The following is a 57,671-nucleotide window of genomic DNA, read 5'->3' on the forward strand; positions in this document are numbered from 1 at the left end:
CAGTTAGGGCCATTGCAACCGGGGGCGTCCGTAGCAACGCCTAAGCGCAAGCCCAATCTTCCACGTCCAATGCAACGCCTCAATCAGGAGGCTTTTATGACTCAGACCAACGATTCTTCCCCTGATTCGGTCGGCAAAAGACCGCCAGTGCCACAAGGCTTGCGCGAAAGCTTCAAGGATTACCCCGATCACATCGCGCGGTTGGAAAGTGCGCTCCAAGAGTCGGTCGATAAGCCATCGCCAATCCCTCCGCCATTTGAGTTTGCGATCTGGGCGATCGAGGACTGTCTTGATACCTTTATCGACGAATCACGTGAAAGGCTCAGGGTTGCAGAACAAACGGGCGACCCAGAAGCAATCGCACTGGCGAAGGCAACGCATCTACTCATGCTTCATAGCGCCGCTAAGGGCACATGGAAGGAGCAGAACTTGATGGATTATTTTGGCTTCCCAAGTTCGAATTATCCCAATGGTCAAAGCCAGCGCACCGATCAGGATGTTCAAATGACACAAGAAAATTCTCCTTCATCTGGCTCGATTGACGAATATCCTCCCGTTCCTGAAGGGTTGCAGAAAATTTTTCAGGAATATCCTGAATATATAGATAGATTGAAATCGGCCCTCAGAGAGTCGGTGGATAGTCCGTCATTGGTCACTCCTCCCCTTGAACTTGCAATATGGAACCTAGAAGATTGCTTGGATTCCATCTTGGGTGAGGTCAATAGGGAGCTTAGGGAGGCTGAGGAGGACGGTGACCCCGTAAAATTGGAGGCGGCCGAGAAAAAGCGTAGGCAGCTTGGGCCTGCGGGGTTCAGTCACAACTGGAAAGGTAGCAACATGTTTGCCTACTTTGAAGCACGCGGAAATCGGCAGTCATGACCGGAATTCAAGACCCGCTTGATCTGGGACAGCACGAAGATATTTTCAGGAAGCAAATTCTAGCTGACCTGAATTTTGAGGGACTCTCAAGTTATGAAAGTCCTAGGGCAATCATTCTGGCGGGCCAGCCTGGAGCTGGTAAAGGCAGTTTAGCGCGAGCGGCAAGCAGCGATTTGCATGGTGATTCCATAAAGATCGATCCTGACGAGCTTCGTAGATATCATCCAAGGATAGATAAGTTTCGGCATGAAAATCCGTTCTATTGGTCAAGTCGGACTCATTCCGACGCAAGTCAATGGGCCGATGAACTGTTAGCGGAAGCTACCTCTTCAAAGAAAAATATAATCTTCGATACAACCTTGGCAAATGGGGAATGGGCATCGAAGACGCTCATTAAAGGTCTTCAAGACAATGGTTATGAAGTTGAGGTCCGCGCCGTTGCGTCACCTAAGCTAGAAAGCGAGCATGGTGTCGACAGCCGATTTACAGCGAATATCGACAGGGATGGCTATGGTCGTTATGTGCCTGAGGGCGCGCGTGATGCAATCTATAGCAGAATTCCGAGTAGTTTAGATACGATCCATGCAGTCAACAACGTGCCGATCCGCATCTTCAATCGTGAGGGCATCGAGCTTTACGACAGCCGCACCGATGCACGCATGCCTGGTCAAGCGATGGAAGAAGCGCGCAACGCGCGGCTTAAAGATCCCGTTTTCACCGAGCATCTTCGGGAAGCCTGGCAAAAGCAAGTCGATTGGCACCGTGACTTGCCGGACCATGTCCAAGAGATCCCGAAATCTGATCCTGATGTCCAAGCAAAACTGCTTGAGGAGCATGCCAAGCTCCGGGTGAGCGATGTGGTTGCTAGTCGCATGGAGGGCATTGCCACCATCGACGAACTTGTGCGGCCAGGTGCTCCGCCTGCACGCGTGCCTGTGCCGGAACCTGAAATCCCAGGCCTGCGTCGCGCCGGGATGACAGCAGGGCTTGCTGGCTTAGGCGTTGCCGCGACCGCCTACGACGCGTCGCAAACCGGAGAGCGTGTTGGCACTCTGTTGGCACAAGACAACCCCACCGCTGCGCGCTCGGAAGCGTTGCACTTTGCTGCCCGGGGCGCGGGCGGCTGGGCAGGCGGCGCTGCTACCGCTGCCGTTGTTGGCACGACCGGTGCCGGCCCCGTCGCGCTGGTGGTGGCTGATGGTTATCTATTCAGTGGCGCTGCCGACAAGGCCGTGACGCTTTGGGACAACCGTCAGATCTATAAACAAACCGACAAGCAGGGCGTGAGCTGGGAGTTCAATGGCAGCCAGTGGCTTCGCCAAGAAAAGGCAGACCTGCAAAACGATGGCGCGGATACCCCACAGAAGCAGGGCATGTTCGCGCTGCCAGAAAAAGCGCGCGAGCTGAACTATCACGCCAGTAGCGAAGCGACCGAGCAGGCGTTGGGCAAGGTGCAACCCAGTAATCCCTATGCGCAGCCATCCAGTGAGGCAGATGCGGCGCATCTCTACGCACGGGATTGGCGGCATGATCCGGCAAGTGGCCAGTGGTCACGGATGATCGCCGATGAAGTCGATCGGAACGATCGCCCTGTCTGGACGGTTGATCCGGCAAGTCCTGAGCGCAATGCCGCGTTGGACCAACAAGCAGCTCAGGTGGTGGACACCAACATTGCACGTGGTCCAGCTGCGATTGCCGCGACCTATCAAGCTGCTTATCAGCGCAATGGTTGGGACGACTTTGGCCCCGTGCCAGCGGCCGTGCAAACCGCCTTAAACCCCGACTCACTGCAAGCATCGGACGGCAAGCAGTATCAGCGCGATACGCAAGGCCAGTGGCGGCATGACGGCGTTGCTGCCGAAGGCAATGTCCCGTTAGAACTCAACGCAACGCGTGAACGCCTGCAACCGGCCTTGGAGCAGCATGCGCAGGCAATGGCACAGATGCCGGCAAGGCAAACGCCAACGCTGCAGCAGCAGGATCAGGCCAATACCGAGGCGACTTATGCCGCCTATGGCGTTGCGCCCAATGCTCAGACTGCTGGCGCGATCCAGCTTGCGGTGCAAAAGACTCGTGACGCAAACGGGATCGATGCAGCGACCAGCTCTTTGGCATTGGAGCGTGATGCTTCCGGTCAATACTCGGTGGACAGTCCCATCCAGCATTTGAGCCGTGACGCCGATGGTGTGGTGCGTGTCGCAGCGACGACCAGCACTGATGAGATCCATCAGGCACTTGGGCAGGTGCAATCAGTTCGGCAGGAGCAACCACCTTCGACGGGTGCACCTGAGCTGCGCATTGATGCGCAATCGCCCCAAGAACGTGACGCCTATGAGCAAGCCTTGCGGGAGGCCAATCGGCAGGGCGTTTCCACGCAAGAAGCGCAACAGGTTGCGAGCTTTGCGGCGACATCAGCTACCGCCCCGCATGTGGATGAAACCCAAGCGCCTCAGGCAGCCATTGATGCGCAGCGGGATCGAGACGTTGCACGCACACCCGACGCGCCTGCTGCTGCTGCGGAGATGGCAACGCCTGCTCCGGTCGTGATGCCTGCATCCATCAGTGCGCAAGTGCGGGAAGAACCGTCCCAGGTCGCCAAGCCTGCCGAACCGAAGCCCGAACCTATCCCGCAACGCGAACCACAAGAAACCCGAACACTTGAGGTTGCCGCGCCCCCGACAGCCGGCGCAGTCCAGACTAAGGCAGAGGCAGTAGACCCACCCACGGCAAGCGCATCTGCGCCAAGTGCCGGGCCGGTTTCATCTTCTTCAACCTCTCCCGATCAAGCGCCTACTCAGGCTGCTGCCGCAATATCGCCTGCATCAAGTGAGGTTGAAGGGTTGCGCCTCGGCGACCGGGGGCAGGAAGTCGAGTTCTTGCAGTATCGCTTGCAGCAAGTGGATGCCCGGGGTCCAAACGGTCAGGCCGTGCCGCAAGACGGGCACTATGGTCCAGAGACCGAACATGCCGTGAGGCAGTTCCAGCAGGACCAAGGTTTGCCGGCAACGGGCATTGCCGGCCAAGATCTGGATGCAGCGTTATCGCAGGCACAACACACGCGTCGGGAAGCTTTGAAGCCCACAGCACCGGCTTCGGCAAATAACCCGGTGGAGCAAGGCATCGAGCAGAAAGCGCAAGGAGTCACGCCACGGAACGAAGCGCCATCGGCTGTTCCATTGCAGGCAATGCAGCCAGAGGTTGCGCAAGCGACATTGCCGGCAACGCCAACGCAGAGCGAAGTGCCGGCACAGATCGTCTTGCCCGAGCGCACGACCTCCTCCTATGTGTCATCGCCGAGCTTCGGTGGTGCAACCGCCCGCTCAAACGCACACAAACGCGATGAGGATCGGGTCGAGCAAGCCAAGCCCTCCCAAGATGTCGCTCAGCCGGCATTTCCGTCTGATCATCGGGACTACCCCTTGTTCTCTGCCATCCAGGCACAACTTCCGAAAGGCACTTCCGATGAGAAAGCGGCCGAAGTGCTCCATGCCGTCAAAGAGTCAGGGATCGAGCGTGCAGATGAACTTCGCAAAGTGACCATCCAAGATGATGTCGCCTTTGTCTTTGGAAAAACGCCCGGCTTTCACTCGGAAACCTCGCTCAACACGCCATCGCCTGGCATCAATGAGACCTTGCAGAAGACGGAGGCATTGGATCAACGACGGGCGCAGGAGATGGTGCAATTCCAGCGCGAGCGCGAAGAAATCGACAGGAACCCAACGGGCCCAGTAATGACGCTCGCTGCCCACTCTCAGCAGCAGGCGATGTCAGACGCGTCTGGTGGTGATGGGGGCGGGGGCTGACGTGCTAGAAGCCTAGGATCGGCGCGATAACGATTGGGAGCGGCCCGTGCTCAGCATTGATGTTGACGCGTCCTGTGTGTTGTTCGCAGTGCCTCGACTTAGCAATGCGCGGCTGCGCTTTGCGCAACGCATTTTCGCTTGGCGCAAACCTTGCTTGCTGAAAAATCAATAGCGTTGGGCTTGCATCCTTCGGTGTGGCGCCAATGCCAACGCCAGATCAACAAAACGCAAATGTAATTTTAATGTCTGCGCGGGTAGCCTCAACCCACACAAGTTGTGCAGTAGATCTCGAAGTGTAGGTGCTATGGATAGCGAGTCAGCTCAGACGGATGACGCAGAACAACCGCTTTTTCGCAAGCGAAAGGGGCCGGAGACAACCTCCACGCTCGGCGACCTAAAAGATGCGTTTCCCTCATCCATCCGGATCTGGATCGGCTGTGGTTGTGTGCTTTTCGTCTTGCTGGCCTCGTTTGTTCTGATCGCCTCCTACTCCAAGCGTGAGCATGTATCGGGCCAGATCATCTCGACGCATGGGCGGGTGGATATCCGCAGTGGAACGCCTGGCCTCATCCTGTCGACGACGTTGAAGCCCAATGCCTTGGTCAAGAAGGGCCAAGTGCTTGCGGAGCTGTCGGCCGACATCACTGACGAAGCGGGTCGCTCTTTATCTGATGAGACGATCAAGCGCGCGCTTACCCGATCAGAAGAGCTGACCAAGGAGCAATTACAGACACGCGAATTTTCCGGCCAGCGCGAGCGGGAGCTGACGCGTCAAGTCGAAGAAACGAGCGGCGCGATGCAGGAGGTCGCTCGCAAGATCTCAATCTTGGAAAAAAAATACGCCAAGAACCAAGAACTGTTGAAGACCATTGAGCCGCTCCTTGCTGAGAAGTATGTGTCCAAATACACCTACCTCACCTACGAAAACGCTCTCTTGGATGCAGAGGCTCAGATCCAGGATGCCCGCGCGCAACAGTCCACACTTCGCAATCAACGTGCCGCTTTGCTGGGTGAAATCACCGAGATAAAGACAACGGCCAGCAGGCAAGCAAGTGAAATCGAGCGCGAGAAATCCACGATCCAAGATCAAGTGGCCAGAGCCAAGTCCGACCGGCTGCAGACCATCACCTCACCCTTGAGCGGCACAGTCGCAGCGATCTATGCATCACAAGGTCAGCGCATAGGCACCGACGCGATCATTGCGTCGATCACCCCAAGTGAGTCGGTGTTTGAAGCTGAAATCCTCATTCCTTCAAGAGCCATCGGACATGTGACGGTCGGCACCGAGGTGCTGCTTAACATCGCCGCATTCCCGAAAGCAAAGTATGGCGCCATCCAGGGGCGCATCGCATCGCTGTCAACGCAAACCAGCCCCCTCGGCGAGTTGGAGCGCCGCTATGGTCGCCAGTCGCCTACTGAGCCGGTCTATACCGCAAGGGTGGCATTGCCCTCGCAAACCATCGGAGTCGCCCAGGAAGCGAAGTCCTTCTTGCCGGGGATGGAAGTGGATGCGGAACTGATCTTGGAGGGGCGCAAGATTTGGGAGTGGATGTTTGACCCCTTCCAAACCATGGGCTCACGCTTGACCGGTGAAAAGCGATGAAAGATGTCTTGACACCAACATCCAATAGCGATGAGGAGCCGGGTCGCTCTGCCCAACCAAGCCTGGTGTTCTCCTCGAAGCGTCGTGTGCCGCATATCCGCCAGACGGAGTCGAGTGAGTGCGGCTTGGCCTGCATCGCGATGCTGCTTTCCTACTACGGTCATGAAACAAGCCTCGGGGAGCTTCGCAACCGCTTTACGGTGTCAACCAGTGGGGCAACGCTGGCTTCGCTGATTGAAATCGCTGATGCCAACGGGCTCACAACGCGTCCGCTTCGCTTGGAGCTTTACGAACTGCCCAAGCTGTCGCTGCCTTGCATGGTCCACCTGCACCACGGGCACTTTGTCGTGTTGACGGCTGTCCGGGGCGGTCATGTGCATATCAGCGATCCCGCAACCGGCGTCAAGAAGATTAAGCTTGATGAGTTTGATGAACTCTTTAGCGGCATTGCGTTGGAGGCGCATCCCGGCCCGGCCTTCAAGAAGATCAAGAGTGTGCCATCGGTATCGCTTCGCGATCTGGCGGGCTCGCTTCGGTCCCTGGTGCCCGCGTTCTGGGGCGTGGGCATCTTGGCGCTGTTCTTGGAAGGCTGCGCGCTGATTGCGCCGCAATACCTGAGACTGACCATGGATCAGGTGCTCAGTGTCAAGGACGATGGCCTGGTCACCACATTGGCGATCGGCTTTTCGATCGTGCTCTTGGTCCAACTCGTCTTGACCGTTGCCAGGAAGTGGACTTTGTTGTGGATTTCTTCCACAACCGGCTTGCGGTGGAGCAGCAACTTGTTCCGTCACCTAGTGTCGCTACCCCAATCGTATTTCGTGAAGCGGCACACCGGGGACATTTCAAGTCGCTTCCAGTCGATCTACTCTATCCAGCAGTCACTCACGACGAAGATGCTGGAAGCGGTCATCGATGGGGTGATGTCTTTCCTCATGTTGTTGCTCTTGATGAGCTACGACGCGCCGCTTTCCTTCGCCTTGTTGGCTTTCACCATTGCCTATGTGGGTTCGCGCTACGCCTACTACGCCAAACTCAAAGAGGCCAACCTCGATCAGATCAACATCGATGCACGCCGGCAAAGCTTGCTCTACGAAACGGTCCGAAGCATCCAGCCCATCAAGCTGTTCAACAAGTCAGCGCTTTGGGCGTCGCGCTTTACGAACTACAGCGCGAAAGCGACTAACGCGACCATCGGGGCCGAGCGGATCCGCATTGGGTTCGATTCTGTCCAGCTTCTCATCCAGGGCCTGTGCCGCATCTTTGTAATTTGGGAAGGCACCCGGCTGGTGCTCAGTGGGGATATGACGATTGGGGTGCTGACGGTTTTTCTGATCTATGCGACCCAGTTCAGCCAGCGCAGCATCAACCTGGCTGACTACTTGATGCAGCTGCGGCTGCTTCGCTTGCACACCGAGCGGATTTCAGACATCACCCACAGCGAGCCTGAGTCGTTTTTGCACGGCAACGGCGCACTGGAGGATGCTGCGCCCGCCATTGCGATCGTCAACGGCTACTTCCGCTACTCGTCCACGGACAAGTGGATCATGAGTGCCTTGCAGCTCAGGGCTCCGGCAGGCCAGGTGATTGCAATTGTCGGGAACTCAGGCGTGGGTAAGACCACACTCATCCGCGTTCTGGCGGGGCTTGAAGATCTTCAAGTCGGAGACTTCTTGGTCAATGGAGAGGATCTACGGAAGGTCGGTAAGTCGAGCCACCGAAGCAAGGTCAGCATCGTGATGCAGGGTGACAATCTGTTGTCCGGAACACTAGCGGAAAACATCTCTATGTTCGACGAGCACATTGACCAAGAACGTCTCGTGCAGGCTGCGAAATTGGCGTGTATCCACGACGATATTCAGCGCATGCCAATGGGCTTCAACACCAGAGTTGGCGACTTGGGAAACACGCTGTCAGGTGGTCAAAAGCAACGGATCTTCTTGGCCAGAGCCTTCTACAGGCGCACTAAGTTGTTGTTGATGGATGAGCCAACGACTGGGGTTGATGAGCAGATGGGCATACAACTGATGAAGAACATCAAGAGCATCGGCGCAACCACAGTCATCGTGACGCATGACAAGAACATCTCTCGGATGTGCGACATGCACTATCTTTTCGTAGGTGGAAATCTAAAACCTCTGATCAAAGAAAGGTCAGAAAAATCTGAGCTTAATGAGTTGGCTGAACAGCTGAAAATCCCAGCGCGCAATGAGGAATAAGTGCTCATAAAATCAACTTGGAGGGCGGGGCGCCATTATAAATCCAATCAGAACACGATCTGGTCGAAATCAAATTCATAGGATGGAGTGCTGTAATGAGAGAGCTGACAAACGAAGAGTTGTTCCTCGTGGCAGGTGCCGCTGCTGCTGCGGACGTTGATCCCAGCGAGCCGCCAACAGAGCTACCTCCAGTGGTCGTTAATCCACCACCGTCGGAGCCACCAACATTGCCACCATCGCCGCCAGTTGAGCAACCTCCTCCGCCTCCGCAAGGAGGCGGAGGCGGCAGTCCCTCGCCAATAGTGAGCGGGCTTGGGACTGGTGTAGATGAATACATCAATAAAAGCGATGCGGTAAAAAATTTGCTTGCACAATATGTCGCTAGCGATAGACATCCTGCCTTTAAGGATCTTGGTGCTGTCAAGGGGGACGTTGAAAATGGCCAGATCTTTATTGACGACAACTATGCGGGTACAACTCTGGAAGCTGCAACAATTCTTAGTCATGAGTTATATCATGTTTACAATCCTGTTGATTATGGAACGCCAAATCCTAGCGAGGAACAGTATGTAAATACTTGGCTAAATAACGAGGCCGGATCACTGGTTTTTGAGTTAAATTTTGTCAATCAAGTCGAACCTACAACGCTGAGTCAATATCCAGCTGAGGTCACAAGCATTTACAACCAGATAGGATCGACATTGACACAAGAACAAGCAATGAGTCAGCTTGCGACTTGGTATGGGAATCAAGATCATGGAGGAGGGCAAACGGTAAGGCAATATTATGAGTCTGTATATAATGGGAACTGAGAGGGTGTGATCTATGAAGAAGTTAAAATTTAACGGGCCTCAATTAATTCTGAGTCTAGCCGGCTTGTTGGTGATTTCTATTGTGCCAAATGTGGGATATTGCGCCGACAGCCAGCTAGGGAAAATTATCTCTTTATTTAATAGCGGTGTTTACGTCAGCCAAACTCAGATTGAAAATGCCCTTGCAGGTGAACGAACATCTATTCTCAGGGAAGAATCGCTTCATCGATATTATAGGACGTCTTTCAGTGCGCCGTCTTCGCAAATAAGGGAACTTAGATTTGGATCTCATCGAGAGGATGCTCAAAGTCAGAAATGGATAGTCGGTTCTCTTTCTGCTTTCTTTCCTGATTCCAAGATAGAAGGCTGCGAGACATACGATGACCTTGTTAAAAGTATGGGTTTCGCTGAAAGGATGCGTGAACCTAGATCATCAATCAAGGGTGCTTCTTGGACTCGTCCGGCCACTTTGTCCAAGGGTCCTTACGTCATATCAATATCCACGACTGACGTGACTAAACCTTGCGTTTCTGGATTGACAATTGTGGAAGAAAAAAATAATCCAAAACCTAAGCACTGAAGGCTTGGTGCGAGAGCGGTGAGAGGCTTAAATTATTTCTTCATTTGCGACAAGGCGCGCTCTTGGTTAGTTCGCTGGTCAAACGCTCCGGACCTCGTGGGTCCGGATCGTTAAGGTTTGGAGGTAAGATTGGTAATCCGTCTTTGAATGGAAGCCGAGTAGACAATTAAGGCAGGTGCACATGTTAGACATACGCCAATAAAAAAAGTGCTATAACCCTGGTTTCGCCCATAGCGCGTGGTGAGATAAGCCACTGCAAGGCCTGAGAAGCCGGCAAGCACCCTGCCGAAGATCGAGTAGAAGCTTGTTAGCCAAGCGTAGTGCTCTCCTGCCCGTCCGAGTGTGACTAGCTTTGACATGTAAGCAACCAACGCGATGCCGGTATAGCTACTGGCAAGGTTTTGAAGAATAACGCTAGCCCAAAGCAGCTCAACAGACCGCTCGTTGGACGAAAGCAAGGCAAGACCGAGGAGGGCAAGGGCTTGGAGAGCTGCGCCAACAAGAATGGTCGTGCCCAGAGACATGCGTCTCAAGCTGGTGCCTGCGGCCAAAATTCCGAGGAAGGCAGCAGGGATGGCTAGCCAGATGTGCAATGATCCGACCGCACTCTTCCCGATGCCAAGGGCATGGAAGAAAGGATTGATCATGGGACCCAGAAGAATGTCCGGTAGGCGATAGCAGCCGATGAAGATGACCACCGCGATCCACCCTTGGAGGGTGGAGGGTCGAAGCGACACCAACGGAGCCCCCTGCTTCTCCGCACTCGTGGCATCTGGGGTGCGGGTGCTATCGGGATGAGATTGCAGAAGGAGCGTTCCGCAGATGGGCACCAACATCAGTGGCAGCAGAAGGGCATAAGCAACTTGCCAAGACAGCCGCGCTGCGAGCAAGAACACCAGACCGTCGCTTAGCAGAAGAGCAATGCGGTATCCAAACTGATAGGCAGTGAGGAGCTTGGCTGGCTGCTGGTGCACCGACTCCTGTTCGATGCGAAACGCATCGACTGAGGCATCCAGGGTCGCACCGGCAAAAGCGGCTGCGATGGAGCTCAATGCAATGAGTGGCAGACTACCGGTGACGACGCTCAGAACAAGGCCCAGGAGGGATAGAGCGACCATGACCGAAGACAAGACAATCCAGCCTTGACGGTGCGACATGGTGCTTCCAACGACCGGCGCATGGCGTTGGTCGAGATGGCGAGCCCATAGGAATTTGAGGGAGTAGGGAAGCGCGGTCCAAGCCAAGGCACCGATGACTGCGATCGAAAGCGACTTTTCGCTGAGCCAATAGCCTAAGGTGCTGCCGATAAGCGGATAAGGCAAACCAGAACCGAAGCCCAGGAACAAAAATCCAGTCCAGGCCTTGGTCGGCCTTGATGTCACTTCATGCATGGGCTGCAACTGCCTTGTCGCTTCGGTTCGTCCATTCGTATCAAGGAAGCAACGTGTCTTCCTCAGCCATCTTTGCGAAGGGTGTAAGTCTTGGTTCCAAGCATAGCGCCCGTCCTATCACGCACCAAGCGATGCGCTTGCTTGAAGTGAGGGCGCAAGCGGTCCCGGAGTGCTCTCGCCAGGCGTCGGTGATGCCCTGGCATAGCCACGAAATCCAGGATCCAGAGTTGATCACCTTCGTTCCAGTCGCTAATCGGTAAGAACGGAGGATCTTGCATAACCAAATGACTGGCGGTTTCAGGGGTTAGATATGCCCATAAGGCGTAGCCAGTCCATACCCCATCGTCCTCCTCGATCGTCACGAGTTGGCGTAGGCGAATCGCAGGCCACAGCCACACGTAGGCAGCTGCGATACTGAACTTCTTGCGGTCAGTCTTGAACAGGAGTTGCATCGCCAGGCCAAGCGCCTGCGCATCAACGGAATTCGGTTGCATGGGCGGTGGTTGAGCTAAAAGTCTGCGCTGCAACGGCAGCGTCCGGGAAGGTGAGCAGTGCGGCAGGGATTGATGCACGCCCGTTCAAGCTTAGACCCACCAGGTAGCTGGTGGGTTCGCAGTCGACAGACACGACGGTCTGATGGTCCGAACTGGTGATGCCGAGTGTCTCATCCGCGACTTCGGCACCGAAGAGCAGTGTTCCCCCATGCACGCGTGGCCCCGACAGCTGGGCCGCATAAGCCATGCGGTGCGTATCAAAGAAATACAAAGCGGTGGACACGTGATCGCTTGCGTAGCCCAGTACAAGCCAGTGTGGCGGTAAGCCTTTCCAAACACGGCGCGAGACCGCGACCTCGGTTGCGATAAAAGCCGAGACCCGCTCGGGTCCGGACGACCGATCGGCAAGGATCGACCGCACCAGCTTGATCGCGCGGCGCTTGGAGACGCGATAGGAAAGGCGTGGTCGTGGTCTCAGCCAGCGTTTGGCCGCACAAAGATGAAGATCTGCGTTCGGGAGTGCGCGCACGAACGCTGCGATCTCCTCGCCAATCTGAGACCCCTGGGTTGCTTTACCTCTGAGGTGGTCGGAGAGCCAATCGTGGCGCTCGTTGTGCTTTGTGGGCTGATCGAATGCATAGTCAACGCGTTGTTGTTCACGGTAGTAGCGCGCAATGAGCGATTTAAACTGCAACACCTCTTGGCTTGACTCAGGCAAAGCACACGCTTCTGCACAGTGATGGAGAAACGCAGCTTCCATGTGATGCTCGATCTGGATGAGCAGTTGATCGATGGGGGCGACTGCCTTGTCAAAGCGGGAATACTTCTTGAAGAAATAGGCAAGCGATGGAAGCGAGTGGCGAACATCACGCATCTCATCGCCGAAGAAGTGACGATGTCCATCTGTGCCATGCTTCCAGCTGGGAACTGCGCGGAAGCCGCCGAAATCCAGGAACTGCGCGTTCAATGAGATGTTGTCGCTTGTCGGGCGTCCGGTCCAAAGGCGATGCGCGCGACTTGCCGCAATTTGCTCGGCAAGGCGGAGGTAGAGCCAAGACAAGTCAACGCCTAAGCCATTGGGATTGCCGGCATCGCACTGTGCATGTTCGTCGGCAAAGTGGATGGCATCTCTGACCCGCAGGCTATCTTGAAATTGATCGCTGTTTGCGCTGCCTGATGTTCCGAAATACAGGCTGCGCTCGAAGTGCGCCAAGCGAAGGAAAGCGGGCCGGATCAGAATGGCGCACCGCTCCGGTTCGTCTGCATCGGTGCGTGCCAGGGAGAAGCCGGCATCGATGATGGCAACGATGGGCACTGCCCCGTGGGGGAGTTCTGCGTTGAGGATCTCGCTGGCGACTGCCTCGCGAATGGCATCGTAAAGATAGAGACAGCCATGCGAGTGCGACCAATCATGGGCCTCGGAGACCAATGGTGTGGGGCCGGTTCCTTTGGCGATGAGCATGCCATCGGAGCCACAGCGGCCACTCCCTCCGTGGATTGCCCCACCGCTCCCGCCATAGCGATCAGCGTCCAGTGTCCGTCCGCCGAAGCTGCCGGCAACGCAGTGAGCTTCGAGGGAGGTCACGGCGAAGCGTTCAAGCAAGGACGCTGAGATGCTGGTCCGAGTGGGCTTGTCGTGGATGGCGATGCCCAAGTCATGAAACCAGCGCTCATTGAGCCAGAGCACGGAAGCATCTGGCAGCTTTCCCACTGGGAAGGGCACGAGCATCGAAGTGCCCACGCTGGCGAGGTTCAACAGGTTGGGGTCGTTCTTGTCATCCATGTCCCAGTAGTCATTGGGCATTTCGCTTCCTTGTTTCCGCAGGTGTTGCGAATTCGCGTTCGATCGGCTTTGGTGATGCTATCAACCTGCCGGCAATTCGTCCTGCTGCTGCTTGGATTTTCGAAAACCACGGGACATCACCACTGCATGGACAGGTAGCTTAAAAGCGGCGCAGGGCCTTGCAAAAATCAGATCTGTACAGGTCTTATTCATTTTATTTTATAACTATTAATCATACGTGGTCGCCCCTGAAAAATCCCCTTCAAGCACCAAAGGTCAGCGGCGACCGGTGCACCAGGCTCAAGGATGCCCCTGCCATCGCCTGCAACCAGGCACGCAAAAAGGCGATCCAGCGCATCAGCCAGCGCAGGTTGTAGCCGGCGGCGCAGCCGAGCACGTTCAGTGCATCGCCTTGGGCACCCTTTAGATAACAGCGATTCAAGCGGCAGTCCTGTTTCAGATGTCCAATCACCGGCTCCACCGCTTGCCGGCGTTTGATCCAGCTCCATTGCCGTCGTGTCAGCGTCTTGGCCTTGCCGCGATGCAGGATCTGCACGCCATCTACCTCACGTCCGCGATACCCCAGGTCCACGATCGCTACCTGCGGGGTTACATTCACATCCTGCAGCAACCCACGCGTCTGCTCCAGCTGCTCGGCCAACGTATCGCCGTCGTAAGGATTGCCGGGAAAACTGCGCGCGCCCACGATCAAGCCTTTGCGCGCACTCACCGCAATGCCGACCTTGACGCCAAATTCGTAAGGTGTCCGTGCCTTGCCCTTGCTCATGCATTCCACTTCCGGCGCATGCAGGGCGTAGAGCTTTTGCTTGTCCTTGGGGCGTTGTGTCAACACCCGTTGTGCGCGTTCCAGCCAGACACTGATGCGCTCACGCACCAAGGGGTCCAGCTTGCGTTGCAGATCGCGTAATACGCGTCCCAGGAGCGTGCGTTGGCGTCGCAGCACCTTGTGCATGCGCTTGAACTGGCGCGCATGCGCATAGCGCCCGGCCTTGCGGCTCAAGACCGGGCCTTGCCGCGCATAGGTCTGTCGTAGTGCGATGCCGTGGCGCTTGGCCAGCAGCACCAGCTTCTTGCGCGCCACCTCCAGCAGCCGGCTGTCGGTGGGATGGGCGATCGCCTTTTCCTGCACGGTGGTGTCCACGATCACCCGCGACAACTCGCGTGCATCCACCGCCTTCATCGCATGCGCGGTGTTGATCGTGTGCGCCAATAGCTCTTCCATGCCCGCTTCGCCCAGACGCTGTCGCCAACGTGTCAGGGAACTGGGATCGCACGGCAAGCAGGTCTGGAATACCACCTCGCCGGTGAAGAACTGCCAGTACGGATTTTCCAGCCAGCGCGCGCATACGGCCTCGTCGGACAGGTCGTAGGCGTGCTTGAGGTAGAGCAGCCCGGCGATCAGACGCATCGGCAGGCCGGGCCGTCCGCCGCTGGCAGTTGTGGCCGGCAATCGCGGCAATAGCGCCTGCTCCAACGCACTCCACGGCAGCCGATGGCTCAGCTGAACCAGTGGATGGCGCAGGTCGATCTGGTTTTCCAGACGCGAACGAAACAACTCATCGGCAGGCAACTGCTCGGCGGCAGGACGGCGTGTACGCATGGGCGAAAACTGCCAGAAACCAGCGCGTACAGTAACGAAAACTGGCAGTTCCAGCACGCCGAAAATGCGGGGGACGCCCTGCAATGGATGTGGTTTGGGGGTTTTTCAGGGGCGACTACGTAGGGGGCGCAATTGCTGACCCAACCGTAGTGCGGAAATTTTAATAAAGAATCAAACAGCAAGAGCGTAGTGCGGAAATTTTAATAAAGAATCAAACAGCAAGAGCGCACTTATGGTTTCTGCTTTGCAGAAACCGTGCGCCAACGCTGCGCGTCGGTGCGGTGGCTTCGCCACCTCGTTGCTATGCTTCGCTAGGCAACACAGCCCCTTCAAAACCCTGAGATTCAAGTCTCTTTGTTGTCCAGTTCGCTTAACTCTCGACAGGAGATGTTATGCCGCTTCTTTGTGTGCTCCACAAACAGGAGTTTCACAAATGGCGATTTATCACGCAACAATGAAGTCTTTCAGTCGAGGTAATGGCGACTCGTCGGTCGCAGCAGCAGCCTACCGAGCAGGGTTTGATCTGCTCGATACAAGCACGGGGCTTGGCGACGTCCCCCAGATTTTGAGTAGCGCCGCAGTTTGGAGTCCAATTCCCTACCCGAAGGAGATTGGACGTGAAGAAACGTTTTACTGACGAGCAGGTCATCGGCTTTCTGCGTGAGGCCGAAAGCGGCGTGGCGATCAAGGATCTGTGCCGGCGCCATGGCTTCAGCGAGGCCTCCTACTCCCTGTGGCGCAGCAAGTTTGGCGGGATGAGCGTGCCCGATGCCAAGCGACTCAAGGACCTGGAGGCAGAGAACACGCGCCTGAAGAAGCTGCTCGCCGAGCAGGTGTTCCAGAACGATCTGATCAAGGAGGCGCTGCAAAAAAAATGGTGAGCGCACCGGCGCGTCGTGCGCTGGTGCGCGAGTGGATCGGGCGGGGGGCCAGCGAGCGTGGCGCGTTGGCCGCGATCGGCATGAGCGCCAGTGCGCTGCGCTATTGCCCGCGCGAGGACCGCAACGTTGCGCTACGCGAGCGCATCGTGGAACTGGCGCATCGCCACAAGCGCTACGGCGTGGGGATGATCTATCTCAAGCTGCGCCAGGAAGGGCGCCTGGTGAACTACAAGCGTGTGGAGCGCTTGTACCGCGAGCAGCAGCTGCAGGTCCGCCGCCGCAAGCGCAAGAAAGTGCCAGTGGGCGAGCGTCAGCCGCTGCTGCGGCCATCGCAGGCCAACCAGGTGTGGTCGATGGACTTTGTGTTCGACCGCACCGCCGACGGCCGGGCGATCAAGTGCCTGGTGATCGTGGACGATGCTACGCACGAAGCGGTCGCCATCGAGGTGGAGCGAGCGATCTGCGGCCATGGCGTGACGCGTGTGCTGGAGCGGCTGGCCATCCGCCGCGGCTTGCCAAAGGTGATCCGCACCGACAACGGCAAGGAGTTCTGCGGCAAGGCGATGGTCGCCTGGGCGCATGCGCATGGGGTGCAGCTGCGGCTGATTCAACCCGGCAAGCCGAATCAGAACGCCTATGTCGAATCGTTCAACGGCCGGCTGCGCGATGAATGCCTCAACGAGCACTGGTTCCCGACACTGCTGCACGCACGCACCGAGATCGAGCGCTGGCGACGCGAATACAACGAGGAGCGACCCAAGAAAGCAATCGGCGGCATGACGCCCTCCGCGTATGCCCAACAGCTGGCCAACAACGATATCATCAACCCCGGACTCTAAACCCGGCCGCTACTCAGGATGGGGGGACGTCGGGGGGGTAGCGCACCAGCGGGAACTTCAAGGCTTGCCCGTCGAGGGACCTTCGGATACGCGCCTCCCACCTCAGCTGCCCGTCCGTCCTGAGCGTCACGCCCGCCACAGAGCTAACGGCCTGGGAGGCTTTGATGCCGCGCGGAAGCGTGCCATTGAAGGTCTTGGTGCGCCCCGGCTTGACAGCTGCTTTGGCTTTGCTCACTTAGCGTCTCCCTGTATCCTTAGACGGATGGCCCCGTGGCACAATTGGATAGCGCGCGTCCCTCCTAAGGACGAGGTTGCTGGTTCGAACCCAGCCGGGGTCACCACTTTTTGACAATCGGCATGCGTAGGCTGGTCGTTACCACAGACTTGCCACAGTCAGGCTGGATCGCCACGCAAAGCCTTGTTCCGCTTCGGTCTTAGTCTAGCGACGTTGTCCCTCCTTAGAACCTGTTCACGATCTTCGCAGATCAGTGCAGACTATGCGGATGCGCCAAAAGAGCTATCCGAGTGACATGAGCCGGGAGCAGTTCGCACACGTGCAGCCGATCCTGGAACAAGCGCGCAAGCGCACCAAGCCACGCCGTGTGGATTTATATGAGGTGTGGTGCGCAGTGTTGTACGTGCTGCGAACCGGTTGCCAATGGCGAGCGCTACCCAGTGACTTTCCGAAGTGGCGGACCGTGCACTCGTACTTTGCCAAGTGGAGCGAGTGCGACGATGAGGGGGTGAGCCTGCTGGAGCGGGCGCTCAAAAAATCAGGTTGGCGTGGCCCGCGTGAGACAGGGGCGCAACGCTTGCACCAGGTTCTTGATCGTGGACGCGCAGAGCGTCAAGAACACGGACACAGCTGGGCAAAAGGGGTATGACGCAGGCAAGAAGGTGTCGGGCATCAAACGGCATATCGCTGTTGATAGTCAGGGGTTGCCCCACGCAATCGCGGTGACGACGGCGGAGGTGACCGACCGCAAAGGTGCGCTGCAGGCGTTGGAGCGCTGTCAGTCAAACCTGACGCTTGTACAAAGCTTACTGTGCGACGGCGGTTACACCGGAGTACCGTTTGCCAGCGGCGCGCGAGAGATTTTAGGCGAGCAGCTCACGGTGCAGATTGCCAAGCGCAGCGAACTGCACACCTTCAAGGTCATGCCCAAGCGATGGATTGTCGAGCGTAGTTTTGCTTGGCTGGAGAAGAACCGAAGGCTATGGAAGAACTGCGAGCGCAAACTCAACACCAGCCTGCAGTTCATCCATTTGGCCTTCTTGGCACTGTTACTCAGAAGATTGTGAACAGGTTCTAAGGGGAAGGTCGCCCGTTCGAATCGGGCCGGGGTCACCAGGAAAATCAAGCAGTCAGCGCTAGGGTCGGTGTTTGCGCAAGCTCCGTAACTGCATGGTAACTACAGCTGTCTACTGCGCGGTTACCAAGAGTAGCAAGCCCCTCTCTGAGTATGGGGATGCCTCGGCCTCCGGCGCTGGTCGCGGCGCCTACCGCCGTTGCCAGAGCCACCAAGCCGTCGATGCGGCAGCGGCAGCGCTGATGTGGACCGTGGTTGGCGCCGGCCCGCCGATGCGATAGCGGTGTGGTGCGCCGTCTGTGGTGACCAGCTGAGGGCGGTGGCCCGGCTGGCATTCGGGAATGCTGGGCGGCAAGGGCATAGCTTCCTGGCGCATGTCAGTCCTTGGCCTGCGCCAGCCGAACGTGGGGTAGAGCTGGCTGCTGGTCCGCGACATCGATAGCTGGGGGAGATGTTCATCTAGTGAAGTTCGAGTCATTTGTTACTATCGCGTTAGCTGTAGGGGTGCGGCCCCATGCCGCAATGGAAGCAACAGGGGAATGGAATGAAAAAGCTACTCGCCGCTGCGATCGTGATCGCGGCGCTTTCTGGCTGTGCGGCTAATCCGCCGCTCAACTTCTCTGTGCCGGGCGTAGGAGTCAGCAGCAAGAAGCTCGATGCTGAGCTGAAGTCGCTCACGGTCACGCTAGCCCGGCCGGACGAGGCAAAGGGCAAGGTTCCGCCCGAGGCGCAGCACGAAATACCGGACATGTGGGAGAACGCCCTGACCGAGGCGCTCAACCGGATGGCGATTTTTCGTGACGACGCACCGCGAAAGTTGAATTTGTCGGTGAAGATCCTGGCGATCGACATACCGTCGTTCGGCGCGTCCATGACCACCAAGACCATCGCGCGCTACGAGCTGATCGATCGAGCGAATGGCAGCATCGTCTACACCCAGGACGTGAGCGCTTCGGGCACTGTGCCGGCGGGCTATGCGTTCGCCGGCGTGATCCGCGCTCGCGAGTCTGTCAATCGCTCTGCCCAGAACAACATCGCGCTGTTCCTGCAGGCTTTGGAAACGGTCGACGTCAGCAAGCCAATGTTCCCGAGCAGCCAGGCGACCCCGTGAGGTCTTTCATCGCCGCGGTCATCCTCACTGCCGCAGTAGCTGGGTGCGCACCTAACGTGCGCACCGACAGCTATTCGGTGGGGTCGGTTGGTCAAGTAAATCGGACCGTTGCCGGCACGGTGATCAGTGCGCGCGCTGTTTCGATCGATGGCACCCAGGGCGGCGGCGCGGCGGCGGGCGCGGCAGCAGGCGGCATTGCCGGCTCATCGATGGGCGGCAGTAGTCGTGCCAACGCAGTAGGAGCAGTTGGCGGGTTAGTCGCCGGCGCCATTGTCGGGGCCGCAGCTGAGCGCTCCGCATCGCAGGCGGATGGCGTGGAGTACGTCGTGCAGACCGAAAACGGTTCACTGATGACAGTAGTGCAAGGCGCGACGCCTGCATTTGCAGCAGGCGTCCGCGTGCTTGTTCTGTACGGTTCGCCGTCCAGGCTGATCGCTGATCCTCGCAACTGATCGGCAGCACCTGACTGGGCGAATGCGTAAATAGGCCAGTGCGGACCCACTTACGTTGGAAGAACCTTCGAAAAATTTTAATTTAGGGCTGACTCATGGAACTGATCTATTTCGCAGCTGCGATCTTCGGCCTTGTGCTGTCGGTATTGTGGCTGCTGGTGCCGTTCGCTGTTTTTGGTATCAAACCGTTACTGGGACAACTGCTGGCGGAGCAGCGCAAGACGAACACTGCACTGGCGACAATGTCGCAGCAGCTTCACTTTATTGCTCAGCGTCTGGATGGTGCGGGGCAGCCGACGTCTCAAGTCATCCAGCCTATGGGAAGTGAATTGCCAAGGTAGGACCTGGCAGCCCGAACGATCTAAGCATGGGCGACTAGACTCGCCCGCAATGCAAGAACGCCACCGGGGCGGGCCTCGATCTTTAGGCGATCGCGTGACGTCCTCATCACCTGACTCCTCGTGGCAATGGGGGCCATGCCGGCGAAGTCGCTACTGCACGATGCGCCTGTTCAGCGGGATCTGTTGCGAACTGCCAGAATCACTCACCGATGCCGCACCACACGCACCGCGACCGGCCGTGCGTACTTGTCCATCGCCACCGTCGAAATACGGCTGTGGCGCAGCAAGCTGCCGAGTTGTTCGGGAGCGCCCAGGCGCTTGTCGACCTCGGGTTCGGCGACGGTGCGGGGGCGTTTGCGCTTGTCGGCCTTGGCAAAACGCAGGCGGTTGTATTCGGCCCAGCCGACCGTGGTGATGGCGGCCATCAACGCGATCACCGGCAGTGCGCCGAGGGCGAACGGGTCGATCGCGTTGTGCTTCAGGTACAGCTCGGTGTACGCGCTGCGCAGGCCGAAGAACCAGGCGATCAGCGTTGCCAGTGGCGCCCACAGGTAGAAGTAGACCATCCAGGCGCCGGCGGTGGCGGCGCCGTAGGCGAGGCGCCGCGAGCGGCCAAGGCGTTGCGGCAGGTTGATGATGGGCGGTGTCATTGGATTCCTCGGTCGGGGCTTTTCCAGTGGGCGCGCTTGTTGCGACGTGCGAGCAGGGCGCGTGGGAAGGCGATGACGGCGGTGAGCATGCCGATCATCCAGAACGCGGCGGGGTACCAGATCACCCAGAAGAACTGGCGGGCCAGGCCTTTTTCGTAGCGGCGTTCGATCATCAGGCTGGTGCCGAACTGCAGCAGGCAAACCACGGCCAGGACCAGGCCATGCCAGCGCGGCAGGATGGTGTCGACATACAACGCAGGCGGCAGCGCGATGAACTTGCCGAGCAGCCACAGCACGATGATCAGCAACATGGTGTACGCCCAGGCCAGGCTCAGCGCGTATTCCAGCAGCACCGCCCACATGCGCCGGCTGCGCCAGGCCAGTGCGCGGCGGCCATGGCTCAGCAATACTTCGACGCCGCCGCGCGCCCAGCGCAGGCGCTGCATCCACAGGCCGCGAAAGGTTTCCGGCATCAGGATCCAGCACAGCGCATTCGGTTCGTAACGGATATCCCAGCCGTCCAGCTGCAGGCGCCAGGAGATGTCGATGTCTTCGGTGACCATGTTGTCGGACCAGAAGCCGACGTGGTGCAGCGCCGAACGGCGGAACGCGCAGATCACGCCGGAGACGGTGAACAGCCGCCCGTACACTCGCTGCGCGCGTTTGATCAGGCCGACGATGGCGGAGAATTCCCCCACCTGCATGCGACCCATCAGCGTGGTGCGGTTGCGCACGCGTGGGTTGCCGGTGACGCCGCCGACGCGCGGGCCGGAGACCAGGTGGCCGACCATCCAGCGTGTCGCATTGGGGTCCAGAATCGCGTCGGCATCCACACACACTAGGTAATCCGAGCGTGCGGCCAGCGTGCCGACTCGCAATGCGTTGGCCTTGCCGTGGTTCTGCTCCAGATGTACCACGCGCAGGCGCGGGTGCTGGTGGGTGAGGTCGTCGAGCACTTCGGCCGTGCGGTCGGTGCTGCCGTCGTTGATCGCAATGATCTCGAAGTCTGCGTATTGCTGCGCGCTCATCGCCGCGATGGTTTCGGCAACGTGCTTGGCCTCGTTGTAGCAAGGCATCAGGATCGAGACGAACGGCTCGCTGGCCATCGGCGGTGGCTTGAATGGGCCGGGCGTGCCGCGTTCACGACGCAGGTAGTAGTAGATGCCGCCGATCATCCAGAAGAACGCCATGATGATCGGGTAATAAAACGCAAAGTTGAACAGGGCGGCCAGTAAGCGGCTGGTCGTCATCGGTCATCGCTCGATATAGGGGAATTGGCGAGCCGAGATGGCCTCGCGCGCTTCCGGCAGAGACGGATGACCACCGATGAAATCGTCGGGGTAATACGCCAGGTGACGCACGCCGGCTGCCAGCAGCAGCTGGCTGTGCGCAAGCAACACACCGTCGGGCAGCGGCTTGCCGCTACGCCAATCGACCGTCTGCAGTTCGAAGATGGTCTTGTCGAAACCGCGCGGTTGCTGGCCGACGCGCTTGGCCAGTTGGGTGAGCCAGGCACTCGGGTCGTTGGCTTGTTCCATGTACGGCATCGCCATCAGTGCGGTGTAGTCGTAGGCGTTGGCAAACGCCTCTAGACGCTGCGCGAACCAGGCTTCGCTGTGCGGTTCCAGCACCGGCTGCGCGAACAGGTTGCGCACCGTCACCAGCTTCGGGCGCCAGCGCTCGGCCGCGGCTTTCAGTTCCTGCGTAAAGCCGATCAGTTGCTGGGTGCGCTTGGCCGGGTCGCCATTGCCGTAGGCCGGTATTTCGTCGTCGCGCAGGTAGGCATCGTCGTGGAACAGCAGGCCTTCGAAGTAGGTATTTGCGGCGAGGTCTTCATAGATGTCTGCCACCAACGCACGCGTGCGCGGGTTGCCTGGATCCAGGCGCGGGACATCCTTGGGGTCGTTGCCGCGAATCTGCAACGCGGCTTGTTGCTGCGCATCCGGCAGGTGGAAGCCAAGCACCGGCAGCCAGGCGAACACGCGCACGCCGGCACGGGTACGCAGCTGCCAGGCGACACGCCCGAACAGGTCTGCGCGCACCGGTAGATGGCGGTTGGGGAAATACAGCGCGTCTGCAGCGCCATCGCCATCCGGGTCGGCGAAGGCTTGCAAAAATACATGGCTGGGGCCGATGTCCTTGACCCGCTGCACCAGCACATCGAGATTGCGCGCCAGCTGCGCCGGGTCCGGGTCGTAGACATAATCCAGGTCGATCTGGATCGCACGCACGCCATCGCGCGACAGATCGCGCCGCAGTTCGCCGGCCAGATCGCGCACGTCGGGGTTGTTGAACAGCAGCAGGCGACCCAGGCTGGCCAGCGATTGGCCATCCACCCGGTCGCGGCCTTGCTGGCCGATATCGGCTTCGTGCGAACGGCCTTCCAGGTCGAAGCTGAGCGTCATGCCCAGGCGTGCGGCGATCTGGTTGCTGGCCCGGTTGTAGGCGGCATACGGCCACACCATGGCGCGCGGCGGCTTGCCCAGATGCGCCACGATGGCGTCGCGGCTGTGGCGCAGATCGGTCTCGATACGCTGGCGATAATCGGCTTCGCTTTCGTAGCCGTTGCCTGCGTCCCAGCGCCGCGTGACCGCTGCCGGGGTTTGATTGCCGAACGGGTTGCCGGCGATTCCCTTATGCAGGTCATCGCTGTGCGAGCCGACTTCGATCAGGCCGCTGTCCTGCATCTCGCGCAACTGCGCCCAGGTGACGAAATCGTCGCGGGTAAAATCGCGTGGGCCATAGGGCACCACCTGCCCAGCAGGCAGTTCCACCCAACGCGTCACTGGCGCCACCAATGCAGGGTAGCCGTAGGCCTGCAACAACGGAAACACCCGCGTATAGACGCTGCGCAAGCCATCGTCGAAGGTAAGCAGCACCGGGCGCGAGGGCAGGGCGCGCCTGCCGGCACGTGCGTCGAGTACCTGCTGCACGCTCACCGGGTGGTAGGCATGCGAACGCAGCCAGTCCAGGTGCGCGGCGAAATTGCTGGTGGACACCGCATAGCGGTCCGGGTCGCCCTTGGCCGCGACGTCGTCGCGAATATCGTGGTAGCTGAGCACCAGCAGGCCTGCCTGCGCCGACGAAGCAAACGTCATCAGCAGCAATGCGACCAGCAGCAGCGGCAGGCGGATCACGGCGTACCTCCCCATCGGAAATCCAGGTCCAATCCAAGTTGTTGTTCGCGCTGGCCGTCGTAGACCGGGCGCGACCAACTCACGCCGTAGCTCAATGCGCTGCCATCGCCCAGCGACCACAGGTGGCGATAGGCCACCGCAGGCACCCAGCGGCTACCGAAGCCGGTTTGATAGGTCGGCCCGGCGGTCACTTCCAATCGCTGCCGAAACGCGTCGTCGTAACGGCGCCAGCCGATCTGTTCGATGCGCACGCCGGCGGCCACGCTCGCATTGCGGCGTGGATTGAAGTAATTGACCACGCGGTCGTCTTCGGCGCGCCCGGCCGATGCGGCGAACAGGCCATCGACCAGGATATGCGGGTTGGCCCATAGGCGTTGGCTACCGGAAAGGTCCAATTGTTCGCGTCGATTGCCGTCGCTGTAGCGCAACTGGCGTACCTGCAGATCCCAGCGGCTTTCGTCGCTGGGCGTCCAGCGCACGGCCGCGCCGATGCTGTCGCCGGTAATGCCCAGGCGGCGCGCCTGCAGCGAGGCTTCCGGGTCGCGCGTGCGCCAGGCGAGGCTGCCGTACCACGCATCGGAAAAGCGCCAGCCGGCATCCAGTGCCCAGGCAGTGCCGTCGCGATCGAAATCGTCCAACGCCCGGCCGCCGTATGCGCTGAGGTCCAGGCGGTCGTAGCGGTAATGCGTGCCCAGCCAGAAACTGCGGTAACGCACGCGCGTGTCCTGGAAATCGGCCCAGTCGTCGCGTGCACGCAGACCGACGCGCCAGCGCTCGCCCAGCAATGGCGATTCGGCTTCCAGCAGCGAACTGCCGAAATGATTGCCGAGCGGCGAGGTGCTGTTGGTCAGCGCGTCGTTCTCGCTGCGCCCCCAGGCATGGCTCAGGTGCACCTGCCAGCCGCGTTGACGTTCCAGCGATGCGCCAAGCCGTTGCAGGCCGGCGTCGTCGGGATATTCCTGCTGCAGCGATGCGAACCCGGCATCGGCCAGATCCAGGCGGTCGAGATCGCGTTGCGCCTCCACCACGCCGCTGCGCGCCTGCTTCTGATGCGGATCCAGCGTCAGCGCCATCTGATTGCGCTGCAGTGCCTGCGTGGTCTGGCCGCGCCGCGCTTGGATCGATGCCAATGCCGCCTGCAGTTCCGCGTTGTCCGGGCCGATGGACACGCGCTCGCGCAGCAATGCGTCCGCGCCACGGTTGTCGTTGGCCGCAGAGCGTGCGGTAGCCAGGGCGATATCGGCGCTGAAGCGGTCCCAGTTTTCGTAGCCGCTGGTGGCGCCTTCGCGACGCGGCCACGGTGCCTGGGTTGCCGCCAGGTGTTCGAACAATGGCATGGCTTCGTCGAAGCGTTCCTGCTCCAGCAATGCATAGCCCAGCAGCAACTGCGTATTGAAGTCGTCCGGCGTGTGCTGCAACGCTTGGCGAAGCACGCTTTCGGCTTCGGCAGGGCGGCGCAACCCCATCAGCGAATCGCCTACCGTTGGCAGCACGTAGCTCGGCATGTCGATGCCTTCTGCACGCAGCGCCTGATAGCTGGCGACCACCTCGCGGTGCCGCTGGCGTTGATTGAGCGCGACCAGGTGATCGATGCGCAGCCGCGTCGCTTCCCGCGCGACTTGCGCTGGTGCTTGGTGCTGGATGCGGGCCGCGTTGACCAGCGCCAGATCGGTTTCGGCGTAACGGTGCGCAGCATCCACCGGCTCGGCGCTGGCCCAGCCGATCATGCGTGCGACGCGATCGTTTTCCAGGCGATCGCGCTCTTGCTGCGAAAACCAGTCCGGGTGCCGCCACATCGCCTCGGCAGCAAGCTGGGCGCTGCCGAGGTCGCTGAGCGTCAGCGCACGCATCGTGTAGGCGCCTCTGTCGCGCGGGTCGGCACGCAAGACCCGCTCGTAGATGGCCAGGGCATCCGCATAGCGTTGCTGGCCGCGAAGTTGCTCGGCCTGCTGCATGGGCGTGAGGGCAGTGGAGGCACCAGTCACTTCTGCAGACCGCACTTCACCGCCGTGCGCCTGGGGCACACATGCGGCAAATAAAGCGAGGCTGAGCAGAGGAGTGAGTGCGCCTGTACGGTCAGGACGACCGTGCTGCACGTGATTGCATGAACGAGGGAAGGGAGAGATTCATGAGCGATCCTGGCTATGAAGTCCGGCGATACTGGGTATGCCTCTGTAAAGAGAGTGTCATCACAGTGTGGATGAGATGTTCATCGCTCCAGTCTGCTTGTTATAGGCGCTGGGTGTCCTGGCCATGTTTGAAGCGCGACGCAGAGCCTGAAAAATTGGCGACTGAGATGTCCCAATGCCGGGTGTTCACGTCATAAATTTCATCTATTTTTAACAAATAGGTCAAGTCAAGAGCTGCTTCATATGCCTGCAAGGTCATCCGTCAGATTGCTTTTTTATTAGCGCGATTGCGGACGTTGGGATCAATAAGGCCTTCGATGGCACACACAGTGATGCGATCAGGCGGACAGCGATCCTTGTTTTAGTGATTCTCATCACAAAAATGGAAGGGTCAGGGTTTTCTTACAGGGTGGCCCCTACACGCTGCGTTGACCGTTTCTTAACGTTCCCTCACAGTCGCACCGCATTGCAGCGTGCTGACGGGTTGGGCCGCCGTTTTGGTGGCCAGGTGCGCTGATGCGGGTGACGGCGCCAGTCCGGCGACCGCCGCACAGGGGGCAGGACAGATGTGGATGCGATCAGCGCCATTGGCGCTGGCGGCTTGCCTGTGGGCAGTCGCCGGGCTGGCGGCTGCACAACAGTCGGCACCGACAACGCTGGATCGGCAGGAGCAGTTGCGCCAGGCCGAGGAGATCCAGCGTCGCCAGGACCAGGAGCGCCAGGCGCCCTTCGCCGGCCCGCGCGAGGATGCCGAGCGCGGGGACGCGCGCAGCACCGTCCTGCCCAGGGAAGCCCTGTGTTTTTCGATTACCCGCGTGCGCCTGTCCGGTGCAGGCGCTGACGCAGCGCGCTTTGCGTGGGTGTGGAAGTCCCTGCGCCGCTACGAAGGCCGCTGCATCGGCCGCGAGGGGATCGACATCATCCGGCGCCGCGCGCTGGATCAGTTGGTCGCACGCGGTCTGGTCACCACCCGCATCGGCGTGCCGGAACAGGACCTGTCGCGCGGCGAACTGCGTTTCGAATTGATGCCCGGCCGCTTGCGTGCGGTACGCGTGGTGTCCGATAGCGATGGCGCGCACTGGAAAACGGCATTGCCGCTGCGTGCCGGCGATTTACTTGATTTGCGTGCCATCGAACAGGCAGTCGAGCAGTTCAAGCGGCTGCCCTCGCAGGACGCCAAGATCGATATCGCGCCGGGCGAAGCGCCGGGCGAATCGGATCTGGTGATCACCTTGCAGCATGGACGGCGCTGGCGTGGCGTGGTCAATGCCGACGATTCCGGCGTGGAGGCCACTGGCCGCGTGCAGGGCGGGCTGGATGTGTCGCTGGATGACCCATTGGGTCTCAACGATCTGCTCAGCATCGGCTACAGCCATGACCTGGCCACGCGCGACGAAGAGCGCGGCACGCGCGGCAACAGCCTGACTTACAACCTGCCATGGGGCTGGTGGACGTTTGCGTTGTCGGCCTCGTCGTACCGCTATCACCAGCGTGTGGATGGGTTCTTGCAGACCTTCCAGTCCAGTGGCGAATCCAGCAATGCGCAGCTGGATATCCAGCGCGTGCTGCATCGCAATGGCACCAGCAAGACCTCCGCCGGTGTGACGGTTGGCCGGCGGCGTGCGCGCAGTTATCTGGATGGGGTGGAGATCGGCATCCAGCGCCGCGACACCAGCAGCGCGGAGTTTTACTTCACCCATCGGCGCTATCTGGGCGCGATGCAACTGGACGTGCGCATCGCGCACCGGCGCGGCACGCCCTGGTTCAACAGCCAATGGACCGGCTACGACCCGCAGATCGGCTTCCCGACATTTCGCTATGGCGTGACCACGCTGGACGTGAGCACGGCGCTGCCGTTCAAGCTGGGCCCGGTGCCGATGGCGTGGGAAAGCAGCCTGCGCGCGCAAACCGCCGGCGAACTGCTGCTGGGGTCGGAGTTCGTCACCATCGGTGGCCGTTTCAGCGTGCGGGGTTTCGACGGTGAAGCGACGTTGGGTGCCGAAAAGGGCGCGTATTGGCGCAATACCCTGAGTTTTCCGGTGCAGCAGATCGGGCTGACGCCGTATCTGGGCTTGGACGCTGGCCGCATCGATGGCACCAGTGCCAGCGGGTTGCGCGGCCGCAGCCTGGTGGGCGGCGCGCTGGGCCTGCGCGGTGGCTGGTTCGGCATCAACGTCGATGCATTTGCCGGTTGGGCGATCCACCGCCCCGACGGATTCGGAAGTGCGCAGCCGGCCTACGGCGCGCGTGTGATCTACCAGTTTTGACACGGATCGCGCTGCCAGCCGGCTGCGCGTTTGTTGATTGATGACGCCAACAGGCGGCGAGAGAGAAACGATGGACAACCAAACCATGCGCGTGCGGAGTTACCTGGCCGAACAGGGCAAGCGGGCGCTTGCACTGTTGCTGTGCTGCACGATCACCTGGACATCGTTTCCGGCATGGGCGCAGGTTGCGCCAACGGCCAACCCCGGCGGGCAGACACCCGGCCAGCAGGTCGCCGCCAATGGCGTGCCGGTGGTGGACATCGTCGCGCCCAATGCGCGTGGCATTTCGCACAACCGCTACAGTGACTTCAATGTCGGCCCGAATGGGTTGATCCTCAACAACAGCGCGCAGATCTCAAAGACCGAGCTGGGTGGTTACGTTGCCGGTAACAACAACCTGCAGCGCAGCGGTGCCGCGTCGCTGATCCTCAACGAAGTCACCTCGGCCAGCAGCCGCCTGCAGGGCTATACCGAAATCGCCGGTGCCAAAGCGCAGCTGGTGATCGCCAATCCCAATGGCATTTCCTGCGATGGCTGCGGGTTTCTCAATACTTCACGCGTCACCCTGACCACCGGTACGCCGAACCTGGGCAGCGACGGTGCGTTGAACGGTTTCAGCATCACCGGGGGGGCGCTGAGCATCGGCCGCAATGGCCTGGACGCGTTCAACGTGGATCGACTGGATCTGCTGTCGCGTCAGCTTAGTGTGGATGGCTCGATCTGGACCAAGGAGCTGGTTGCCGCCGCAGGCGCCGGACGCGTCAATTACGACGGCATACTGCTGGAGGTGCTGCCAGGTACCGGTGGTGCAGCCCCCGCGATCGGGATCGATGTGGCGCAGTTGGGCGGCATGTATGCCGACCGCATTCGCCTGATTGCCACCGAAGCCGGCGTCGGCGTGGTGAGCCGCGGCACACTGGCCGCGCAAAGCGGCGACCTGCAGATCGACAGTGCCGGGCAGGTGAGCCTGGGCGGCACCGCCGTCGCACGCGACGGCCTGACTGTGCGTGCCAGCGGCGCGCTGGATCAGCGTGGCGTGCTCGGCTCGCAACAAGGCGACGTGCGCCTGCGCGCGGCCAGCATGACGCTTGCGGGTGAACTGGTCGCCGCTGGCGCGCTGGATGCGCAAGCCGGCGATGCGTTGAACCATACCGGCCGCAGCAGCGCCGGGGCGATCCGTTTGTTCGGTTCGCAATTGAATGCCGATGGCAGCCTGCATACCACCGGTATGCTGGAGCTGGGCGCCGATGGGCTGTTGCGCAGTGGTGGCGTTGCCTATGCCGGCGCGGGCGCCACTGTGCGTGCAGCGCAAGTCGCGTTGTCTGGCACCTTGCAGAGCGGCGCGGCGATTGCGCTGAACGCCAACGCGATCGACGCGTTTGGCACGCTGGATGCGGCAACTGCGCTGCGGATCAACGGCAATGGCAATGTGCGCCTGGGTGGATTGGCGCAGGCTGGGCAGGGCGCAGCTGTGCAGGCGGGCGGGCGCCTTGAGTTGCAGGGCCAGTTGATCGCCACCGATGCGCTTGTGTTGAACGCCGCGTCTGTCGACATCGCGCAGCGCGCTGCGGTGTCTGCCGGTAACGATCTGGACCTGGCCAGCAGCGGTGCAGTCAACACTGCCGGCAGTGCGTATGCCGGCCGCGATCTGCGGCTACAGGCCGGCAGCGTCACCACGGCGGGCAGCCTGTCTGCGGCGCGCGATGCGCAGCTGGCCGTTGCCGGCCAACTGGTCAACAGCGGCACCGTTGTCGCAGGCAACGCATTGAACGTGGACGCGGCACTGCTGGAGAGTCGCGGCGACATCGGCAGCCAGCGTGGCGATGCCACCCTGCGCAGCCGCAGCGATCTGCGCCTGAGCGGGAATACCGTGGCAGGCGGCGCGCTGGCGCTGGAGGCTGCAACCGGCGCGCAGGCGTCGGGTACGCTCAATGCGGCCAGCATCGGTCTTCGTAGCGGCGGCGATGCCAGCCTCTCCGGCACGCTGCAGAGCACGCGTGGCGCGCTGACTGTTGCCGCAGCGGGTGAGCTTGCAAGCGACGCCAACGTGCGTGCGGCAGGTGCGCTCGATCTGCAGGCCGGTGGCGCACTGCGTCAGCGCGGGCAACTGCACAGCGATGGCGCGTTGCAACTGCGTGGCGCCAGCGTTGCCCACGACGGCGTGATCGATGCGGGCAGAAACCTGCGCATCGCAAGCGCTGGCGAGCTGGCGTTGGACGGCACCGTGCAGAGCGCAGGCAGCGCCACCTTGCAGGCAGCCGGTGCACTGGATAACCGCGCAAAGGTGATCGCCGCCGGTGCACTGCAGGTCGATGCGGTCAGCCTGCGCAACGCGCAAGGTGGGGCATTCTCGTCCGATGCAGATGCGCAGCTGCGTATCAGCGGCGGCCTTGAGAATGCCGGTAGCCTGTATGCCGGCAACGCGCTGCAGATCACTGCCGATACGCTGACCCAGAGCGGGAGCGTCAGCTCGGGCAACACACTTTCGGCTGCGGTTGCCGGCACCTTCGATAACACCGGCAGTGTGGTGGCCCGGAATGGGCTGCAGATCGCTTCAGGCGAGTTGCGCAGCAGCGGCCAGCTTGGTAGTGAAGCTGCCGGTGTCGTGCTGGGCAGCCAAGGCGATATCGCGCTGCAAGGCGTGGTGGCTGCCGCAACCACCTTGCAGGCGACTGCCGTTGGCGATCTGCAGCAGGCCGGTTCGCTGAAGGCACAAACGGTGACGCTACGTGCGGGCCGCGACCTCGCCACGAGCGGCGCGCTGCAATCTGCAAGCACATTGGACCTGCAGGCAGATCGCGCAATGACCTTCGCTGCGCAAGGCCAGGCGGGCGGCGACATCAGCATGCGCGCTGCCACGCTGACGACAAGTCAGGATGCAGTCGTGCAGGGCGCTGGTGCGATCGCGCTGGATGCGGCAACTATCGATAGCCGCGGCAAGCTCGATGCGGGGAGTGATCTGCGCGTGCGCAGCCTGGGCGATCTGACGCTGGCCGGCGTTGCACAGGGCGGTCGCGATGTCGACCTCACGGCAACCGGCGCATTGACCAACGTAGCGCAGGTCTTTGCTGGACGCGGCTTGACAGTACAAGCGCAGAGCCTGGAAAACACCGTTGCCGGCGTGTTGGCGGGCGATGGAGATGTAGCACTCACCACCACGGCGCAGCTGAACAATGCCGGCCGCGTGCAGGCAGCGGGCGATCTGCAAGTGACTGCGGCAAGTCTTGAGCAGAGTGGCAGTGCATCTGCCGGCAAGACCTTGCGCGGCACGGTCGCCGGCACGCTGGAGAACCGCGGCAACCTGATCGCCAGGGACGCGCTGCAGATCGATGCGGGCACGCTGCGCAGCAGCGGCCAGTTGGGCAGCGAGCTGGCCAATGTCGTAGTGACCAGCCAGGGTGCGATGCAGCTGGAGGGCGTGGTTGCGGCCGCCACGGCACTGCAGGCGTCGGCTGGCGGCGATCTGCAGCAGGCGGGTTCGCTCAAGGCGCAGTCGATCGCGTTGCAGGCCGGGCGCGATTTCGCTGCCAACGGCAACCTGCAATCGGCATCCACGCTGGATCTGCAGGCTCAACGCACGCTTGCGTTGAATGGCCAGGCATCCAGTGCTGCCGATGCCACGCTCAACGGTGCAACCATCACGACCGGCGCAGTGGCGGTGCTGCAGAGCGCTGCGGCAATCACGTTGGCGGGCAACACCATCGACAGCCGTGGCACGCTCGATGCGGCAAGCGATTTGAACCTACGCAGTACGGGCGATCTGACGTTGGGCGGTGTGGCGCAGGCCGGGCGCGACATCGCGCTGACTGCCGCAGGTGCCTTGAATAACGCCGCGCAGGTGATCGCCGCGCGCGATCTCAGCGTGCAGGCCGCCAGCGCCACCAATGCATCCGATGCCACCCTGGGTGCGAAGCGCGATCTGCGTGTGGAGGTTGCCGGTGTGCTGGACAACCGCGGCAGCCTGCATGGAGAGCGCGGCCTTTCGTTGACGACCGGTTCGCTGCTGCAGCGCGGTCGTGTCTATAGCGGCGATGCGCTGTCCATCGCGTCCACCGGTGCGTTCGACAACGCAGGCCAGCTGGTCTCCGGCAAGGATCTGAGCATCACCGCGGGCAGTATCGCCAGCACTGGTCAGTTGGGCTCGGTGACTGGCGCACTGACGCTGAGCAGTCAGAACGACATTGCGTTGCAAGGCGTGGTGTCTGCAGCGACTACGTTGCAGGCCACAGCAGGTAGCGACCTGTCACAAGCAGCTGCGCTCAGCGCTCAGGCCGTCGCGCTACAGGCTGGCCGTGATCTCGTTGCCGGCGGCACCCTGCAATCGGCCTCCACGCTGGACCTGCAGGCGCAGCGCACGCTGAGCTTGAACGGCCAGGCGCAGGCCGGCACCGATGCCAGCTTGCGTGGCAACAGCGTCGCAACCGGTCGCGATGCCGTGCTGAAAAGTGGCGGCGCCATCACCCTGGACGGCGCCGCAATCGATAGCCGCGGCGCGCTGGATGCCGGGACGGATCTTGCAGTGCGCAGCACGGGCGATCTTGCCCTGGCGGGTGTGGCCCAAGCCAATCGCGATGTCACGCTGAGCGCCAATGCTGCGCTCGGCAATGCCGGCCAGGTCTTTGCTGGCCGCGACCTGTCGCTACAGGCAGGTTCCGTCAATAACGCTGCAGCTGGCGCGCTTGCGGCAACGGGTGCCGTCACGCTGGCAACGGGTGCATTGCAGAACGCCGGTAGCGTGCAGAGCGGCGGTGATATGCGTATCACCGCTTCCAGCATGGAGCAGAGCGGCACTGCCGTCGCTGGCAAGGCGCTGACTGCCACCGTCACCGGCACGCTGGATAACCGCGGCAGCCTTATCGCCAAGGATGCACTGTTGGCGGAGGCGGGCACGTTGCGGAGCAGCGGCCAGCTCGGCAGCGAAGCGTCCAGCGTAACGTTGGCCAGCCAGGGCGATATGACCTTGCAGGGTGTGGTCGCCGCGGCCACGACGCTGCAGGCCACCGCAGGCGGCGATCTGCAGCAGGCCGGCTCGCTCAAGGCGCAGTCCGTCGCGTTGCAGGCCGGGCGCGATCTCACTGCCGCAGGCACATTGCAGTCCGCATCGCAGCTCGATCTGCAGGCGCAACGCGCACTCACGTTCAATGGGCAGGCGGTGTCTGCAGCGAATGCAAACCTGCGCGGCGCGCGCATCGCCACCGGGCAGGCTGCGGTGCTGCAAAGCGGCGCGGCGATCAGCCTGGATGGTGCAGCGATCGACAGCCGTGGCGCGCTCGACGCAGCCACGGACCTCACTCTGCGCAGCACCGGCGAGCTGGCGGTTGCCGGCGTGGTGCAGGCAGACCGTAACGTGATGCTGAGCGCGACCGGTGCGTTGACCAATGCCGCGCAGGTCGTGGCCGGTGGTGGCCTGACGGTGACCGCAACCAGTGCCAGCAACAGCGCCACCGGCGTGCTGCTTGCGCAAGGCGACGCCACGCTGTCCATCGCAGGATTGCTCGACAATGCCGGCGCCGTGCGTGCCGGTCATCAACTTGCGCTTGGTGTGGGGTCGCTGCGTCAAACCGGCCAGGCCTATGGCCTGCAGCAGCTTGGCGTCACTGCCAGCGGTGCCGTGGACAACCGCGGCGATCTGATCGGCGGCAACGGCTTGCGCGTGGAAGCGGCGCAACTGAGCAATAGCGGTCAGTTGGGCAGTGAGCGCGGCGATGTGGCGCTGATCAGTCGCGGCAATCTGCAGCTCGATGGCCGCCTGGCATCGGCAGGTGCGCTCACGGCGCAGGCCGATGGCGCGCTGACGCAGAGCGGCAATCTGAGCGCAGCCAGCACACTCGAACTGCGTTCCAAGGGCGACCTGACGGTAGCCGGCCAGGTCGCCGGCCAACAACTCACGCTTGTCAGCGATGCGGTCGTGCGTCAGCAGGGCACTGTCAGCGGGGCGACGGTCGGTGTGCAAGGTGCGCGGATCGAAAACGCCGGGCAGACGACGGCATCGGGCAATGTGAGCCTGCGCGCGGGCGAGATCGGCATCACCGGAACAGTCGGTGCCGGCATCAATGCAGACGGCAGTTTGGGCAGCGGAAGCACGCTCAGTCTGCTTGCCGATCGTCAGCTCGCTGCCTCCGGCACACTGCTGGCAGGGGGCAACCTCACCGCGCAGGGCAGTCAGCTGCAGTTGGCTGGCACCAGCACGCGCGCCACCGGCAATGTGGCACTGACCACCGGCGGCACGCTTGATCATCGTGGCGGCAATCTGCTGGCGGGCGGCACGCTCACCGTGCAGGCCGGCGGCACGATCGACAACGGTCTGCTCAATGGCGTCGGCGGACAGCTGCAGGCCAATCAGCTGAGCATCGACGGTGGTAGCCTTGGCAATGTCGGTGGTCGTGTGGTGCAAAGCGGCGCTGGCGCGACCCGCGTCGTCATCGGCGGGGCTGTCGACAACACCGCGGGCACGCTTGCCAGCAACGGTCAGGATCTGACCATCACCGCGGCCAGCATTGAAAATGCGCAGGGCCGCATCGAACATGCCGGCACCGGCACGCTATCGATCACCAGCCGCGGTGCATTGGGCAACAGTGGCGGACGTGTTCTGACGCAGGGTCAGCTGCGCCTTGGCGCCAGCGGCGCATTGAACAACCAGAACGGCGCCATCGCTGCGGCAGGCGATGCAACGGTGAGTGCGGCCAGCCTCAACAATCTTGCTGGGTCGGTGTCGGCACGCGCATTGAACGTACAAAACAGCGGCGCAGTCGATAACCGTAACGGCCTGCTGCAGGCCAGCGGAGGTGCGCTGACCCTGCGCGCCGACAGCCTCAGCAATGCTGGCGGCACCGTGCAGGCGGTGGCCAATGCGGGCGTGGGTGGTGGCCTGCGTGTGGAATTGAATCGCGGCCTGGACAATGGCAATGGCACCATCGGCGCCAGCACCGATGCAGTGATCACTGCAGAAAACATCAGCAATGCCGGCGGCAATCTGCAGGCCGGTCGTGACCTCAGCCTCACCGCACGTGGCCAACTGGACAATCATCAGGGCGGCAAGCTCAGTGCGGGGCGCGATCTCACTGTCGCCGTGACTGGCGCACTGCTCAATAGCGGTGGCCAGCTTGATGCCGGCAACACCCTGACCGCCTCCGGTGGGCGAATCGACAACACCCAAGGCAGCATCGTCAACAACGGTGGCGGCCTGACCCGCATCACGACCGGCGGTGCCTTGACCAACACCAGCGGCAATCTCGGTGGGCGCGGCAGCGTGGTGATCGATGCGGCCAGCATTGCCAACAACAGCGGTCAGCTGGTGGCCGGTGGCGACCTGATCGCCAACACCAGTGCGCTGAACAACCAGGGAGGCAGCGTGTATGCCGGGGCAAGCTTCCTGCTGCAGCGCGCAGGCGCCACGCTGGACAACCAGAATGGCAGGATCAAGGCCGAGCAGGCGGTCCGCCTGAATCTGCAGAGCCTGAGCAATGCCGGTGGCCAGATCGGCGCGGGCAGCGTCACCGGCGGTGTTGGCGATGTGGTGATCGACACGGTTGGCTTCGACGGCGGCGGCAGCATCCTGGCGCAGAACCTGCTCGATATGACCCTGCGCAGCGACTACACGCACCGCGCAGGCGCCGACCTGGTCAGCAACGGCAATTTCAACTTGCGCGTGGGCGGCAACCTGGTCAACGAGTCCACGCTCAAGGCAGCGCGCAGCCTGGATATCACTGCCGGCAGCATCACCAACCGCGCCGGCGCAAACATCCTTTCCAACGACACCCGCCTCAACGGCGGCAACGTCATCGACAACGCTGGGAGCATCTCCGGCAATAGCGCGTTGTCGCTCGTCGTCAACAGCGTTTACAACACCGGCAGCATCGTCGGCGGCAATGTGTCGGTGAATACCGGCACGCTGGTTAACGGCGCAGACTTTGGTGGCGCGACCGACAATGCCGCCTATGGTTCGGCCCTGCTCGGTTCCACCGGCAACATGAACCTGATCGTGCGCGATCAGCTGCTCAACCGCGATGCGCGCATCTTCAGCCTGGGCAATATCGCCATTGGTGGTGCGCAGGATGGTGGTGGCACGCTGGTGTCGCGTACTGGAGTGGTGAATAACATCTCGGGCAGTATTGAAGCTGATGGGAGTATTTTGATCGCGGCCAATCAGCTGAATAACACGCGACGTGTTATTCAAACAGCAAATGGACCGTTGACTAACGAAGAACTGATTGCGGCTAATGCAGCCTTGCCGGGTGAAGAGTTGATCACCCGTGGTCAAATCGAGATGCCGAACAATGCTACGGCGTCGAGGCCATGGACGGGACATGCGCCGGGTGTCTATCGCACTTACTCGGTCGTTGACCGAGAGCGTCTGACCGCGGCCAGTGCCGAGGCGCGCATAGCGGCCGGAGGCAATATTGGAATTTCCGGGGACGTCACTAACACTGCCTCGACCATCGCGGCGGCTGGGAACTTGTGGCTGAACCAGCGCGGAGTTGGAGGGTTAGCGGACGGAACAGTCATCGACGGCGCCGCAACTCTTAATCAAGCCCTCGCTTTGACCCAACGTGTCCGACAATCGGACGTTGAATACAAAGTGTGGGGTGTCATCAATGACTGCATGCAGCGTCCTGACCAGCGCCCTGTCATTTGCTATTACGAATCCGAACAAAACTCGCTTTCTTCCTCGATCATTGATAGCAGCTATCTCGCCCTAGGCGCCAGCATGACCGGCGGCCAAGGCGTCAGCATCAACGGCGCGAACATCAGCAATGGCGCTGTCGGTAGCGACGGGCGGGCGGTCAGTGGTGCATCGCTTGCCGCAGTCGGCGGCCAGGCTGGACTCAGCGGACGTGGCAGGCAGACTGCTGGAAGCGTCGGTGGCCAGACGGTCGTCGGTCGCGCCAATGGCGGCGCGAGCAGCATCCGTGTTGCGACCGGTACTAACGGCAGCGCAGGCACGCAAGTCGGCGCCAACACGCAGGACGCCACGCTGGCCACGTCGGGCGGCATCGTCAAGATGTCGGTCGCACCGGTGATGTCCAGCGACGGTGGGCTCAAACGCAGCACGCTCGACCAGGCAAATGTGCAGACCGCCGCCGCCGGCACCGGTGTCACCGCAGGTGCGAACGAAACCCGCACGCTTGTCGATCCCGCCACCATTCCCGTGACCAACATCGTTGGCGGCGGGCAGACCTCGCTGACGCAGATCGATCTGCCCATCGGTGGGCTGTATCGCCTGTCCAACGGCACGGCGACCGATCGCACCGCAATGGGCCGCGCGGCCACCGGCCTGGGCGGCATCAATGCCTGGCGCAGCACTGGCCCGGGCCGTCGTTACCTGATCGAGACCGACCCGCGCTTCGTCAACTACGACAACTTCATCAGCAGCGATTTCCTGCTGGACAAGCTGGGCGTGGATCCGGAGTGGACCCAGACCCGCCTGGGCGATGGCTTCTACGAACAGCGCCTGGTACTGGACCAGATCACCCAGCTCACTGGCCGTCGTTACCTGGGCAATTACGCCGACGGCGTGGCGCAGTATCGCGCCCTGCTGGAATCGGGTGTGGCCGCCGCGGGGGAGCTGCAGCTGAGCATGGGCGTTGGCCTAACTGCCGCCCAGGCCGCTGCACTCACGCAAGACATCGTGTGGATGGTGGAGCAGGACTACCAGGGCCAGAAGGTGCTGGTACCCGTCGTGTATCTGGCCTCCAACTCGCTGCAGTTGCGTGGCAATGGCGCCTTGATCGCCGGCGGCAACGTCGAGCTCAACGCCAGCAATTCCATGAGCAACCAAGGCGTCATCGCCGGTGCGGACGTCAGCATCACCGCCGGCAATCTGCTCAACCAGGGCCGCATCAGCGGTACTGGCAGCGTGGCGCTGGAAGCGCGTAACGACCTGCTCAATCAAGGCCAGATTCAGGGCCGCGATGTGGCGCTGGTGGCTGGCAACAACCTGGTCAGCGAAGCGTCCAAGGCCATCAACGGCGTCGGCATCCTGTCGGGCATCACCGCCAGCAACACCTTGCAGATGATGGCCGGCAACGACATGACGCTGACCGGTACCCGCGTGCAGGCCGATGGCAGTGCGGCGTTGATCGCAGGCAACAACCTCAGCCTTACCCCAAGCGCGTTGCGCAACGATAACGGCCTGCTGCGCGGTGGCGATGCGATGTCGGTGACCACCGGCAAGGATCTGGTGATGTCTGCAGGCAACGACCTGCAATTGCACGGCGTCACCATCAAGGCCGACGGTAGCGCTGCACTGCAGGCAGGCAACAACCTCTCGCTGACACCGACCACTGGCCTGGATGGCAAGGTCGCCACGCGCACCAACATCAGCACCGGCGACAGCCTGCAATTGACCGCCGGCAACGACCTGACCATCCGCCAGGCCGAGGTCAAGGCAGGGGGCGATCTCATCGCCGCAGCCGGCAACAACCTCAACGTCGAGTCCGTCCTCAACGAGACCGAAACCAACAGCTACAAGAGCCGCAACGGCAAGACGCGCGTCACCACCACCACGACCACGCAGACCATCGATCAGCAGGCACTCACCGCCGGCGGCAACCTGATCCTCAGCGCCGGCAACGACGTCAGTCTGGTCGCGGCCAAGCTGGACGCCGGCAAGGGTCTGGGCATCAGCGCCGGCAACGACATCAATGCCAGCACGCTGACCACGGTGGACACCAGCAACACGCTGGAAACGCGCAAGCGCTTCAAGCAGACCACCAGTACCAGCGACGAAACCGTCCACGGCACCGAGTTCAGTGCCGGCGGAAACCTGGCGATGCAGGCCGGCAATGACATTACCCTCACCGCCGCATCGGCCGCCACCAAGGAAGGAGGCATCACCCTGGCTGCCGGCAACGACGTCAACCTGCTCGCCGCTAGCGAGCAGCACGACGCCGTGCAGGACATGACCAAGAAGAAGAAGGGCACGTTCTCCAGCAAGACCACAACCACGCATGATGAGTGGCACGACAATGTAGCAGTCACCACCACGCTCAGTGGTGACACGGTGCAAATTGCGGCGGGTAACGATCTGCTATCGCAAGGCGCGCAGGTCGCCAGCACCGGCGATGTGGTATTGGCCGCAGGCAACAACATCACGCTGGACACGGTGCAGAACACGCACAGCGAGGAACACGAAAAGACTGTCAAGAAGTCCGGTCTCTACGGCGGTGGTGGATTCAGTGTCGCCTTGGGCGTGACCAAGAAGACCGACGGCCTGGATGTCACCGAGGTGACCAACAGCGGCAGCCTGGTCGGCAGCACGGACGGCTCGGTGACGATGACCGCCGGCAACAAGTTGGCCATCACTGGCAGCGATGTATTGAGCGCCACCACTACCACCATCGTGGGTAAGGAAGTCACGATTGCGGCTGCGGAAAACACCGTGGACACGGTGCAGACCTCCAAGCAGCAGAGTGCTGGCATCACGTTAGGATTGACCGGTGGGGCTGTAGACGCCGCGCAGGCGATCTACGGCGCAGTCAAGCGCGGCTCGGAGGTTGAAGACGATCGCCTGAAGGCGCTCTACGCCGCCAAGGCGGGTTACGCGGTCAGCGACACCGTGGGCTTGGTTGGCAATGGCCTGAAGGGCTACGAAGGCCAAGCTGTTGCAGGAAACACGACCACGACTGGCGCTGCGGCGGCGGATGGCGCGCAAGGTGCTGCCAATGCTGCTGGAGTGAGCTTTCGTGTAGGCATTGGTGCGAGTAGCTCGTCGAGTAAAACGACGACACACGAAGAAACCACCGGAGGTAGCCGCATCCTCAGCAACGGCGACGTCACCATCGCCGCGACCGGCGGCGATCTCAACGTCATTGGCAGCAAGATCGCCGGAGAAAGCGTGGCTTTGGCTGCAGCAAACAATCTCAACTTGCTCAGTAACAAAGAAACCAACACCACTAAGTCGGAGAACAAGAACGCAGGCGGTGAAATCGGCATCAGTGTCGGTGCAGTAACTGGCTACTACCTCACGGTGTCTGCAGGCAAGGGCAGCGCCAAGGGCAATAGCGATTTACGCACAGAAAGCGTGGTCACTGCCAACGACACGTTGACCTTGGTGAGCGGCAACGACACTACGATCCAGGGTGCACAAGCTGTTGGCAACAAAGTCCTTGCTAATGTCGGCGGCGATCTGCTGATCAAGAGCGAGCAGGACACCAATGAGTACAAGAGCAAGCAGCAGCAGGCCAGCCTGACCTTGGCGACCGGCTCGGGCAGCGGCGGCAGCTACAGCCAGCAGAAGGTCAACAGCAGTTACACCAGCGTGACCGAGCAGAGCGGCATCCAGGCCGGCAATGGTGGCTTCGACATCACTGTGGGCGGTAACACGAAGTTGGTTGGCGGTGCGATTGCCAGTGCTGCCGATGCCAGTCTCAATCGGCTGTCCACCGATAGCCTGACGGTCGAGGACCTGCAGAACAAGGCGGAGTACAAGACCAGCGGCGTAACAGTTGCCGGCGGCACGGGCAGCAGCATGGCCAGCGTTGCCATCGGTGCCGGACTGAGCATGCTGGGCAACGCCAGCGACAGCTCAAGCAGCACGACCAAGAGCGATATCGCCGCCGGCACGATCCAGGTCCGTAATGGCGACGAGTCTGCGCTGGCAGGGTTGGATCGCAATGCCACCGAGTTGCAGCAGTCCGGGCTGAAGGAAATCTTCGATCAGAAGAAGATCGACGACCAGAAAGAGCTGATGGGGCTGGCAGGGGAAATTGGGTTCCGGGTAGCGGGTGACTTGGCGAGCAGCATGCAAGAGCGGGCGGCATTAGACCTCGCTTCGGCAAGAGCCAGCGGGGACAAAGCTGCGGAAGCAGATGCATTAGCTCGAATAAACAGTTGGGGTGACGGAGGAGTAAACAAGGTCTTGTTACATGGCCTGACAGGTGCGGCCGTTGCTGCACTGGGAGGGGAAAGCGCACTTGGCGGTGCCATCTCGGCTGCAGGATCTGAGAGAGCCAAACAGGTCATGGCTGATTATTTGGTCAGTCAACATATTGACCCCAATAGCGAGACTTTTAATAGCCTGATGGAGGCCGGTAGTGCAGCCATAGGTGGTGCTCTGGGGGGCACTACGGGCGTAGGCATCGCGGTTGCGGGAGATAAATTCAATCGTCAGCTACATCAAGATGAGGTGGCGCGTATCAAGGAGCTGGCCGGCGACGATCCCAAACGTCAAGCTGAGCTACTCGCAGCTAGCTGCGCGCTTATCAAATGTTCTAGTCAATATGAAGTAGGCACGGACGAGTACATCTATTGGGCCGGAATTGAAGCGCTAGGGAGTAAGCCGGAGTATCAACAGGATCGCGAGTGGTTAGCTAATCAGACCAGTGGTGAGCTGATTTATACGGCTGGAAATGGCCTGCCGGTCACGAAGAATCTGTTTGATTACGGCTGGACAGACGCCACGACAGATTGGGGTTCGCGTAATTTAATCGGTCCGCGTGTTGCTGGCGGCCTCCAGACGGCCGGCGGAATCGCACAGGTTGTAGGCGGTATTGAAGCCTGCGGAACTTTATTGGGATGTGCGGCGATGCCGTTTCTGGTTTTTACTGGATACGACAACGCGAGTGCCGGGTTTGATCAGATATTAAGCGGAAAACGCCAAAATACATGGGGGGGGTCTGCACTACAGAAGCTTGGATTTGAGCCTGAGACAGCTGAGTTGATGTATGGAATGACACAGTTAGCGCCTACGGCTATACAAGCCGTTGCTGTCAATAGGGCAGTTAATCTTGATATTGCGGCAAATGCTTGGGTACGTGGTACATATACAGGAGAGAGTTTTGCGGAATATTCGGGCGATCTCTACAGATACACTCGTCCTGAGTATGCTGAAAACACGTGGGAGATCTATTCTGGGAATGTGGCGCAGAATCATAGATACTCTCCTCCAGGAGTGGGCGCAATATATGCTGGAACGACGTCTCAGACGGCCGCTGCGGAGATTGCAAGTTATTCTGCGCTCGAAGGAACGGTTCTTGTTTCAAGGAAATTTGTTGTGCCAAATGTTTTGGATTTGACGGATCCTATTGCATTGAGAGTGCTTGGTTTAAATAAAAGTCAAATTACAAATTCTACTCACGGAGCCGAAGCGTATATAATTCCGCAAAGGATCAGCAGCTGGGCAAGAGACCAGGGGTATGAAGCGATACTTGCTCCTTCCGCCCAAAAGCCTAATGGAGTTAATATGGTCTCATTTCGTGATCTTCTAATGAAAAGTGATAAAGGTGGGAATCCATGATAAATCAACAAGATTGGGAGAATTTTGTCGCAACGGTCTCATCCGAGTGGGTGCTGAACGATATAACTGTCGAACTTCTCAAACTAACTGGTGATCAAGAGATTTCAATTGCCATATGGGCCTGCTTGCGTTCGCATTCTTTGAGTTGGATTTTTCAAGGTATTCCCGTTGCAAATGGACGGCGGCCAATAGACTTATTGAAAGATGAAGGAGGGAGGGATGAGTTGAGGTGGATGCTCTTATCAAATCCGTGGTGGTGATTTGCAGTTAGTTATCGAATTACTTTACTCGCGAGCTGATTAAATTTTTGAAGGTGGCGGCGTCGACGTCGTCTCTCCAAACCATCTGATTTCACCCAGCAACCCGAGCTATTAGCCCATTCCTTGAAGCAAGCGAGCTTTTGGGATGACCTCATTTCCATTGGGAAAGGGATGCTTTTGGGGATGGGCTCTGTCGCCGTTAGCGGTTATAGCGATCAGATCGCCCCCTTTGATGAGCTCGCGCTCAAGAATAACTATCAACTCCTGTTGAAAGATCAGGGGCATTGGGCGGACGCCGGCTGTGTAGAAGGCATTGATTGGGCGACGACTCAAAGACAAATGTGGGCAGGCATCGTCGTTGGAGAAGCGGGAGGCTTGGTTGGTAGCCAATTCACAAATATCATCCGCAATTCAATAAAGAATGCGGGTTTAGAAAGTAAGGCGCTATCGACGAGGGTGTCGGCTGTCTCTGCAGATGCTGATAGTGAAGCAGGGGCGCCGCCCGTAGTGCGCTCTAATGGTGAGGCAAATATTGCGAATGGTGCGAAGCTACGCTCTGACCTTGCGAATAAAGAGCTTAGCTCGATTGCTAATCAAGATATTCGGTTGAAGGAGGCGATGGCTGGAAGCGGGACAAGTAACTCGAATTTTGGTATCGGAACCGCAAATGCCCAGGAAGCAAATTGGTTGGGTATGACTTGGGTCGGTGATGGTGCGAGGTCCTTGTCCGACGGATCGGGCTGGATTAGTGCTGATGGTACGAGAGTTTATAGGCCGCCCGCAGTTAAGCCTAATTCAAAAGAAGCTGTGACAAGGGATCCAAGCAAATTTTGAACGATATGAAATAGATTCGTACGGAAAAAAGAGTAGGATATATAATGGGCATCTTGACATAACTAAGGACTAAGGTTAATTATGAAGGCTAGATTGTTTGCGCTCCATGCAGATAATTGGGATCTTAAAAATGGGCAGCCTGACGACCCGGGGTGCTTTAGTGAGGAGCTGAGGGCGGTAATTGGCCCCGAGGATTTTGAGGGTGGAGATAATTTCTTCATTGAGGTGTGCACTCCTGAATGGATGAAGAAAAGGCATTATGGGCCTAAGTGGGGGAGGTTTATGCTGATTGTTGAGAATTATAACTACGATGAAATAAGTGCGTTTATATCAGAATATGTCGGGAGTTTTGAGGGTGGGGAGTGGAATGAAATTGCAATAAAGTTGTCTCGCGTAATGTCATGGGAATTCGAGGATTACGTTCATTTAGAAAAAAATAATAATTCGTGAGATTTCTTCGAGTCCCGAGTTTTATGGGGGCGCTTAGACTCAATCTCCAAATGCAATACTCCCTAATCAGTTGGAAACTTAAGGGGCGGAGGTAATGCGGTGGAGTACAAGATTCACTAGGTTTGGCAACGGCTGCCACAGCAGCACCCATGTTGAACGAGCTGACAAAGAACTTGCCTGACGGCGTGGGAGAGGCTGTGGATGCTGGCATTGCGGCTGGGCTGGGCGCGGCGGTGGGTGGCTCAGCGGGTGCAGCCACTGCGTTCAATTCCGATACAAATAACCGGCAGTTACATCCATCGAAAGTGAAGTTCTTAAAGAGCGATGAAGTCGTCGAAAAATATATTGACTACACGGCGGAGAACGGCCTCATTCTCACTGAAGAAGGGGAGCGTGTCAGGCTAAATCGATTTGCTGCATCGAAAGAAGAGGAAAGCTGGGCTACGCTGAACGGCACAGACGCTTTTGCCGATGCCTTCCTTGTCAACGCGTTGGAAGGACGCAACTACACACATTCGATGGGGGGCGCCATGCATTCCTTCAGAATACCTGATCCCGCGGTCAATCTAAATGCGCTTTATGGCTCCCGATTCGATTCGTCGATAAAGAGCTATATCGATAATTTTCGTAGTCCTAACTATGCGCCCAGTCAAGCAAATAAGGAGTTGCTATCCCTAGAGACGATTTTTGGGTGCGACGCTGCTGGTAAGCAAGCGAACTTTGGGGGGGGGCTCATGTCCATTGGGAAAGAGATGCTTTTGGGGGTGGGCTCTGTTGCCTTTAGCGGTTATAGGGATCAGATCGGCCCTTTGATGAGCTCGCGCTAAAGAATAACTATCAACTCCTGTTGAAAGATCAGGGGCGTTGGGCGGAAGCCGGCCATGTAGAAGGCATTGATTGGGCGACGACTCAACGCTAGATGTGGGCAGGCATCGTCGTTGGAGAGGCGGGAGGCTTGGTTGGTAGCCAATTCACAAATATCATCCGCAATCCAGTAAAGAATGCGGATCTAGAGAGTAAGGCGCTATCGACGAGGGTGTCAGCTGCTTCTGCAGAAGCAGATAGTGAAGCAGGCTCTCCCGCCTTAGTTAGGTCAAATGTTGAAGCAAATGCAACCGGCAGTAGTCGCCTTAATTCTCAACCTATTGTTGAAGAAATTGTTAGCGGACATGCGTATCAAAAGCACGTAGTTGAGAAGGGCGAATTTACTGATCTTGGTGTTGATACTAAGGCTCAGTTTCAGGAGCTTATTGAAAATATAGTCGCAAACCCGTCAGTTGAGCGTCGTAAGGGCGTTGACGGACAACCTACTATCTTGATAGTTTAACAAAGACTATTGTAATACGGGGGAGAGGGTGAAGCTACTGCATTCAGGCCTGACAAAGGCGGTACTGGCTGGGAGAACTACTTGAAATCTCAGGTTCCTAAAAGGTGAGTTATAATATGAATGAAAGAGATAATATTAATATAAAAGTTACTGAAAAGGAATTTAGGTATTTTATATCGTGCGGAGCTGCTTTAATTCAAAATTTACCATAAATTTCACTGCTAATTTATTTTGGGATTAGTAAATATGAAATTATAGAGCTGCGATAAAGCTGCGTGAATTTGCTGATAAGGAAGGGGTGGATATTTAAATATAAAAATTTAGCTAAGCAGTCAGCTATCTTAAGAGCGGCGGCAACGACACCGCGATCCAGGGTGCACAAGCTGTTGGCAACAAAGTCCTTGCTAATGTCGGCGGCGATCTGCTGATCAAGAGCGAGCAGGACACCAATTAGTACAAGAGCAAGCAGCAGCAGGCCAGCCTGACCTTGGCGACCGGCTCGGGCAGCGGCGGCAGCTACAGCCAGCAGAAGGTCAACAGCAGTTACACCAGTGTGACTGAGCAGAGCGGCATCCAGGCTGGCAATGGTGGCTTCGACATCACTGTGGGCGGTAACACAAAGTTGGTCGGCGGCGCGATAGCCAGTGCAGCCGATTCCAGCCTCAATCGGCTGTCAACCGGCAGCCTGACCGTCGAGGACCTCCAGAACAAGGCGGAGTACAAGACCAGCGGTGTGACAGTTGCCGGCGGCACAGGTAGCAGCATGGCCAGTGTCGGCATCGGTGCCGGACTGAGCATGTTGGGCAATGCCAGCGACAGCTCAAGTAGCACGACCAAGAGCGATATCGCGGCTGGCACGATCCAAATCCGCAATGGCGACGAGTCTGCGCTGGCAGGGTTGGATCGCAGTGCCACCGAGTTGCAGCAGTCTGGGCTGAAGGAGATTTTCGATCAGAAAAAGATCAATGATCAGAAAGAGCTGATGGGGCTTGCTGGAGAGATTGGATTTCGGATAGCGGGTGATGTTGCCTCGGCTATGTATCAGAAAGCCCAGCTTGATTTGGCCAGCGCACCGGATGAAGCGTCGAAAGCTCAGGCACTGGCACGTCTGGACGCATGGAGCGATGGGGGTACGAACAAGATTTTGCTGCATGGCCTGACAGGTGCGGCGATTGCGGCACTCGGCGGCGAAGACGTTCTGCGAACAGCAGCTGGTGCAGCGGGTGCTGAAGCAGCCAAGGTTGCGATGTCGGATTATTTGGGCAAGAACGGCGTTACCGACCCAGCCACTTACAACGCACTCATGGAGCTAGGAAGTGCGGCGCTTGGTGGTATTGCGGGGGGACAGGTTGGCGCAACAACCGCGCTGGCGGGAGATCAGTTCAATCGGCAGTTGCATCCTGATGAAGTGACATGGATTCGCCAGAACGCTGAAGCGTTTGCATTACAGGAAGGCATCAGTGTCAGTGAAGCGAAGCAGCGTCTGACGGTGGAAGCTGCTGCGCAAGTGGATGCAGTGATCGCAAAGAAGGTCGGTATCGAAAATATCGACATAGAAGCGCTAGCTTTTCTGAATTCCAATAAAAATGAATACAAGTGGGGTCAGGCCTTTAAGGCAACTGATGACGAGTATGCCAATTTCCACCAGTATGGAAATCTTCTTACGAAGAATCCGGATCAATTCCGCGAGGTATATAACGCTCTTGGCGCATCTGGAATAGCGAAGGACTCCTTGCAGCAGGTATATCAGAGCGAGCTGTTGGCTTGGTCTACTGCGACGCGTGGGTCTGACGGTGTGGCCATGCTCGAGACGTTTACCGGTGATGTAGTGATGGCGGCAGGCATCATCCGTAATATTGCACAAGGCGACACCCAGGCTGCCGGCACGAGCATCGCTCTTGCGGCGATGCCGACAATTGTAGGAAAAACAGTTGGTCCCCTGTTGCGCCCTTTGGCGAAGGCGGCTGACGAAACGCTCTGGCTAAATGGTCAGGTCATTAGTAGTACTTGGATGAATGCCAAGAATGAGCTGACTTGGATCAATCCACTGACTGGTGCGAAGGAAGCAGTTCCTGCAACGGCTAAAATTCATGTGGATCACGTCCTGCCACAAAATGCTATTCGACAAATTGAAGGTTTTGATTCTTTGCCAAAAAGCGTTCAGAATGAGATTCTGAAAGACCCTGCGAATCTGCAACCAATGATCAAATCAGCGAACTGTTCAAAGGGGTGTAAAGTGGAGGTCGACGGTGCCGGATGGATGATGTGGAATGGAAAGCCTGTTAGTGCTGAGTACAAGGATTACTTAAAAAAAGCACAGGATGGATTCAGAAGTGATATTTTAAAGATTATTGAGGCCAATCGTGCATCAGGAGGTGGGTGAGTGAATGTATCGCAGAAGGGAAGTTTCAGTGGGTGGGGTGGGATGGGCGTCTCGGAAAATGAGTTTTTCGAACGATTAAATGGAGGGGTGTATAGTAAAATTGATGAAATTGTTGGTGATTATGATTTTTTGGATTATTGTGATGCAAAGGGGCGAAAAAATCTTGATTATTCCGGAGTTTTGGCGCGTGGAAAAGATTGGGTTTTGGAGCCATTGAGGCTACTTCAGCCACTTTCTTATATGGCATTCCAGGAATTTTGTGGTGATCTTTTTCTTGGGGTGATGTTAATTAAGGATTTAATGAATCCAGAGGGTCCTCGTCTCCCCGTGGAAGTTCTATTCTTTAACGTGAGCGGCCGCATGGTTGAGGTTTTTCCCACCTTCCCAGGGTCGACCTATGAGGACGGTAACGACTGCTTCGGTTCTTTGCTCAGCTTGCCTGATGGTCTGGCAAAATCCTGGTTGTGGCGCACAGATGGGTGGCGTATTCCGGGAAGTGTAGGTGAAGGCCCGATGACCAATCGTCAGTTGATTGGGCATCCATCATCAAGGTGGAGGGATGCGGATACTTATTTGGATAGCCTGGGAAAAGGGTGGAAGAAAAAGTATTTACCGAAAATCAAGGAGTTATTCCCGGATGCAGTGACGAATATAAATGGCGTAAAAAGAATTAAGTTCAGATGCTTCTTGGATACAAGGCCTGTGGGCGTCGGTGGTCCAGAGGGAGACCAATTTTTTGTTTGCTCGACTCGTCAGGATCAGGTGGTCTACCATGTCCATGAAGGGGATGTTGAAAATTTACGCGTGTTGCGTAATCCGGAGGATGCGATAGATCGTTATTGCGCTCATGTATTGCGCCGCAAACCGGGTCAATTTGATTTCAGCGATTGGAGTGAGCCATTTCGTCCTTGATAGTGGGACGGTGGTGGATTTGATATTGGTTAGATATGGCACTCATAGTGCTGGACCCAGAAAGTAAAGTTCCTCCGGAATTTGCTCTTTGAAAATTTAGTAATAGCCAGCTCAAAATTATGCTCGGTGGGTGTGGTTATGATCGGCACGGCTCTAGCCATCAATCTGATCGCTGAGGCTGGAGTCTGTAAATTGCAGCCTCCGTTTGCGGCGCGTGCATTGACCACTTGGCACGGATCTCACCGCCATGGGCCGCGCAGCCACCGGCCTTGGCGGCATCAATGCCTGGCGCAGCAATGGCCCGGGCCGTCGTTACCTGATCGAGACCGACCCGCGCTTCGTCAACTACGACAACTTCATCAGCAGCGACTTCCTGCTGGGCAAGCTGGGTGTTGACCCGGAGTGGACCCAGACCCGCCTGGGCGATGGCTTCTATGAGCAGCGCCTGGTGCTGGACCAGATCACCCAGCTCACCGGCCGTCGCTATCTGGGCAACTACGCCGATGGCGTGGCGCAGTACCGCGCCTTGCTCGAATCGGGCGTGGCCGCCGCAGGCCAGTTGCAGCTGAGCATGGGCGTGGGCTTGACCGCCGCGCAGGCAGCCGCGTTGACGCAGGACATCGTCTGGATGGTGGAGCAGGACTACCAGGGCCAGAAGGTGCTGGTACCCGTCGTGTATCTGGCCTCCAACTCGCTGCAGCTGCGTGGCAATAGCGCCTTGATTGCCGGCGGCAACATCGAGCTCAACGCCACCAACGCCATGAGCAACCAGGGCGTCATCGCAGGCGCCGACGTCAGCATCACCGCCGGCAATCTGCTCAACCAGGGCCGCATCAGCGGCACTGGCGCTGTATCGCTGGAAGCCCGTAACGACCTGCTCAATCAGGGCCAGATCCAGGGCCGCGACGTTGCACTGGTAGCCGGCAACAATCTGGTCAGCGAAGCATCCAAGGCCATCAACGGCGTCGGCATCCTGTCCGGCATCAGCGCCAGCAACACCCTGCAACTATTCGCCGGCAACGACATGACGCTGACCGGTACCCGCGTGCAGGCCGATGGCAGCGCAGCATTGATTGCGGGCAACAACCTCAGCCTTACCCCAAGCGCGTTGCGCAACGACAACGGCCTGCTGCGCGGCTGCGATGCGGTGTCGGTGACCACTGGCAAGGATCTGGTGATGTCTGCAGGCAACGACCTGCAACTGCACGGCGTGAGCATCAACGCCGGCGGCAGTGCCGCACTGCAGGCAGGCAACAACCTTTCGCTGACCCCGACCACCGGCCTGGACGGCAAGGTCGCCACGCGCACCAACATCAGCACCGGCGACAGCCTGTAGTTGACCGCCGGTAATGACCTGACCATCCGCCGTGATTAGTAAATGCACATAATTGTCCGTCAATACATGGGCGCTATCACGCAAGCTGCTTGGCTCCCAGACGCTCTAGTTCACTCTACGGTTTGTTACCTGCACAGCCCTAAGGCCGGACGCAGCATTGTTTTCATTGCCTGGACATGCGGTATGGCAGGGTTCCGGGCGTCAGTTAGATGCCTTCGCGTCGCGTCCGCACTTTCTGCTCTTGGTTGGAGAGTTCGATGACAAAGAAATCGCAGTGGTTTGGACTCCTGGGCTCGTTGGTGCTGTGCTATCTGGTCGCGGCCCTGGGAGCGGCGGCATCGATCCAAGCGGCGAGCTTCTACGCCGGCTTGCAGCGGCCGGACTGGGCACCGCCGGGATGGTTATTCGGGCCGGTGTGGACTGTGCTGTACGGGATGATGGCGATATCGGTGTGGCTGGTCTGGCGCCGCGGCGGATGGAGCAGTGCGCGTGGGGCGCTGGGTCTGTTCGTGCTGCAGTTGGGGTTGAACGGGTTGTGGAGCTGGTTGTTCTTTGCCTGGCACATGGGTGCTTGGGCTTTTGTCGATATTGTGGCGCTATGGGTGGCGTTGGTGCTGACGATCGTAGCGTTCGCCAAGTGGCAGCGGGTGGCTGCGTGGTTGCTGGTTCCGTATCTGCTGTGGGTGAGTTTTGCGGCGGCGTTGAACTATGCGGTGTGGCAGCTCAATCCGCAGGTGCTTGGCTAAGGGCTGTATGGGTCAAAAGTGGCTGATGCACCTCTGCGTTTGGCGCGAGAAGGGTGCGCGGCGGCTACTCGCATCAGCCGGATCCGACGTCGTCTAGCACCAGGCCTCACTATGGGATGCTGCGCAAGCACCGCTTGGTCCGGCGCATAAAAAGTTTCCATAGCAATCAATCGTTTGGGACTGTCTTGCTTAAATCTTTGTCCCGCAAGGCTTTCTGTATAGGCGCCGCGTTGCGCAAGGCTGGTTTGATACACAGCGCTTGACAGGCCTCGGCCCGGTGATGTCTTTTGCGTACATGCATAACGCCTGCGCCACCGCTTCGCTTACCTGTCAGCCGCACCTGCGGCCGGGTGCGGGCGTGGCCGGCATTAGCACCACCATTACCACCGTCACCATTCGCCCGGTGCGGCCCGTCGTCTTCGCGTAACTTCCGAAAACAACGGCCCCGCACCCGGATCAGGATGCGGGGGCTTTCCTCCCTCATCTGATGCGGACGGGGCCTCCCTAACGAGGTCTGTCGATGTCATCGCCTGTTGTTTTGCTCGAACCCGCCGCTGTTGCCGCATCTTCCACACGCACCGTCGTGCACAAATTCGGCGGCACGTCGGTGGCCGATGCCGAGCGCTACCGGCATGTGGCGCAGCTGTTGCTGGCACGCGACGAGTCGGTGCAGGTCACCGTGGTGTCGGCGATGAAGGGGGTGACCGATGCCTTGATCGCACTGGCCGAACTGGCCGCGCAGAACCGCCCCGAATGGCGCGAGCGCTGGCATGAGACACGGGCGCGCCATCGCGGTGCGGCGGTGGCCCTGCTGGGCGAGCATTCCGGGCCGACGGTGGAGTGGCTGGACGAGCGCTTCGAGCATCTATCGCAGATCCTGGGCGCATTGGCGGTGATCGGCGAGCTGCCGCGCGAGGTGCTCGACCGCGTGCAAGGCCTGGGCGAGGTGTATTCGGCGCAGTTGCTGGGCGACCATTTCCGTGCGCTTGGCGAGGATTGCGCGGTGCTGGATGCGCGCGATGTGCTGGTGGTCAACCGTGGCGAACTCGGTGTCGATGTGGACTGGGACACCAGCGCGCAGCGCCTTGCCACCTGGCGCCAGGCGCATCCGCAGACGCGCGTGGTGGTCACCGGCTTCGTTGCGCGCGACCGCGCCGACCGCATCACCACGTTGGGGCGAAACGGCAGCGATTATTCCGGTGCAATTTTCGCGGCCTTGTTCGATGCCGATGAGCTGCATATCTGGACCGACGTGGACGGCGTACTGTCGGCCGACCCGCGCGTGGTGCCCGAAGCGGTGCAACTGGAAACGCTGAGCTACGACGAGGCCTGCGAGCTGGCCTATTTCGGCGCCAAGGTGGTGCACCCGCAGACGATGTCGCCGGCGATCGAGCGCGGCTTGCCGATCATCATCCGCAACACCTTCCAGCCGGAACATCCGGGCACGCGCATCACTGCCAGCAGCGCGGTGAGCGGGCCGATCAAGGGGCTGACGCTCAGCCCCGACCTGGCCGTGCTCAACCTGGAAGGTACTGGATTGATCGGCGTGCCCGGCACCGCCGAGCGCGTGTTCGCGGCGCTGCGCACGGCGCAGGTGTCGGTGGTGATGATCTCCCAGGGTTCTTCCGAGCATTCGATCTGTTGCGTGGTCAAGCAGCACGAGTCCGAGCGCGCACGCAATGCCTTGCTGCAGGCGTTTGCGCATGAACTTACGGTCGGTCAGGTGCAGCGCGTGCAGCTGACCACCGGCATCAGTGTGCTCGCTGCAGTGGGCGATGGCATGGCCGGGCAGCCGGGTGTGGCGGCGCGGCTGTTCGAGTCCCTGGGGCGTGCGCAGGTCAATATCCTGGCGATCGCGCAGGGTTCGTCGGAGCGCAACATCTCGGTGGCCATCGACGAGGCGCATGCGACCAAGGCCTTGCGCGCGGCGCATGCCGGCTTCTGGCTGTCGCCGCAGACGTTCTCGGTGGGCGTGATCGGCCCGGGTAACGTGGGTGCGGCGTTGCTGGACCAGTTGCGCGTTGCGCAGCCGCAGCTGCTAAGCAAGGCCAACCTGGATCTGCGCCTGCGCGCAGTGGTCTCGCGCGGCCGCATGCTGCTCGACGAGCGCGGCCTGGTCGGCAACTGGCGCGATGCCTTCGCCTCTGCAGCCACCGCGACCGATCTGGAGCGTTTCACCACGCACCTGTTGTCCGCGCATCTGCCGCATACGGTGATCATCGATTGCAGCGGCAGCGCGGAAGTGGCCGATCGCTACGCGGACTGGTTGGCTGCCGGCATCCATGTGGTGACGCCGAACAAACAGGCTGGCTCCGGTCCGTTGCAGCGGTATCAGGCGATCCGTGCGGCGGCCGATGCCAGCGGCGCGCGCTTCCGTTACGAAGCCACCGTGGGCGCCGGCTTGCCGGTGATCACCACGCTGCGCGATCTGGTCGATACCGGCGATGCGGTGACCTCGATCGAGGGCATCTTTTCCGGCACCCTGGCCTGGCTGTTCAACAAGTACGACGGCAGCGTGCCGTTCGCCGAGCTGGTGACGCAGGCGCGCGGCATGGGCTATACCGAACCGGACCCGCGCGATGATCTGTCCGGCGTGGATGTGGCGCGCAAGCTGGTGATCCTGGCGCGCGAAGCAGGGCGTGCGATCAGCCTGGAAGACGTGCAGGTCGAAAGCCTGGTGCCGGAAGCATTGCGTCAGGCCAGCGTGGACGACTTCATCGCGCGCCTGCCCGAGGTGGATGCGGCCTTTGCGCAGCGTCTGGCCGATGCGCGTGCACGCGGCAATGTGCTGCGCTATGTGGCGCAGCTGCCGCCCGACCGCGCGCCCAGCGTGGGCCTGGTCGAGCTGCCTGCCGATCACGCATTCGCCAACTTGCGTCTGACCGACAACGTGGTGCAGTTCACCACGCGGCGCTATTGCGAGAACCCGCTGGTGGTGCAGGGCCCGGGCGCCGGTCCTGAAGTGACCGCAGCCGGCGTGTTCGCCGATCTGTTGCGCGTGGCGGCGGGCGAGGGCGCGCGGCTGTGACGCAGGTAGTTGTCAGCCAGACCGGCGAGAGCCAAGCAGCGGTGGCGGATGCGCACGAAAGTGATCGCGCTTCTGTTGGCAAGCACGGGCTGCACGAAGCGCGTGCCTTCGCGCCAGCATCGGTTGCGAACGTGGCGGTGGGATTCGACTTGCTCGGTTACCCGATCGATGGCGTCGGCGACACCGTCACCGTGCGCCGCATCGAAGAACCTGCAGTGCGCATCGCGGCGATTCGCGGCACGACCGTGGCGCTACCACTGGATGCCGAACGCAATACCGCAGGCGCTGCGTTGATGTCGCTGCGTGCCGCATTGCAGCTGCCTTACGGGTTTGAAATCGAGATCGACAAGGGCATTGCGCTGAGCTCGGGCATGGGCGGCTCTGCTGCGTCGTGCGTGGCGGCGTTGGTTGCGGCAAACGCGCTGCTGGCCTCGCCGCTGGACCACCACCAGCTCTACCAGTACGCGCTCGATGGCGAAGCGGTGGCCAGCGGTAGCCGCCACGGCGACAACCTGGGGCCGCTGTTTTTAGGCGGGCTGGTGTTGTGCACGCTGGAGCGCCTGGTGCCGATCGCAGTGCCGGCAGCCTGGCATAGCTTGCTGGTGCATCCTGATGCAGCGCTGGAAACGCGGCGCGCGCGCGAAGCCCTGGCCGGCGCGTATCAGCTGCGCGAGTTCGTCGCGCAGAGCACCAATCTGGCGCTGGTGCTGGCCGGTTGCCATGCCGGCGATGCGGGCCTGGTACGCGCAGGCCTGCGCGATGTGCTGATCGAACCGCGTCGCGCACCATTGATCGCCGGCTTCGCCGACGCCAAGCAGGCAGCGCTGGAGCACGACGCGTTGGGCGCCAGCATTTCCGGCGCCGGGCCAAGCGTGTTTGCCTGGTTCGAATCGCGCGCCGCTGCAGACGCTGCGGCACCGGCCGTGCAGGCCGGGTTTGCTGCAGCAGGTTTCGCTAGCCAGGCCTGGGTGTCGCCGATCGCAAGCCCGGCAGCGCGGTTGCTCGAATGAAGCAGCATGCCCGCAATGACAACAGGCCGCAGAACGCACGCAACAGGTCTGGCCTGCTGCGCGCGACCTGCGACTTAGTCGACCACCACTTCGCTGATCTGCATCACCGGGGTCAGGTCGGTGTAATTGGCGATATCGCCCAGGATTTCGCCAGCATGCGGCCCGAAACTGGCGCCGAAGGCCTCCACCGATTCGCAAAAGATGTGGCACATGCCGATGTAGGGCGGGGTGCTGCCCGGCTCGCCACTACTGATGCCTTTATCCACCGTGTAGCTCAGGCAGGCCGCGCCCATCCGTGCGCTCACCAGCGGCATGTGGGTGTCGCGGTAGTAGGCGTGGTCGAAGCGGGCGCCGTCGCGGTACGGGTACATCACGCTGACCTTGATCATCTGCCTGCTCCACGGAAAGGTGCCCGCAGCATAGCGCCGTGGCGCCGGCGGTGGATGACCATCTGGCCGGGTGCGGCCAGGGCACCGACATCGGCCCAACCGCCCATCCCGGTCTCCGCGTTCTCGGGCAATGCCGCGTTGCCCACCTCGTTCTCGCTTTGTCTGGAGTCACCATGAACTTCATCTCCACCCGTGGCGGTGCGCCCGCCGCAAGTCTGAGCCAGGCCATTGCCGCCGGGCTGGCGCCCGATGGCGGCCTGTACGTGCCGCAGACCCTTCCGCCCGCGCGCGCGCTCGATGCAGGCGCAGATCTGGCCAGCACCGCCACCACGCTGCTGCAGCCGTTTTTCGAAGGCGACGCGCTGGCGGCCGAGCTGCCGGCCATCTGCGCTGAAGCTTTCGATTTCCCGGCGCCGTTGGTGGCGCTGGGCACGCCGGGCGATTACGCGCTGGAGCTGTTTCACGGGCCCACCGCTGCGTTCAAGGATTTCGGCGCGCGCTTTCTGGCCGCCTGCCTGACCCGCCTGCGCCGTAGCGAAGACCGCCCGCTCACCATCCTGGTGGCCACCTCGGGCGACACCGGCGCAGCGGTGGCCGCCGCGTTCCATCGCCAACCCGGCCTGCGCGTGGTGGTGCTGTATCCGGATGGCCGCGTGTCGCCACGGCAGGCGCACCAGCTTGGCTGTTTCGGCGACAACATCCAGGCCTTGCGTGTGGCTGGTTCGTTCGACGATTGCCAGGCGATGGTCAAGCAAGCCTTGAACGATGCGGCGTTGCAGGCGCAGGTGCCGCTGAGTTCGGCCAACAGCATCAGCCTGGGCCGGCTGCTGCCGCAGATGAGTTATTACGCGCATGCCGCCCTGCAGCACCATGCAGCCTTGGGCAGTGTGCTCAATCTGGTGGTGCCAACCGGCAACCTGGGCAACGGGCTGGCGGCGATCATTGCGCGCGCGCTCGGGGTACCGCTGGGCCGCATCGCACTGGCATCCAACGCCAATCATGTGCTGCCGGACTATTTCGCCGGCGATGCCTACGCGCCACAACCCAGCGTGGCCACGCTGGCCAATGCGATGGACGTCGGTGCACCCAGCAATTTCGAACGCTTGCGTTGGCTCTACCACGGCGACGATGCTGCCTTGCGCGAGGAGTTCCGGGCCCTGTCGGTGGACGATGCGGCGATTCGCCACACCGTGCAGCAGCGCTTTGCGCGCTACGGCGAGGTGCATTGCCCGCATACCGCCACCGCAGTGCATGTACTCGAGCAGCTGCGCGCCGAAGGGGCGGAGGGCGGCACAGGCGACTGGGCAGTGGCAGCCACCGCGCATCCGGCCAAGTTCGAGGGCGTGGTGGAGCCGTTGATCGGCCGGGCGGTGGAGGTTCCGCCGGCGCTGGCCGCATTGTTACAGCGCCCGGCCCACGCCGAAGCACTGGCGCCGGACTACGCGGCTTTCCGGCAGCGTCTGCTTGCCGATGCCGCCTGACCCAATGCGTTCAGCCAGCCGGGCTTGAAACTGGCCCGCATGGGGCTATTTGTAGGAGGGTGCGGCCCCGCTGTGGTGCCGCGTCCGCTGTGGGTTGTTGCATGTCTTATCGATTGATAGCCGTTGCCGCCGCGTTATGCGGATGGGCTACCGCTGGTACGGCCAGGGCGGCCGATGCCGTAGCTGTTTCTCCGCTGTCGCCACTGGGCGCGCCGCGCGTCGGCCTGGTCGAGGCACTGGCGCGTCAGGCGCCGTCGCTGGATCGCCAGGTGCTGGCCCTGGCCACCGAAGCGCTGCAATGCGCCCGCCGCCGCCAACAGGTGGGCGCCGAGCGGGTGCTCAGCGTCATCGATTACAGCCGCCCCTCCACCGAGCGCCGGCTGTGGGTGTTCGATCTGGACAAGCAGCGCTTGTTGTTCCAGGAGTGGGTCGCGCATGGGCGCAATACCGGCGAGAACCTGGCGGCGAAGTTTTCCAACAACGACGGCAGCTTCCAGTCCAGCCTGGGCGCCTTCACCGCGCAGGAGTCGTATACCGGCCATAACGGCTACTCGTTACGGCTCAAGGGCCTGGAGCCGGGGTTCAACGATCACGCGCGCGACCGCGCCATCGTCATCCACGGCGCGCCGTATGTCAGCGAAGCCATCATCCGCACCCAGGGCCGGCTCGGCCGCAGTCTGGGCTGCCCGGCCGTGCGGCCGGCGGTGGCCAGGCAGTTGATCGATACCTTGCGCGAAGGCGCCTTCGTGTTCGCCTATTACCCGGACCGCGCCTGGCTGCGTCAGTCGCAACTACTGAGCGGCGGCTGCGGCGGGGCGGGAGCGGGTACGGTGGCCGGCCGCTGAGTGGTTGTATGCGAACGACCCGGCCGACTGCTTGGGCAAACGCACACTGGCGCATCGATCAAACCGACCCATCCGCCATCACACCGTGTCGCCGGCCAGGCTACGCAGTGCCGCGTAATCCAGGATCTGCAC

General features: G+C 60.3%; 34 protein-coding genes, 1 tRNA gene and 4 pseudogenes (1 of these 39 cut by a window edge). 28 read left to right on the top strand and 11 right to left on the bottom strand.

All coding sequences use genetic code 11. From position 1 onward, the window contains the following. Positions 1-159: 159 nt before the first annotated feature. The 6 genes and pseudogenes from M3O59_RS09085 to M3O59_RS09110 all read left to right on the top strand — a co-directional run. Positions 160-372, top strand: a pseudogene (locus tag M3O59_RS09085) (hypothetical protein); the annotation flags it as partial. Between the two features lie 503 nt (positions 373-875). Further along, positions 876-4,682, top strand: a complete 3,807-nt coding sequence (locus M3O59_RS09090) for a zeta toxin family protein (RefSeq protein ID WP_249047168.1) — start codon at positions 876-878, stop codon at positions 4,680-4,682. A 304-nt stretch (positions 4,683-4,986) separates the two neighbouring features. Continuing rightward, a complete protein-coding gene (locus M3O59_RS09095; RefSeq protein WP_116906816.1) occupies positions 4,987-6,285 on the top strand; it encodes an HlyD family secretion protein in 1,299 nt (432 codons plus the stop codon). Continuing rightward, entirely contained in the window at positions 6,282-8,504 is a 2,223-nt protein-coding gene (locus M3O59_RS09100; protein ID WP_116906815.1) for a peptidase domain-containing ABC transporter, read from the top strand. The genes M3O59_RS09095 and M3O59_RS09100 overlap by 4 nt, the downstream gene beginning before the upstream one ends. A gap of 95 nt (positions 8,505-8,599) precedes the next feature. Then, on the top strand, positions 8,600-9,316 hold the full coding sequence (locus tag M3O59_RS09105; RefSeq protein ID WP_080764670.1) for a hypothetical protein: 717 nt from the start codon (positions 8,600-8,602) through the stop codon (positions 9,314-9,316). A gap of 13 nt (positions 9,317-9,329) precedes the next feature. After that, on the top strand, positions 9,330-9,896 hold the full coding sequence (locus M3O59_RS09110; protein ID WP_147308582.1) for a hypothetical protein: 567 nt from the start codon (positions 9,330-9,332) through the stop codon (positions 9,894-9,896). A 110-nt stretch (positions 9,897-10,006) separates the two neighbouring features. On the opposite strand, the gene M3O59_RS09115 is transcribed toward M3O59_RS09110, so the two are convergent. The 4 genes from M3O59_RS09115 to M3O59_RS09130 form a co-directional block, all read right to left on the bottom strand. Next, complete coding sequence (locus M3O59_RS09115; protein ID WP_116906814.1) at positions 10,007-11,287, bottom strand: MFS transporter; 1,281 nt, start codon at positions 11,285-11,287, stop codon at positions 10,007-10,009. A gap of 62 nt (positions 11,288-11,349) precedes the next feature. Then, the gene (locus tag M3O59_RS09120) at positions 11,350-11,781 is read right to left on the bottom strand and encodes a toxin-activating lysine-acyltransferase (protein WP_116906813.1); all 432 of its coding nucleotides are present in this window, start codon (positions 11,779-11,781) and stop codon (positions 11,350-11,352) included. Then, positions 11,762-13,585 carry a protein adenylyltransferase SelO family protein gene (locus M3O59_RS09125; RefSeq protein ID WP_116906812.1) on the bottom strand — a complete coding sequence of 608 codons (1,824 nt, stop codon included), beginning with the start codon at positions 13,583-13,585 and terminating at the stop codon, positions 11,762-11,764. Before M3O59_RS09125 ends, M3O59_RS09120 begins: the two co-directional genes overlap by 20 nt. Positions 13,586-13,826: 241 nt before the next feature. Further along, on the bottom strand, positions 13,827-15,185 hold the full coding sequence (locus tag M3O59_RS09130) for an IS5 family transposase (protein ID WP_330462520.1): 1,359 nt from the start codon (positions 15,183-15,185) through the stop codon (positions 13,827-13,829). A gap of 433 nt (positions 15,186-15,618) precedes the next feature. Here M3O59_RS09130 and M3O59_RS09135 point away from each other — a divergent pair, with 433 nt between their 5' ends. Next, positions 15,619-15,822, top strand: a complete 204-nt coding sequence (locus M3O59_RS09135; protein ID WP_249050284.1) for a hypothetical protein — start codon at positions 15,619-15,621, stop codon at positions 15,820-15,822. Next, positions 15,803-16,905 (top strand): IS3 family transposase gene (locus tag M3O59_RS09140; protein WP_373419003.1). Its coding sequence is split into 2 segments (ribosomal slippage): positions 15,803-16,052 and positions 16,052-16,905, totalling 1,104 coding nucleotides; the frame shifts between segments, so codons are not numbered across the junction. Before M3O59_RS09135 ends, M3O59_RS09140 begins: the two co-directional genes overlap by 20 nt. A 28-nt stretch (positions 16,906-16,933) precedes the next feature. On the opposite strand, the pseudogene M3O59_RS09145 reads toward M3O59_RS09140, so the two are convergent. Continuing rightward, positions 16,934-17,140: pseudogene (locus M3O59_RS09145) on the bottom strand (site-specific integrase); the annotation flags it as partial. 29 nt (positions 17,141-17,169) lie between these two features. Between M3O59_RS09145 and M3O59_RS09150 the strand changes: the two are divergent. The 5 genes from M3O59_RS09150 to M3O59_RS09170 all read left to right on the top strand — a co-directional run bounded on the left by M3O59_RS09150 (position 17,170) and on the right by M3O59_RS09170 (position 20,119). After that, positions 17,170-17,246 (top strand) — tRNA-Arg (locus tag M3O59_RS09150). A 162-nt stretch (positions 17,247-17,408) separates the two neighbouring features. Then, a protein-coding gene (locus M3O59_RS09155; protein WP_330462772.1) for an IS5 family transposase occupies positions 17,409-18,207 on the top strand; the annotation gives its coding sequence in 2 pieces (ribosomal slippage) (positions 17,409-17,680 and positions 17,679-18,207; 801 coding nt in all). A 552-nt stretch (positions 18,208-18,759) separates the two neighbouring features. Continuing rightward, positions 18,760-19,326, top strand: a complete 567-nt coding sequence (locus tag M3O59_RS09160; RefSeq protein WP_116906751.1) for a UDP-N-acetylglucosamine acyltransferase — start codon at positions 18,760-18,762, stop codon at positions 19,324-19,326. Then, positions 19,323-19,778 (top strand): outer membrane lipoprotein, encoded by a 456-nt coding sequence (locus M3O59_RS09165; protein ID WP_249046552.1) that lies wholly within the window; start codon positions 19,323-19,325, stop codon positions 19,776-19,778. Before M3O59_RS09160 ends, M3O59_RS09165 begins: the two co-directional genes overlap by 4 nt. 95 nt (positions 19,779-19,873) lie before the next feature. After that, on the top strand, positions 19,874-20,119 hold the full coding sequence (locus M3O59_RS09170; RefSeq protein ID WP_064628897.1) for a hypothetical protein: 246 nt from the start codon (positions 19,874-19,876) through the stop codon (positions 20,117-20,119). Between the two features lie 203 nt (positions 20,120-20,322). Here M3O59_RS09170 and pgaD read toward each other — a convergent pair whose 3' ends face one another. From pgaD to M3O59_RS09190, 4 genes are read right to left on the bottom strand one after another with little or no spacing between them, the layout of a single operon-like run. Next, a complete protein-coding gene (pgaD, locus tag M3O59_RS09175) occupies positions 20,323-20,769 on the bottom strand; it encodes a poly-beta-1,6-N-acetyl-D-glucosamine biosynthesis protein PgaD (protein WP_116906752.1) in 447 nt (148 codons plus the stop codon). Continuing rightward, positions 20,766-22,019, bottom strand: coding sequence for a poly-beta-1,6-N-acetyl-D-glucosamine synthase (gene pgaC, locus M3O59_RS09180; RefSeq protein ID WP_064628901.1), 1,254 nt, complete (start codon positions 22,017-22,019; stop codon positions 20,766-20,768). The genes pgaD and pgaC overlap by 4 nt, the downstream gene beginning before the upstream one ends. A 3-nt stretch (positions 22,020-22,022) precedes the next feature. Next, the gene (gene pgaB, locus M3O59_RS09185; protein ID WP_116906753.1) at positions 22,023-23,921 is read right to left on the bottom strand and encodes a poly-beta-1,6-N-acetyl-D-glucosamine N-deacetylase PgaB; all 1,899 of its coding nucleotides are present in this window, start codon (positions 23,919-23,921) and stop codon (positions 22,023-22,025) included. Continuing rightward, positions 23,903-25,861: a tetratricopeptide repeat protein gene (locus M3O59_RS09190; protein WP_116906754.1), complete on the bottom strand. Its 1,959-nt coding sequence runs from the start codon at positions 25,859-25,861 to the stop codon at positions 23,903-23,905. The genes pgaB and M3O59_RS09190 overlap by 19 nt, the downstream gene beginning before the upstream one ends. 740 nt (positions 25,862-26,601) lie before the next feature. Between M3O59_RS09190 and M3O59_RS09195 the strand changes: the two genes are divergently transcribed. The 13 genes and pseudogenes from M3O59_RS09195 (at position 26,602) to M3O59_RS09255 (ending at position 54,824) form a co-directional block, all read left to right on the top strand. Continuing rightward, positions 26,602-28,302 carry a ShlB/FhaC/HecB family hemolysin secretion/activation protein gene (locus tag M3O59_RS09195; RefSeq protein ID WP_116906755.1) on the top strand — a complete coding sequence of 567 codons (1,701 nt, stop codon included), beginning with the start codon at positions 26,602-26,604 and terminating at the stop codon, positions 28,300-28,302. Positions 28,303-28,372: 70 nt separating this feature from the next. Next, complete coding sequence (locus tag M3O59_RS09200; RefSeq protein ID WP_249046914.1) at positions 28,373-42,538, top strand: two-partner secretion domain-containing protein; 14,166 nt, start codon at positions 28,373-28,375, stop codon at positions 42,536-42,538. A 383-nt stretch (positions 42,539-42,921) separates the two neighbouring features. After that, positions 42,922-43,632 (top strand): hypothetical protein, encoded by a 711-nt coding sequence (locus tag M3O59_RS09205; RefSeq protein ID WP_220375950.1) that lies wholly within the window; start codon positions 42,922-42,924, stop codon positions 43,630-43,632. Positions 43,633-43,713: 81 nt separating this feature from the next. Continuing rightward, entirely contained in the window at positions 43,714-44,082 is a 369-nt protein-coding gene (locus M3O59_RS09210; RefSeq protein WP_064628909.1) for an immunity 8 family protein, read from the top strand. Between the two features lie 149 nt (positions 44,083-44,231). Then, a complete protein-coding gene (locus tag M3O59_RS09215) occupies positions 44,232-44,909 on the top strand; it encodes a hypothetical protein (protein WP_116906966.1) in 678 nt (225 codons plus the stop codon). Between the two features lie 92 nt (positions 44,910-45,001). After that, positions 45,002-45,409 carry a hypothetical protein gene (locus M3O59_RS09220; RefSeq protein WP_147308604.1) on the top strand — a complete coding sequence of 136 codons (408 nt, stop codon included), beginning with the start codon at positions 45,002-45,004 and terminating at the stop codon, positions 45,407-45,409. Positions 45,410-45,761: 352 nt separating this feature from the next. Further along, a pseudogene (locus M3O59_RS09225) lies at positions 45,762-47,394 on the top strand (hemagglutinin repeat-containing protein); the annotation flags it as partial. 26 nt (positions 47,395-47,420) lie between these two features. Further along, complete coding sequence (locus tag M3O59_RS21160) at positions 47,421-47,792, top strand: hypothetical protein (RefSeq protein WP_126936840.1); 372 nt, start codon at positions 47,421-47,423, stop codon at positions 47,790-47,792. Further along, positions 47,793-48,704: a hypothetical protein gene (locus M3O59_RS09235; RefSeq protein ID WP_249046912.1), complete on the top strand. Its 912-nt coding sequence runs from the start codon at positions 47,793-47,795 to the stop codon at positions 48,702-48,704. A gap of 448 nt (positions 48,705-49,152) precedes the next feature. After that, a pseudogene (locus tag M3O59_RS09240) lies at positions 49,153-50,037 on the top strand (hemagglutinin repeat-containing protein); the annotation flags it as partial. Positions 50,038-50,297: 260 nt separating this feature from the next. Next, positions 50,298-50,786: a TspO/MBR family protein gene (locus tag M3O59_RS09245; RefSeq protein ID WP_116905464.1), complete on the top strand. Its 489-nt coding sequence runs from the start codon at positions 50,298-50,300 to the stop codon at positions 50,784-50,786. Positions 50,787-51,306: 520 nt separating this feature from the next. Continuing rightward, a complete protein-coding gene (gene thrA / locus M3O59_RS09250) occupies positions 51,307-53,814 on the top strand; it encodes a bifunctional aspartate kinase/homoserine dehydrogenase I (RefSeq protein WP_116905465.1) in 2,508 nt (835 codons plus the stop codon). Between the two features lie 41 nt (positions 53,815-53,855). Continuing rightward, positions 53,856-54,824, top strand: a complete 969-nt coding sequence (locus M3O59_RS09255; RefSeq protein ID WP_249045474.1) for a homoserine kinase — start codon at positions 53,856-53,858, stop codon at positions 54,822-54,824. A 74-nt stretch (positions 54,825-54,898) separates the two neighbouring features. Here the strand turns inward: M3O59_RS09255 and M3O59_RS09260 are convergent, their stop codons facing one another. Further along, positions 54,899-55,213 (bottom strand): EthD family reductase, encoded by a 315-nt coding sequence (locus tag M3O59_RS09260; RefSeq protein WP_064634989.1) that lies wholly within the window; start codon positions 55,211-55,213, stop codon positions 54,899-54,901. 173 nt (positions 55,214-55,386) lie between these two features. Between M3O59_RS09260 and thrC the strand changes: the two genes are divergently transcribed. Both thrC and M3O59_RS09270 read left to right on the top strand, forming a co-directional pair. Beyond that, positions 55,387-56,694: a threonine synthase gene (thrC, locus tag M3O59_RS09265; RefSeq protein WP_249046910.1), complete on the top strand. Its 1,308-nt coding sequence runs from the start codon at positions 55,387-55,389 to the stop codon at positions 56,692-56,694. Positions 56,695-56,795: 101 nt separating this feature from the next. Continuing rightward, positions 56,796-57,539 (top strand): murein L,D-transpeptidase catalytic domain family protein, encoded by a 744-nt coding sequence (locus M3O59_RS09270; RefSeq protein WP_064634987.1) that lies wholly within the window; start codon positions 56,796-56,798, stop codon positions 57,537-57,539. A gap of 78 nt (positions 57,540-57,617) precedes the next feature. Here M3O59_RS09270 and M3O59_RS09275 read toward each other — a convergent pair whose 3' ends face one another. After that, positions 57,618-57,671: the 3' end of a Crp/Fnr family transcriptional regulator gene (locus tag M3O59_RS09275; RefSeq protein WP_372367779.1), read on the bottom strand. 708 nt of this gene lie beyond the right edge of the window; only the last 54 of its 762 coding nucleotides appear in the window; the start codon falls outside the window, past its right edge; it ends in the stop codon at positions 57,618-57,620.

Source organism: Xanthomonas nasturtii, assembly GCF_023337365.3.
Lineage (GTDB): Bacteria > Pseudomonadota > Gammaproteobacteria > Xanthomonadales > Xanthomonadaceae > Xanthomonas > Xanthomonas nasturtii.

Excerpts from the sequence above, each read along its gene's own strand:
- M3O59_RS09130 (WP_330462520.1), bottom strand. The coding sequence starts at position 15,185 with ATGCGTACACGCCGTCCTGCCGCCGAGCAGTTGCCTGCCGATGAGTTG.
- M3O59_RS09125 (WP_116906812.1), bottom strand. The coding sequence starts at position 13,585 with ATGCCCAATGACTACTGGGACATGGATGACAAGAACGACCCCAACCTG.
- M3O59_RS09190 (WP_116906754.1), bottom strand. The coding sequence starts at position 25,861 with ATGCAGCAGGCCGAGCAACTTCGCGGCCAGCAACGCTATGCGGATGCC.
- M3O59_RS09135 (WP_249050284.1), top strand. The coding sequence starts at position 15,619 with ATGGCGATTTATCACGCAACAATGAAGTCTTTCAGTCGAGGTAATGGC.
- M3O59_RS09270 (WP_064634987.1), top strand. The coding sequence starts at position 56,796 with ATGTCTTATCGATTGATAGCCGTTGCCGCCGCGTTATGCGGATGGGCT.
- pgaC (WP_064628901.1), bottom strand. The coding sequence starts at position 22,019 with ATGACGACCAGCCGCTTACTGGCCGCCCTGTTCAACTTTGCGTTTTAT.
- thrA (WP_116905465.1), top strand. The coding sequence starts at position 51,307 with ATGTCATCGCCTGTTGTTTTGCTCGAACCCGCCGCTGTTGCCGCATCT.
- M3O59_RS09260 (WP_064634989.1), bottom strand. The coding sequence starts at position 55,213 with ATGATCAAGGTCAGCGTGATGTACCCGTACCGCGACGGCGCCCGCTTC.
- M3O59_RS09095 (WP_116906816.1), top strand. The coding sequence starts at position 4,987 with ATGGATAGCGAGTCAGCTCAGACGGATGACGCAGAACAACCGCTTTTT.
- M3O59_RS09170 (WP_064628897.1), top strand. The coding sequence starts at position 19,874 with ATGGAACTGATCTATTTCGCAGCTGCGATCTTCGGCCTTGTGCTGTCG.
- M3O59_RS09245 (WP_116905464.1), top strand. The coding sequence starts at position 50,298 with ATGACAAAGAAATCGCAGTGGTTTGGACTCCTGGGCTCGTTGGTGCTG.
- M3O59_RS09115 (WP_116906814.1), bottom strand. The coding sequence starts at position 11,287 with ATGCATGAAGTGACATCAAGGCCGACCAAGGCCTGGACTGGATTTTTG.
- M3O59_RS09110 (WP_147308582.1), top strand. The coding sequence starts at position 9,330 with ATGAAGAAGTTAAAATTTAACGGGCCTCAATTAATTCTGAGTCTAGCC.
- M3O59_RS09100 (WP_116906815.1), top strand. The coding sequence starts at position 6,282 with ATGAAAGATGTCTTGACACCAACATCCAATAGCGATGAGGAGCCGGGT.
- M3O59_RS09215 (WP_116906966.1), top strand. The coding sequence starts at position 44,232 with ATGTTGAACGAGCTGACAAAGAACTTGCCTGACGGCGTGGGAGAGGCT.
- M3O59_RS09220 (WP_147308604.1), top strand. The coding sequence starts at position 45,002 with ATGTGGGCAGGCATCGTCGTTGGAGAGGCGGGAGGCTTGGTTGGTAGC.
- pgaD (WP_116906752.1), bottom strand. The coding sequence starts at position 20,769 with ATGACACCGCCCATCATCAACCTGCCGCAACGCCTTGGCCGCTCGCGG.
- thrC (WP_249046910.1), top strand. The coding sequence starts at position 55,387 with ATGAACTTCATCTCCACCCGTGGCGGTGCGCCCGCCGCAAGTCTGAGC.
- M3O59_RS09105 (WP_080764670.1), top strand. The coding sequence starts at position 8,600 with ATGAGAGAGCTGACAAACGAAGAGTTGTTCCTCGTGGCAGGTGCCGCT.
- M3O59_RS09200 (WP_249046914.1), top strand. The coding sequence starts at position 28,373 with ATGGACAACCAAACCATGCGCGTGCGGAGTTACCTGGCCGAACAGGGC.
- M3O59_RS09210 (WP_064628909.1), top strand. The coding sequence starts at position 43,714 with ATGAAGGCTAGATTGTTTGCGCTCCATGCAGATAATTGGGATCTTAAA.
- M3O59_RS09120 (WP_116906813.1), bottom strand. The coding sequence starts at position 11,781 with ATGCAACCGAATTCCGTTGATGCGCAGGCGCTTGGCCTGGCGATGCAA.
- M3O59_RS09195 (WP_116906755.1), top strand. The coding sequence starts at position 26,602 with ATGTGGATGCGATCAGCGCCATTGGCGCTGGCGGCTTGCCTGTGGGCA.
- M3O59_RS09090 (WP_249047168.1), top strand. The coding sequence starts at position 876 with ATGACCGGAATTCAAGACCCGCTTGATCTGGGACAGCACGAAGATATT.
- M3O59_RS09160 (WP_116906751.1), top strand. The coding sequence starts at position 18,760 with ATGAAAAAGCTACTCGCCGCTGCGATCGTGATCGCGGCGCTTTCTGGC.
- M3O59_RS21160 (WP_126936840.1), top strand. The coding sequence starts at position 47,421 with ATGAATGCCAAGAATGAGCTGACTTGGATCAATCCACTGACTGGTGCG.
- pgaB (WP_116906753.1), bottom strand. The coding sequence starts at position 23,921 with ATGGGGAGGTACGCCGTGATCCGCCTGCCGCTGCTGCTGGTCGCATTG.